Below are 57,671 nucleotides of genomic sequence, written 5' to 3' on the forward strand. Positions count from 1 at the left end.
ATAAGTTCCTATCTTTTTCCTTAGCCGGGCTATATGCACATCTACAGTCCGTTCCAATACTATACCGTCATCTTTCCAGGCTTTGTCGAGAATGTCGGAACGCGAAAATATCTTGCCTGTATTCTGTACGAGCAACACCAGAATGTTAAATTCTGTTTTAGTAAGCTCTATTGTTTTATTATCTATAGCAACTGTCTTTGTATCGAAATCGATAACAAGGTCGTTTACTGTCAGTTTATTCTGCGATTTATTGTCCGGGGTGTTTTCGGATGTGCGTTTCAATACACTACGCACACGGGCAATCACTTCCTTTATCGAAAAAGGCTTCGATATATAATCGTCTCCACCTATCGAAAATCCGGTGAGCATATCGTTTTCGGTATCTTTTGCCGTAAGGAAAATAATAGGTGTATTGTTCCCGTTCTTACGTAACTGGTCGGCGAACTTGAAACCCGAAATGCCGGCCATCATTACATCCAGTAGAATCAACTTATGCTTTGGTTGCAATATCTTTGCCGCTTGTTCCGACGATTCGGCCAGATCTATATCATAACCTTCGTTTTGCAGATTGAATTGCAGTATTTCCCTGATATCGGGTTCATCGTCTACTATCAGGATCGATACGTTATTTTTTGTTTCCATGTCTGATATCTTTTCCTTCGGTTAAATAAATGGCGGCTTCGGCAATATTGGTGGCACTGTCGCCTATACGTTCCAGATTATAAGAAATAGCATTGGCGTTTATAATGCTTTGCACCTCAGCTTTACTTAGTGGCTTACCTGTGAAAGCGTCCTGTAAAGATAGGGCTATTTCGTGAAATAAACGGTCTACTTTGTCATCGTCTTCAATTACCTGGTATGCAGTGTGGCTGTCTTCATTCGAAAAAGAAAAAATGGCATTGCGGAGCATTTCCCCGGCATATTGCATCATTTTGTCTATCTTTTTACAAATGTTTTCAAATTCAGGGGCAGCAAGATTTGTTTCTCTCAGAAAGTGGATGATATTGAGTAGCATATCTCCCACACGTTCCAGATTGGTCGTCACATCCTGATAGGTAATGATCTTGCGCAGATCGGCAGCTATCGGGTTGAACTGGAAAATGGTGAATACCACTTCTTCACGTACTTTTATCTCCAGTCTGTCCATGATGATCTCGTTCGATTCGGCTTCTTCATAAAGCGATACTATCTTGTTGTCGTGTAACAGCTTATGTGCTATCTGCATTTGTATCATAGCTGTTTTCGACAGTAGTTCGAAATCATTGAGTAGTAATTCGAGTTGTTTACTTTTTATATTTGAGGTCATAACTTTTTAATTTGATAATTAGTAAATTAGCATATTAGCAAATATTATTTCATTTTCGAATTTGCTCATTGGCATATTTGCTCATTGATTAACTGAACACCCCTGTCAGATAATCCTCTGTCCGTTTATCTTTCGGTTTAGTGAACATCTGTTTTGTTGTACCATATTCCACCAGTTCGCCTAGATACATAAACATCGAATTGTCGGACAAGCGCGCTGCCTGTGACATATTGTGCGTAACGATCACTATCGTATAATCCTTTTTCAGTTCGAATATCAGTTCTTCTACTTTGCCTGTCGATATCGGGTCGAGGGCAGAGGTCGGTTCATCCATCAGCAAAAGTTCGGGTTTCAGCGCAAGGGCACGGGCTATGCACAGGCGTTGTTGCTGTCCTCCCGATAAGAATGTCCCTTTCTTGGTCATCGAATCTTTCACCTCGTCCCATAATGCAACGTTGCGCAGGCTATTTTCCACTATCTCGTCTTTTTCTGTTTTGCTCAACCCTATATTGTTGAGCTTATATCCTGCGATTACATTATCGTAAATACTCATCGTCGGAAACGGATTTGGCCGCTGAAATACCATCCCTGCCAGCCGGCGGACTTTCATAGGGTTCATATCGAATATGTTCTTCCCTTTCAGCAATATTTCACCGGTAGTGACAATATTGGGATAAAGCTCATGCAGACGGTTAATGGCCCGCAACAAGGTGCTTTTTCCACAACCCGAAGGACCCATCATCGCCGTTACTGTATTCGGACTGATAATGGCGCTGACATTATTCACCGCATTTTTGCCCGGCGTGTACGAGACCGAAACGTTTTTTAGTTCTAAGATATGTTGTTCATTCATAAGTTTAATTATAAGATACAGGTAAACGAGATACAAGATACGAGTTTTGAGACAAAATGTTTTAATAAAAAACCTGTTTACTTGTATCTCGTTTACCTGTATCTATATTTACTGTATTTTCCATCTTTTTGCTATACTTTTTGCTATAAGATTTATACCCAGCACAAATAGCAGGAGCAGGAGTGATGATGACCACACCAGATCTGCCAGATTAGGGTCGTTATAGAATTCCCATATCAACAGTGATATGGCACTTGTAGGATTCGTTACATCCCAGTTGACCGCGGCTGCGCCTAAAGCCGTTACCAGTAAAGGCGCTGTTTCGCCCATTACACGCGATATGGCAAGTAAAGAACCTGTAAACAGTCCGCTGAATGCCGAAGGGATTAATATTCTCATTACTACCGATGTATATGAGCCGCCTAATGCCAGTCCGGCTTCCTTGAGCGAAACAGGCAGCATTTTCAGGCTTTCTTCGGTAGAGCGGATAATCATAGGTAGCATCATTACAGACAATGCTATACTGCCTGCCAGTGCCGAATAGCCCGACATGGGTATCACTATCCAGATATATACTACTACCCCGATCACGATAGAAGGAATTCCTTGCAGCAGGTCACTGAGATTGCGTACAAGATTGGCTAGTTTCTTATCCTGATTTTCTGCCAGATAAACTCCCGCCATTATTCCTATAGGAATGGCTATGACTATGGCTACAGCAAGAATCAGCAATGTACCTGTGATACCATTCAGTATTCCGCCCGGAATGGGACTGTCGCTGATGCGGGCAAGCATGGCCTCCATCGAGGTGGGTGCCACTTCGGTGAACAGGCTCAGGTTAAATTGTTTATAACCTTTTTTTATAAGTTCCCACAGGATGAGGAACAAAGGTATCATAGTCAGAGACGACAAGGCACAAACCCCGAAGAAGAATATCCTGCTCTTCATCAGCCTGTATTTCGATGTTGCTCTTATTCCTTTTCTCATATTTATTTAGTTACAAGATACTTCGCCCTGTGGGCAGTTACAAGTTACGAGTTTGCCGCTTTGCGTCATTGGCACATTTTCAAATTGGCACATTATTTATTTACCATTTTCATTATATACTTAGCCACAAAATTGATACAAGCCGTAATAAGGAACAACAACAATCCGATAGCCATCAACGAACTAAGTTTCAGTCCACTGGCTTCACCAAACTGGTTGGCTATGATACTGGCCATTGAATTTCCGGTGTCCGACAATCCCGAAGGTATGTTTATCGTATTTCCTATCAGCATGGTTACTGCCATTGTTTCGCCTAATGCCCGTCCAAATGCAAGTACGTAAGCTGCAAATATTCCCGATCCCGCAACAGGCAGGTTGACCGAACTGATTACTTCGAGATGTGTAGCTCCGAGGCTGTAGGCTCCTTCTTTCAGTTCATTGGGAACCATAGCTATAAATTCCGTACTAAGCGATGATGCGTAAGGAATGATCATTATAGCCAGAACGATAGACGATAACAATACGCCGAATCCCTGATCATTAACGCCCATATCGATAAGAATCGGGCGCAGGGTATAAAATCCCCACAGCCCGTATACTATAGATGGTATGCCTGCCAAAAGGTCGACCACTGAACTGACTATTGTCGATACTTTTTTATTACGAAAATATTCACCGTTGAAAAGCGCTACCGATAGTGAAAACGGAATACAAAACAGCAAGGCGAGTATAGATGTCAGCATCGTTCCTGCAATAAAGGGAAGCGCCCCGTATTCATCTTTCAGTGAATCCCATTCGGTAGAAGTGATGAAATTGAATATTCCAAATTCCGAGAATGCTCCTATACTCTGGCTTACCAATCCGTATATAATGCCTGCTGTGAGCAGTATGATCAGACAGGAGGCGATCAGGAGTATAGCTTTGAATATTTTATCTTTCATGTTTAAAAGCTGTTAGCCGTTAGCTATTAGCTGATAGTTTTTTATTGTTGACTGTTGACTGATACCTGTTGACCGTTATATGTCATCGACTCTATCAATGCTTTTGTTTTTTCAACAGCAACAGCAGGAAGTGGCGCATAATGTGTTTTTGTAGCTATTTCCTGCCCTTCCGGGCTGATTATATAGCTAAGCAAACTTTTCAATGCTTGTGCCTGTTCTTCGGCTCTGTTGTTGTAGGCTTGTTCCTTGTAGGCGATAATCCAGGTAAATGTACTGATCGGATAAGCTTCGGGGTTCGGCGAATTAGTGATTACCACACGTGTATCGGCTGGTATATCTACGTTTGCCGATGCTGAAATACTTTTGCTGTCGGCAGCCACAAAGTTACCCGCGCTGTTTTGTAACAATGCAGTTGACATATTTAGTGCCAGTGCGTATTCCGAACCAATATAACCTATCGAACCTTCTGTTTCCACTACGATGCCTGCCACACCCGGATTTCCTTTGGCTGCGATGCCTGCAGGAAATTTAAGTGATTTACCTTCGCCAATTTCGCTTTTCCATGCTTCGTTTACTTTCGTCATATATTCCGAAAATACCGATGTGGTACCGCTACCGTCCGAGCGGTAAACAGGAGTTATTTTTTTATCCGGGAATGTAATGTCCGGATTCAGTTCTTTGAGCTTAGGATCGTTCCAGTTAGTTATCTTTCCTCTGTAGATGTCCGATATTAATTCAGCTGTGAGTTTAAGGTTTTTCACATCAGGAAGATTGTATGACAATACCACACCACCTAATGCAGTAGGAATGTGTATGATATCTGCTCCCATTTCCTGTAGTTCGCTGTCCGACAAGAATACATCTGTTGCCCCGAAGTCCACGGTCTTGTCTTTCAGGCTGCGGATACCGCCACCACTGCCAATGGCGCCGTAAGATACGTTTGTACCTGTTTTGGCATATTCCTTAAATACGATATTATAGAACGGAGCCGGGAATGTGGCTCCTGCGCCCGATAATGCCGCTTCTTTCTTACCACATGATGTTAGTGCAACTATTAGTGCAACTGCTGTAAAAAATAATGTTTTTTTCATCTTTTCTTTTTTCCTTTTAATTCTGGTACAATATTATTATGTTATTATAACAAACAGACTAAGGATATGTTACGATACGGTTAAGAATTGAGGGAATTTTGTTTTCTTTGTAATGAAATATAAATCCCAAATAGAAAATGGGTATTTTAGCTGCCTCCACTTTCAAGTGGAGGAATAATAATTAACAAAAAAGACTTTAGTCGAAACTTATTTGGCTCGAGCCTTTTAAAATATATTGAAATATTCCTCCGGCTAAAGCAGGAGGCAATTAATAAAAAATAATGAAAAAGATATCATCACTTTTATTTACCCTCTTCACTTTGTTTACTGGTTATACCTATAGCCAGCAAACCCTTCCCACAGACCTGAACAAGCTGTATGAAATCACCGACAAACAGTTTGTCGATCTGCGCCACAAACCTGCGCCCGTTATCGGTGTATCGGCTTCACGAGGAAGCCATGGCGGTTCTATTGTTTCTGGGACTTATATAGAGTCCATACTGAAAGCGGGGGGCATACCCCTGATTATCCCTGTAATGACCGATGGAGTGGTTTTACGTGATATAATAAAACAAATCGACGGACTGGTAATGGTTGGCGGCGACGATGTGAATCCATCATATTATAACGAAAAGGCCATACCGGAAATAAATGAAATAGATTCGATACGTGATGTTTACGATCTTGTATTGCTCAAACTGGTTACCGACCGCAATATTCCCGTACTGGGCATTTGCCGGGGCGAACAGCTTATGAATGTGGCATTCGGAGGTACACTTTATCAGGATATTCCGTTACAGGTGAAAAACAGTAGTATAAAGCACAAGCAAACCGAACCTCGGGAAATAGGGACACATGATATTCAGATAGAAAGAGATTCGAAACTGGCGTCTATCCTTGGCGTTGCTGAATATAAGGTGAATTCATACCACCATCAGGCAGTCCGGAAAGTAGCCCCCGGATTCCGTGTGGTAGCTAAATCACCCGACGGTATCATAGAAGCAATAGAAGCCTACCCCAATCGTTCGATACTCGGCGTACAATGGCACCCCGAAAGCCATGCGGCGGCAGGCGATACGACTATGCTGAAGCTCTTTAAGTTCATTGTCAGCGAAGCCGAAACATTTCGCAAAGCAAAAGAGTTGCATAACCGGATTCTTTCGGTAGATACCCATTGCGATACTCCGCTCGAATTTAAGAAAGCAGGGTTCGATATAGGCAACCGTGAAAGTAATCAGGTGAATATTCCGAAAATGGAAGAAGGAATGCTCGATGCTATTTTCTTTGCTGCTTATACGGGACAAGGCCCCCGTGACGCGGCTTCTACTCAAAAAGCCGTAGATAAAATCGACGGATTGATAAAAGGTATTCATTCGCAGGTAGAGAAAAACAAGGATATCTGCGGTATTGCCTATACGGCCGATGACCTTATACACCTGAAACAGGAAGGCAAGAAGACTATCTTCATAGGCATAGAAAACGGTTATGGTATAGGAAAAGACATTGCCAATATTGCCCGGTTCAAAAAAATGGGAGTGAATTATATCACTCTTTGCCATACCAAAGATAATGATATCTGCGATACATCGAGTGCCAATACACACGAATGGAACGGCCTTAGCCCTTACGGAAAGAAAGTGATTGCCGAAATGAACCGCCTCGGCATTATGATAGATGTATCACATGCTGCCGAAAAGACTTTCTGGGATGTGATAGATCTTTCCTCTCAGCCGGTTATCGCTTCGCATTCGTCTGTGCAGGCACTTTGTTACCACGACCGTAATCTGACCGACAAGCAGATGCAGGCCATCGCCAAAAACGGTGGTGTAGTGCAGATCTGCCTCGTTGACCTGTTCATCAATAAAGACCGTGCGAAAGCCAGTATAACGGATGCTATCGGGCACATCGACCATGCGGTGCGTGTGGCGGGTATCGATCATGTGGGTATTGCTTCCGATTTTGATGGCGGCGGTGGGCTGATCGGATGCAATGGCAGCAACGATATGATAAACATTACCATAAAACTCATTGAGCGTGGCTATTCGGATGAGGATATTGCTAAACTATGGGGTGGTAACTTCCTGCGGGTAATGACTGAGGTACAGAAAGCAGCACAGGAGTAAACATTTGCTTACTCCTTATGCATTTCCGCTAATAACTCGTTAGCCCGTGCTATGGCAATATTTATATTGTCGCAGATATTTTTTTCACCTATCATTACAGGTATCCCGGATGTTTCTATCACAGCGTGGACATTTGGCCGTACACCTGACAAGATGACTTGTATGCCGTCTTTCTTCGATTTTATACAAAGGCTCTCCAGATTGTGTAAACCCGTGGAATCGATGAAAGGTACGTGGCGCATACGTATGATCCTGATCTTTGATTTGTCCCCGATAATACGCATACTTTCCTCAAATTTATTGGCTATACCGAAGAAGAAAGGACCGTCTATTTCGTAAACTTCAACTTCATCAGGCAGTGTGAGGATTTCCTCATCCTGTGTGAATTCACTCTCGGCGGTAAGATCCAGTTTCTTCTTTATTATGGAAACGTGCGTAACCTCATTTATACGCCTCATAAACAACACTACCGCCAGCAACAGTCCCACCTCAATTGCGATTGTCAGGTCGAATATCACTGTCAGAAAGAAAGTGATCAGTAACACGGCCACATCCGACTTCTGGTTGCGGAGCAGGTTTTTAAAGGTACGCCACTCACTCATATTATATGCTACAATGACCAGTACCCCGGCAAGGCAGGCCATCGGGATATATTGTGCCAGTGGCATCAGTAGCAATAATATCAGCAGTAATACCACCGCATGTATTATTCCCGCGACAGGCGTACGTCCTCCGTTATTTATATTGGTCATGGTACGGGCTATGGCTCCCGTGGCAGGAATACCTCCGAATAGCGGGGTTATGATGTTTGCTACTCCCTGCGCTATCAGTTCGGTGTTAGAATTGTGTTTCTCTCCACCTATCACCCCGTCGGCTACTGTGGCCGAAAGCAGCGATTCGATCGCTCCTAACAAAGCGATAGTGATGGCTACGGGTAATAAATCCTGTATCGCTGCCATATCTATGACAGGAATCTCGGCATCGGGCAAAGCTGCGTTTATCTTGAAACGGTCACCGATTGTATCTATGGCTGTAATTCCCAGATGCGTTTTCAACAGGTAAACGACAATTGTTATAACAATAATGGCAACCAGTGATCCCGGTACTTTTCTCACTATTTTAGGTGTGAAGACGATGATCAGTATACTGCCTATGCTGACAGCTGTATTCCACCAGTTAATAGTGTCTAAATGTCTGAAATATATGATCCATTTGCCGATAAAATCCCCCGGAACTTTTTCCTCGCCGAAATTAAGTCCGAATATATCGGCTATCTGCGTGGTAAATATAGTCACGGCAATACCGCTGGTAAAACCGACTATAATAGGGTAGGGTATGAATTTAATAACCTTTCCCAGCTTAAATATCCCCATCAGCACAAGGATAACCCCTGCGATAATGGTGGCTATGATGAGTCCCTTTATTCCATGGGTTTGCACCACTCCATATACAATGACTATAAATGCGCCCGTAGGCCCGCCTATCTGCACCCGGCTACCTCCCAGAAAGGAGATTATAAACCCGGCAATAATGGCGGTTATAATTCCCTGTTCAGGCGTTACGCCCGAAGCTATACCAAACGCCAGTGCCAGAGGCAGAGCCACAATGCCGACAATAAGCCCCGACATCAGGTCATTGGTGAATTTACTTTTATCGTACGTTTTCAGTGAAATGAATAATTGGGGCGTAAAGTCCTTGAAAAGATCCTTCTTCATAAACAATCTCTATAACCGATTAATACAATCTAACAAGTTTCAATATTTAGTTAAAAAAAATATGTAAAATGCTAATTTTGCAGCACTTATAAACCTTATTTAGAATACATCTAATTAGTTTATCCTTAGCTGCTTATTTCGGCAGACAAAGGTATGAAATCATTTGCGTTCTTTTCTCAAAAAGAATAATTATTATTAACTTTGTCTTGGATCAGGGAGGAAACTATCATCAAAATATATTTAACTATCATCAAAAAGTTATGGAAAAAAGTATTAAAGGAACAGAAACAGAAAAATGCCTGTTAAAATCTTTTGCCGGAGAATCTCAGGCAAGAATGCGTTACACGATGTTTGCAAGTACTGCAAAAAAAGAAGGATATGAGCAAATTGCCGCTGTTTTCCTTGAAACTGCCGATCAGGAGAAAGAACACGCGAAACGTATGTTCAGTTTTCTTGAAGGCGGTATGCTGGAAATTACAGCAATGTATCCTGCCGGTAAAATAGGCACTACCGAAGAGAACCTGATTGAAGCCGCTGCCGGAGAACACGAGGAGTGGGCTATTGATTATCCTGCATTCGCTGAAATAGCAGAAAAAGAAGGGTTTAAGGAAATTGCGGTAATGTACCGTATGATCGCCAAAGTGGAAAACATGCACGAAGATCGTTACAAAGCGCTTCTTGCCCGTGTACAAAGCAATGGCGTATTTACTCGTACAGAGGCTATCGACTGGCAATGCCGCAACTGTGGATTTGTTATCAGCAGCAAGACAGCGCCTCGTACTTGCCCTGCCTGTTTGCATCCTCAGGCATACTTCGAACCATTGAAATGGAATTTCTAAGAAGTGCAATATGAAAAAATGAAAGGCTGCAATCTTTGCGGCCTTTTTTATTAACAGTTATTTGTTAACTAAAACCTGATAAAAGTGACATATTTTTTGTAACTAATTTATACAGAAAAGATTTTGGGCTACTTTGGCTTGCAGAAAACACTTTTCCGGTTAGGGTTATATAGCCCGGAAGTTAAATGTATAAATGTTTCTTCAAGTGTTGCTATCAGTGCTGCAGATGCTATAATAATACCTATAGCTATTGGAATTGAAGAAAATAAGACATAAACAGGCAGCATGAAATATACAAGTAATCCTGAAAGTTTGTTGCCTATTGTGTGTAGCATACCTAATTGGTGGAATTTGATTTTCGTTATAATTAGATTTAGCAATTTGATGATGAAAAGTACGATGACGAGCCATAACATTACAGGATCTTTCATCAACTCCGTATGGGTAAAAAACATGACAGTTATCAAAATATAGAAAACAAAGTCACCCCAACTGTCAAGTTTTGCTCCCAATGTTGATTCTGCTTGCCAACGGCGGGCGATGTATCCGTCAGCGACATCGCTTATCCCGCAATAGAGATATAATATTGTAAATAGAGCAGGATAACCGCCCAGAAAGAATAAAAATCCGCTTATGATAAGACGACTAATAGAAAGAATATTTGGCAATTTTTTCATTATATCTAACTACATTCCTTTTCATATCATATAAGTCAATTTATTTGATATCGGAGTAACAACTGTAAAGTTACAAAGCTTTTATTACTATGGGTAGTCGTCTTGTTGACTTTTTAACAAAAACCTTACAAACCTTACAAAAATCCCAATATTTATATTTCAAAGATCGCTTCTACTTGCGACTTAACCTCTCTAGCTCCTTTGACTATTCTTTACATAGATAAACTTTTCTGAATCCGATTCAATTCTTATATTTGTTTTTATAATCTTTCAGAGAATAATATGGAAAACAACAACTTCAGAATGCCAATAGAAGATATACTTCATATAAGAGGACGGGGACTAGTGCTTGCCGGACGGGTGGAAAGCGGCGAAGTAAGTATAGGTGATATGGTTTATATTGAAACAGCCGAAGGAAAACTGGTTAAAGGAAATCTTACCCTTGACGGTATAGAAGTATTCGGGCACATAACGAAAGCTGAAGCGGGCATGAATGTTGGTATGTTTTTTAAAGTGCCTTACTTGCAAAAGAAATCGGAAGCACTGGAAGTTATTCCTGTGAAAATCGGAGATATAGTAAAGAAATAAACCTGATATGATGAAACATAAATATCTGATATTGGTATCTGCTTTATTAGTAAGCCTGCTTTTCTCCTGTGCACCAAAGAAAAGTGAGCCTGTTACAGAAAATAAGGTTGATTTAATAGATATATCTGTTAATACAAATCAGCCGGTTCGTGAAAAGTATCAACCTCCTTTCGATATGGAGAAATTAAAGCAGGGTTTTGCAGATGATGCTACTTCTACATTTTTAGGTAATAACAGTATTAAATTGTATGAAAAACCAAAAGAAAAAGGATTCTTTGGAAGATATCATCTATCTAAATATTATGAAAAAGATAAGGACATGTTTGTTGCCGGGTCACTTACTGTGTTTAACGATACCACTCCCTGGTTGTATGATGATATGACTGATATTTTCATAGAATTAGCAGTTAAATATCCGGGAATTACGATCTTTAATGAAATAGAAATCGGCTCGGATATTTCTTTGGTAGATAAATACCTTGATAAGCCCTTTCTAAAAAACGATACTCTTACTGTTTATAAACATGGTGCGATACAGATGGTCGCATTATTCAAAACAAAAGACGGGAAGATAAGATGGTATAAATACGGATATTATAATGAAGAGGTGGTTAATAATATCGAAAAGCATATACCTCTTTTACTGGATTAAGATTTTATAGGTTAAATTCCAGATTAATAAATAAATACTGTTCAGCGGTCCCTCTTTCGGGATTGATATTGCGGAAATTGGGTGATATTTTTAGTTGCTTCAACGGTTGGAATTCTACACCTCCCATCATTAGTTGTCCGTCCATATCGTTCCACGGTTCGGTGAACGAAGCCGGAGCAGATGATTCAGCCAGATCATAACGGGCATAAGCCCGCCATTTGTCAGCCAGTTTTACTGATGTATAAAACGAGTAACCATAATAGTCTTTCTTTTCTATGAAACCTTTGTTGTAAACACGGTTATATTCAGCACCGAAAGATATTCTCTTATTCTGATAACCTGCAAATAAAGCCAGGGTATACTGGTCTTTATATTTAATATCAGTGATCCCATCAGGCAGCGCATCCCGTTGATTTTCATCATCGTTATATATATCGGCATATACGCGTAGGATGGTATTTTTTATCGGAAAAACACTAAGGCCTGCGCCATAGCGCATATTGTTGTCTTTCTTCACCACTTTGTTGCCCTCTCCGTTTGTTATGCTCAGGTCAGCCGAAAGGAATTCGTTTATTTCATATTCCGCCGTGATACCGAGATCGACGCTCGGAGCCATTTTATTAAGATCCTGAAATGATTTCATCACATAACGGTGCATCCAGTAATCTTCCTGTGTACTGAATTGCAAAAGTCCGGTAAGCCCTGCATTAAAGGTAAACCCTTTGTCTGACCATCTCACGAAAGCATTACGTACATATACCTGAAGTCCGTCGGACGAGGTCTTTCCTGCTGCTCCATCGATAACGAGTTGGGCCTGCAATGTGCGGCTGAATTTGTAATTATATCCTAAAAGGGCTCTGGTTATATCAAATCCCGATTGATTATTCACATGCCCAAATCCGGCACTATAATCGATAAAGCTACGGGCAATAATTCCTCCTGATGGTTTAAATGCTAATGAATCCTGGGCGTACGACAAGTTTAAGCCAAAAATTGAAAAAATTGAAATAAGGATAAATATTCTCTTCATCTTCGGATTTTTTTAATATGCCGCAAAGTAAAGCTTAATTGTTGGAAAACAGAATCGTTATAACGTTAAGATTGGGTTAAGAAAACGTTACGTTATCTTGTGTTTTTAGTATAGAATATTTTTTGTTGGTATTAATTGTTCTATTAAAAGTTACAGGTTTGCCTCGCCTGCGCTTCGGCGATTTTCAATTCTACGCCCTTCAGGCAGTTCCGGGCTACAAGCTATTGTCGCTTCGCGCCACTGGGGCGTCAGCTGGTGGCATTAGTCCGCAGTGCGGGGTACCCGTCAGGAGAAAGGGGCGTGAAACCAAATACTGTCTGAGCCGCAGGCGAGTTTATTTGGTTTAGCCCGTGAGCCTGTAACGGGTCGCACGGAGGATGAGCCACCAAAGCGTTTTTGCATTCTTTTGGGGCTTTGGCCAAAAGAATGACAAGCAATCTTCGATTGCGCGTAGCAAAAAATAGAACGATTTTAACAGACTATTTTCTAAAACAAACTACTATACACTGCCATCATATCCCTGGTGCAAACTTCGTCCGAAAATCTTTTCACATATTCCCGTCCATTCTTTATCATTTCTGTTCTCAGGGTGTTATCATCTAACAACCTACGGATTTGATGTGCCAGTTCGTCCTCATCGTGCGGGTTTACATAGATGGAATCGGGGCCTCCCGCCTCTTCGAGGCAAGAGCCGGTTGCTCCTATGACGGGAACACCCGAATTAATAGCTTCTATAACAGGTATGCCAAATCCCTCATACAAAGATGGATATATAAATGTAGTGGCCAACTGCATCATGGCGGGCAGATCTGTCAATGGCACATTGCTTATCATATGCACACGGTCCGAGAGGCCATTGTCGTCGGCATATTGCTGAACCAAACGGGCATATTTTCTTTTCTTGCCAATGGCATAAAAATGGATATCTGGTATCTGCCTGAGGGCTTTTACTATCAGCAGTATATTCTTTCGTTCCTCGATACTTCCCACAGAGAGCAGGTATTCGGACGGAAGATTATATTTTTTCTTTATTTCGTTCTTTTTCAGTTCGGTCACTTCTTCTCTGAAGATAGGGAAGCATCCCTGATACACCACTTCAATTTTAGAAGGATCGGTGCCGTAATAATGTACGATATCCCGTTTGGTGCATTCGCTCACTGCCACTATTTTGTCAGCAGCCTTGCATGAATACCGTGCCTTTATATTGTATATATTTCTATCTATGCGGCCGTAGAATTGCGGATATCTGAGGAATATGAGATCGTGCATCGTAAGCACGCTCTTTACATCTGTCTGGTTGATATGGTATGGTAATTCGTTGCTGAGCCCGTGGTAGAGATCGATCTTTTCCCTCTTTATATCTTTTAGTATTCCTAACGTCCGCCAGAAAGGTTTTCGCGTGTTTTTCAGGGAGTAGTACTCCTCTTCATTTGCTATAGTTTCCGTATGGCTTTCGGATGGAAGCTTTGGAATGAACATCCTGTACTCATTGTCAGGATAATATTTCATCATATTTGAAATTACAAACCTGCTGTAATTGCCTAGTCCCGTAAAATTGGATACAGCCCTTTTCGCATCGAAACCTATCCTCATAATATTAGATTTTTATTTAATCGCCATAAGCTTTCATTCCCGGATGTTGCTTGCTGTAAGTTTCCCAGAAACGCTTTCTGTATTCAAATGTTTTTCGTAAACAGGTTGCTTCATCGAAATTGCGAGCTCTGGCGTATTCTTTCACCATAAAGCTTATCATTTCATCGTTGCCCCAAAGGCGTCTGAAATTATAACATGCAGTATCGAGGCTTATTGTTCTACCAAACCGCATCCTGTTGAGGTCGACCAGATAAAATGTATATTTGTCACCCTCCTTTTTGTATAATATATTACCCGACGAATAGTCTATATGAAGTATTTTTTTCTCATGCAATGCGGCTGTGTATAAGGCAAACTGGCGAAGCAGTTCTTCACGTCCTTCAAGCTGGCCATTGTAGAATTCGCGCATGATGCCATCAAATTCTTCATGGATAGATATGTAGAGGCTGTACTTGAGTAACTTGTATTCTCTCAGCTCCAGATAGGCGATAGGATCGGGCGTATGGAATCCGTTCTCTTTCAGACGAAAAGCATATTCATACGATCTGCGTGCTTTTGATTTCCGGCAGGTTCCGTAAGCTATCTGGTTGATGAGTATGGGCTTCTTAAAAGACTTCACATTTAGCTTGAGCCCGTCCACATCGAAAGTCTTTATCAGGTTCCGTCCCGAATATACAACTTCTCCCGATCGCAGGAATGATAATGGCAGGTCTTCTATGAATCTGAGAAGAGCTCCGTAATCGTCATTTATAACCAGTTTTACTTTACTCATCTGTTTTAAAATTCGGATGTAAAATGGAATTTAATATCCTTATAGTCCTGTTGAGCCATGTTTAGAACATAGTTCGAATCGGCAAGGAATACATCACGTCCTTCTTTGTCGCATGCCATATATTGTGACTTGCGTTTTTTGAAGTCTTCCAACTGATCTTTATCGTCACTTTCTATCCAGCAGGCCTTAAAGAGGTTTATTGGCTCCCACTTACACTGGGCACCGTATTCATGCAACAGGCGGTACTGGATAACTTCAAATTGAAGCTGTCCTACCGTGCCGATAATTTTCCTGCCGTTGAACTGGTTGGTAAATAGCTGTGCCACGCCTTCGTCCATCAACTGGTCTATACCTTTTTGAAGCTGTTTAGACTTCATAGGATCAGCATTCTCTATATATTTGAACATTTCAGGAGAGAAGCTTGGCAGGCCTTTGAAGTGCAAATCTTCACCTGCTGTCAGCGTGTCTCCTATTTTAAAATTTCCTGTATCGGGCAGTCCGACAATATCTCCGGCAAATGCTTCGTCTACAGTTTCTTTCTTCTGAGCCATAAATGCCGTTGGTGATGAGAATTTGAGCATACGGTTGAGACGGATATGCTTGTAATTCACATTCCGCTCAAATTTTCCCGAGCAAATTTTCACAAAGGCTATACATGAACGGTGATTCGGGTCCATATTGGCGTGTATTTTGAAAATAAAACCTGTGAAATTAGGCTCTTCGGGCTTCACTATTCTTTCAATGGCTTCTACAGGTCGTGGAGATGGGGCTATCTGCACAAAACAATCGAGAAGCTCCCTCACCCCGAAATTATTTAGCGCCGATCCGAAGAATACAGGGGCAACCTCGCCTTTCAGGTAAACATCTATATCGAGCGAAGGATATACACCCTCTATCAACTCTATGTCTTCCCTCAATTTAGCAGCAAGATTATCTCCTATATGGCTTTCCAGTTCGGGACTGCTTATATCTTTAAATTCTACCGATTCGGTAACAGTCTGTTTGCTGGGAGTATAAAGATCCAGCTTTTCATGAAAAATATTATATACACCTTTAAACCGTTGTCCGCTGTCGATAGGCCAGCTAAGCGGGCAAACACCGATCTTTAGTTCTTCTTCCAGTTCATCCAACAGTTCGAACGGATCTCTCCCGTCTCTGTCCATCTTGTTGACGAATATCATTACCGGAGTGCGGCGCATACGGCACACTTCCATCAGCTTGCGTGTCTGTGTTTCCACTCCTTTGGCTGAGTCTACCACAATGATTACACTGTCTACGGCGGTAAGCGTACGGTAAGTATCTTCTGCAAAATCCTGGTGACCAGGCGTGTCAAGGATGTTTATTTTGTAGCCATCGTAATCGAATCCCATCACGGAGGTAGCAACTGATATACCACGTTGCTTTTCTATCTCCATCCAGTCCGAAGTGGCTGTTTTTTTTATCTTGTTCGATTTCACGGCGCCTGCCACATGTATAGCACCACCAAAAAGCAGTAGTTTCTCGGTCAGTGTCGTTTTACCCGCATCGGGATGGCTTATAATGGCAAAGGTACGCCGTTTATGAATCTCTTTTTCCAGTTCGCTCATCTTTCAGTATTAATGAGATGCAAAAATAGTAAAAATAATTATAGCTTTTTGACTATTAACAGGCACGAATGGTTTAATTATGTGAAGATTTTGTTTCTTTTTTTATACATCTAAAGAAACAAGCAGATGAGAAACAGGCTTTTGATGTTTTGCGCCTCTTCTTTTATGATAGTAATTGTATTTTATGTAATTATAAAATATAATTTTATTATTTTTTGTTCAACTGCTTGGTGAAGGGTTAATAAGCCCCATTACAGTTCTTTTATTTCCCTGCAAAGTTCCAGCACAGGATCGGCATCGGGGTAAAGCAGGTGATCAGGAATGCCGTCGAAATCTTTTCCCCAGAAAGATATGTCGGTCGGTATCTCAAATTTTGCCACCAGACGATTATTAAAGTCCAGTTCACTTTTGGTATCGTACTTGTCTGTGATGCCATCTGTAGATACAAGATAACCCTCCTGAAAATAAGGGCGTAAGGCTGTTGGCGGGCAAATGCTTAACAAACGTATGTTAACAAGGTCGTGCTCTGAATTCACGCTTATACGGTTGGTAGGATAGGGAAGGGCGAAAATAAATACATAGCCCTTATCTGTTTTGTTGCCCGATAAAGCGAACGAACAAGCTACCCGCAGCGAATGGGTAAAATCGATGAAAGGGGTAGGGCACACTTCATAATGCTGAAGGATGCTCCACTGTATATTCCTTCTTTTTTTCACTTCCCGGTAGCCTTCTATTTTGCGTTCTTCAAACAGGCGGGCAAGCGTATATCCTTTTTCCTTCAGAATGCGGAACCGTTCGGTCAGTTCGTTTTGAGGAAGATAATCTCCCCGGTATATGGTCGGGTAAATAGTGGATATCCCGGCTTTATTGCGGTAATCATTAACCTGCCCACGGTAGAAGAGCATATGGTCTTTGTTGGCGAACGACAGGCGCGCGACATGCTCAACGAGTTCCCTGAATGTTTCCAGTCTGAATGCCTGTGCGGCACCTACCTTTGTTTGCTTCGGATTGCCGAAGTAGTGGAAGAGTTCGGATGTCAGTACTGGTGTTATTCGCCTCATGGTATCAGGTATTTGTTATTTTCTTCCGAAGTCGGCGGGTATTTCGCCCCATTCGTCAGTTTTCCATTTTATGATTCGGGTGGTATAAGTGTTTTCTCGCAGCCATTTTTCAGCACGCTCTATCAGATAGAAAAGCGATTGGTTTTCGGGTACACGCTCCAGTTTGGTCTTACACTTTTTCTCTTTCACCCACTTAATGGCATTGGCGCTGTCAGAGTAAACGGGGATATTATAGTTCTTCTGTTTTAACAGTGCCAGACCGTGTACCAGTGCCAGGAATTCGCCCACATTGTTTGTCCCTTTTTCGAACGGCCCCTGATGGAACACCTGTTCGCCGGTTTTCACATACACGCCCCTGTATTCGAGCAAGCCCGGATTTCCGCTGCAGGCGGCATCTACCGAGAGGCTGTCTTTTATTATTTCAGGGATACTGTTTATAGAGACTTTTTTCTTTTTTTCAGCGTTCTTACCTACATAATTCCACGGGTTGTCATTAAACGCTTTTGTAGCTTCTTCTTCGGTAGGGAAAGACTTATATATAGCCCCGTCGTAGCCTTCAACTTGTGCTTTGGCCTCATTCCATTGGGAATAGACGCCTGGCTTTACGCCGTTCCATACTACATAAAAGTTTTTCTTTGCCACGCTGTTTTTCTGTTTTTACGGTACAAATGTAATAAATAATGCCGATGGGTAATCGTATTCTGTGGTTTGATTCTTTAGGAAGGTTCAGGTGATTTAGTACATTGTGTTTTGCATCAGTTTCAAACGCTTCATATCTTTTTCCCTGCCGAATAACCGGAGAATCCTCATCTGTTCTTCTATTGTAGGGATTTTGATAAACAGATTATTGATCTCGATAGAAACATATTTATGTACATTCACTTCTAGCCAGTGGTTTTCTTTATAAACAAGCAAATCTCCTTCTATCTCAATATCCATTTCGGAAAAACTATATCTGCTGAAATCCGATTTGAACAGCTCCGATTCTTTCATCAAGGGATTGTTCTCTATTTTATCATTCCAGATTTTTTTGAGTTTGGCGGAATCGCGGGTAGATGTGAGTATATCGATATCATTGGTATTACCAATTTCTATTCCGGATAGAATAATAGCAGAGGCTCCTATCACAAAGAAATCGTCTTCCAGCAATTCCAGCCCCGGGGTGGCTTCGTTCAGGGTTCTTATTATCTTTTCTCTTATCATCAGAAAAAGATCATCAGCAATAACTGGGTAAATACAATCCTTGTAAACATAGAAACCGGATATACAGTAGCATAAGCCACCGAAGGATCGTCATCGTCTATCGTTGAGTTTACATAATTGAGTGCCATCGGGTTTGCCATGCTGCCACAAAGCATACCCACGTTCTTAGCATAGTCTATATTATAGATTTTCATTGCGATAAGCGCCATGATAAGTACAGGGACGACAGTGAGAATGAAGCCGAAGCCTATCCATATAAGCCCTTCGGTCTGGAACACCGTTTCGAAAAAGTGTTCTCCTGCTCCTATACCAAGGCAAGCCAGATAGACAGTAAGTCCGAATTCACGCATCAATAGGTTTGCACTTTGGGTAGTATAAGTGGATATGCGGAAACGGGGCCCGAATGCACCCATCAGTATACCTACGATGATGGGTCCTGCGGCAATCCCCAGTCTTATAGGAAAATCCATACCGGGAAACGGAATAGGCATAGCCCCTAATATAAGCCCTAAGGCGATACCGAGAAATATAGCGATCAGGTTTGGCCTGTTAAGACGTTTTTCCTCATTTCCCAGTATTTTAGCCACATTATCTATCGATACTTTTTCGCCTACCACGGTCAGTTTATCCCCTATCTGGAGTGTTAGTTCGCGCGATGCAAGCAGGTCTATACCTGCACGGTTTACCCGGGTAATATTTATCCCATAGCTGTTGCGTAGCTTCAAAGTCCCCAGCTTTACACCGTTCACCTTGCTGTTGGTCACGATTATCCTGCGGGAGACAAGCTGACTGTTGTCTATATGGTTCCAGTCGATGTCTTCTTTGTTCCAGTCTACATTTTCCTGCTCACCAAAGAGTATTTTAATATGCTCGACATCCGATTTTTTCGATATGATGAGCAGATGGTCATTGTGCTTCAATACACTTTCGGATGTAGGAATAGTGACAATTCCCTCTCTCCATATACGGGAGATAACAAAATGGCGTGATGCCAGTTGCATTATTTCACGTATGTTTTTCCCTTCTACGGCCGGATTGGTGATATGAAACTCACCGACGTACATATTGTTGTCTTTCTTTTCGTGCGACTCAGACAGTACGTTTTTAGGTACGAACACTTTTCGCAGGAATATGATCGCCAATATCACGCCGACTACCCCTAACGGATAGGCCACGGCTGTCGCCAGAGCCATATCTGCGATTACCCGGCTGTCGCCTCCCGTAAGTTGTTTTACTGCTTGTTGCGCCGCACCCAACGCCGGGGTGTTGGTCGTTGCTCCGCAAAGCAGGCCGACCATGTTTGGTAATGATATATCGCTGGCAAAACTTAGGATTGCTGTTAGTATAAGTCCGATAAATACTACGCCCAGCGCCAGCATGTTAAGTCTTAGCCCTCCTTTTTTTAGTGAAGCGAAGAATCCGGGGCCTACCTGTAAGCCCAGTGCATACACAAACATAATCAGTCCGAAATTCTGGGCAAACTGCAACATATCCATGTTCAGGTCGGGATTGAAATGCCCGATAAGAATGCCGACAAAGAATACGAATGTAATTCCCAGCGAAACATTTAAAAGTTTCAGCTTACCTAATAGTATTCCTACTGCCGAAACAACGGATATGATGATAATAGACTGAACCGATGAGGGTTCGAGTATGGTTTCAGATAACCAATCCATAACTTTGTACTACGTTATAAAACGGAGGACAAAGGTACGACAATTAATGCCAATCTACCAATATGACGGGTGAAAATTGGTAAATGTGTGTTTAGTGATATTATTGATGCCGAAAAACCATTATTTACATGATTCATATTTCCAGACCGTAGCTATAGCAGTCGCCTTCCTGCTGAATTCGTCAAGAAATTCTTTGTACTTTTCATCATAATATGAACTACCACAAAGTGCCCCTTCTGAATTGTAGATATATTGAGGAGGTTGCTCGACCGATAGCTTCAGTATATCACTTTGCGCTTTTTCAGTGGATGGTTTATCATAGGGATATAAAAAATTACTTCTGTAATAGTTTTCTCCATCCATTTTATACAAGACAATATAACCTGAAGTAACACTTCTGTTTTCAATCATATCCACAAGCCAGTCTACTTCTTTGGCCGGGTTGTTTTCCATCGGATCATAAATGTCCTTTCCGCAATCATTATTTTCATCCTTGTCATCACTGCAAGAGGTATATGACAATAATGAGATACTTAATAATAATGATGCTGAGAGTTTCAATAATTGATGTTTCATAGTTTCTGAGTTTAAGATTGCTTCTATCTTATTGATGTTATTCAATAAAAAATAGCTGCATAAGAAATAAAAAAGCCTTCCGGAAAGAAAGGCTTCACATAAACATCAGTGCAATTATTTAATCTGTTACGATTTTTAAATCTTTTGTTATCTGATAACTAATGACAGCGGTGTCAGCTTTTTCCAGCGTATTTCCCGTTTCATCGCCATAAGTGAAATTGACAGTCTGTACCATTATCTTATTCGAGTTGATACGGGAGGTTACCTCACTGTAATACTCCACCATATCTTCGTAAGCTACCAGCAGATTACCTTGTAATACTCCGTTTTTATCATAGCTTAGCAGGTATTCTGTAATCTCACCGTCGGTGACAACCTGTATGGTGAGTATTCTGCCATTCTCATTCGAAAGTAAAACACGCCCCATAGTCAGGTCGGCGATATCATATCCCTGCAAACCTTCTACCTTTGCCAGTTGAAGAGTGTCATACTGGATTTGTGTGAGACGTTCTACCTTTGTCAGGTCTATCGTATTCAATTTACTGCTCAGGGCTACTTCGTCCAGTTGGATATCCAGGTTTTTTACTTGGGATTGCTGTTCTTTAGCCTGATTGCTACCACAAGAAAAGAGCATTAGAGAAAGAGCCAGAGGGCCAAAAATGAAAGTAGTTTTCATTTAGTTTTGTGTATTTAATTGTTATTATTAGTTAACAATTCTTCAATACAAATGTTCAGGCTATCTTCCCATTTAGGAATAGATAGATTGAATGTTGATTTTATTTTTGATTTATCGAGCACGCTGTATTTCGGACGGATGGCTTTAGTCGGATACTGGTCGGTGGTAATAGGGTTCACCTTGCAGGCAATGGCGGCGTCTTTGTGTATCTGTATCGTAAAGTCATACCATGTGGTAACTCCTTCATTAGAATAATGGTAGATGCCCGCGGAAAAACCGTGTGCTTCGCTGTGATCGAGTATCTTGATTATTGCTTGTGCCAGATCGGCTGCATTAGTCGGAGTGCCTGTCTGATCGGCTACCACATTTAGTTCATCACGTTCGCGTCCGTATTTCATCATGGTTTTCACAAAGTTATTCCCAAAAATGGAATACAGCCAGGCGGTGCGTATAACGATGCTGCCGGGGCAGGCTCTCATTAGTTCTCTTTCTCCTTCCAGTTTCGATTTGCCGTATACCGATTGTGGGTTTACCTCATCGTCTTCTGCATAAGGCTTTGTTGACGTACCGTCATATACATAATCGGTGGAGATATGGATAATCTTTGCTCCGTTGTTTGTGGCAGCTATACCCAGATTAGCCGCAGCATCACGGTTGATTCTGTAGCACAGGTCAATGTCGTCTTCGGCCTTATCTACTGCTGTATAAGCAGCACAATTGACAATGTACCGGATCTTGTTTTCTCTTACAAAGTCGTTGATGGCATCAAGATCGGTGATATCGAGTTCGCTCACATCGGTGAAGATGAATTTGAAATTATTTTCATGCTCTTTCGATGCACGCTTCAATTCACTACCCAACTGGCCGTTAGCACCTGTTATCAAAATGTTTTTTTGTACAAGCTCGAACATAAATATGTTCCTGGCGGTTTCATCCTGGTCGTCAGCCTGTTTGTTTCCTGAGAAAAATGCCACTTTTTTTAATTAAAAATGAAAAATTAAGAATGAAAAATAGAAATAACTCATAATCCTTCATTCTTAATTCATAATTAGTTTTCTTATTGTTTACCGCTGGTAGCTACTTCCGATGCTATTTTCTTCACCAGTCCCTGCAATACATTGCCCGGGCCAAGTTCTATGAATTCCGTTGCACCGTCGGCCACCATATGCTGTACCGACTGGGTCCATTTTACAGGAGCCGTCAGTTGGGCGATCAGGTTAGTCTTGATAGCAGTAGGATCTGTTTCGCCTACAGTAGATACATTCTGGTATACGGCGCATACAGGGGTTTTTATTTCTGTAGCGTCTATCGCGGCCGAAAGTTCTACTTTAGCAGGTTCCATCAATGGAGAGTGGAACGCACCACCCACTTTCAGTTTAAGGGCACGTTTAGCTCCTGCAGCCAAAAGCAGTTCGCATGCTTTATCGATTCCGGCATTTGTTCCCGAAATTACGACCTGTCCCGGGCAGTTATAGTTAGCCGGAACTACAATCTCGTCTGTAATGGACGCGCATACTTCTTCTACTTTTGCATCGGGCAGGCCAAGTACGGCAGCCATAGTAGAAGGATTCATTTCGCAGGCTTTCTGCATTGCCAAAGCACGTTTGTAAACTAGTTTCAGCCCGTCTTCGAACGATAGCGCGTCAGCTGCCACCAACGCCGAAAATTCGCCTAAGGAGTGTCCGGCAACCATGTCCGGCTTGAAATCTTCGCCCATGGTTTTTGCCAATATCACCGAGTGAAGGAATATAGCCGGTTGGGTAACTTTTGTCTGACGAAGATCTTCGTCTGTACCTGCAAACATAAGATCTGTGATTCTGAACCCAAGAATTTCGTTTGCTTTTTCAAACATTTCTTTGGCAAGCGGAGACGTTTCGTACAGGTCTTTACCCATTCCTACAAACTGTGCTCCCTGTCCTGGAAATACAAATGCTTTCATTTTAAATATTAAATAGTTAATATTAGCTGTTTAATTTCAGCGTGCAAAATTACGAAAATAATCAATACAGAATAAATTCTTTCCGATATTCTTCATGTACAATATTAATTATTACTTTTATCAGTAGATAGAATCCTAAGATAGAATCCTATGCTATGAACTCAAGATTGTTGCTGTTTTTACTTATTACTTTTATGTTTAATCCGGTGTGTCTGCTGTTTTCTCAGGATATAGTGGAAGGAAGAGTCGTCGACAGTGAGGATAAACGCCCGGTACATGGTGCGGTGATTACGTATGGGATAGAAAAAAAGCAAACGGTAACCAGTGATGCAAATGGAAAATTCCTGATCCCTGATCAGTCAGACGATATGCTCAAAATACAATGCCTCGGCTATGAAACTGTCACGATAAAGTTATCTATATTGAAAAAGGATAAAATAATAGCCCTCACTTTATCTCCGTTTTCGCTGCCCCCTGTAGAGATAGATAGTGATGCTGCCCGTAAACTGGTACAAAGGGCGATTTACAATACCAAAAGTAAAATGATCACCGGTAAATATATGACTTATATAGCCCATTATACGGAATCGGAACAAATATCGGGTGAAAAAAGGGATTTCTACTTTAAGTATGCAGCCCTGCAAACAAAGATACAACCTAAAAAAACAATTATACCTTTCGATATATGGTTGCTGGATATTAAACACAAGGAAATTCTTCCCGATAGCGTCACCTCACAGATATTGAAACTGAAAACCGGGAAAAGCGAATTCCATATTAATAATATATCCGATAATTTCGCTAACAGATATGTAACTTCGTCTATATCGGATAACAATAGCATTATTAAACTGGAAGTCTATCCGGGTCAAAAATCCCGTATCACCTTTAAGAATGTATACCTTATAAATGCTGCTGATACCACTCTGATATCCGTCCAGGACGAATCGATACCTTATAGGCTGAAGAGTCTTCCTTATCAATTTACTTATTACAGAAACGTGTCGCATAAGCTTCTGGAAATGAGTTCGGGAATATACTTTCTGCGTGAAGGTGACCGGATATACTTTTCAGAATCGAACTATACATATATATATTCATATAAGGTGAGAGATAAAGAAGAGATCATATCTACTTTTCTGGATAACAAATTTATGAATATGCAGGATTCGCTGGCAGTTAAAGGATTAAAAAAGATAAGGAATGATGCCAAAGAGTTATATGAGATGGGTAATAGTTCTGACAATACAGCATCTCAATAATCTATTTATACTTTTTTAGTTATTATCCATTATTTTACCGATTAGCATATTTACCCGTGTTAAATAAAAACTCTTACCTTTGCCCCGATTATTTATACAACTATAATGAGGAATACATCAAAAAGAGATACCATACTACAAGAAATTAAAGCGGATAAGCCTGCGCAGCTACTCGATTTTCTTATCGAAAAACAGGTGCGCAAAAGCCGCAATGCCATAAAATCATTATTGGCACACAAGCAGATAAAGGTAAACGGTAAACTTATCACACAGTTCGACCAGGAACTTAAGCCCGGCGATAAAGTGTCGGTAATGAAGTACGACCAGTCGCGTAAAGAGAAAAGACTGAAAGGAGCTAAAATCGTTTTCGAAGACGACGACCTGATCGTCATAGACAAAGAAGCCGGTTACCTGACCATATCTACCGACAAGGAAAAAAGCAGGACGATATATAATGTATTGAACGAATACGTGAAAAAGAGTGGGCGCAATAACCGTGTTTTTGTGCTTCACCGTCTCGACAGGGATGTTTCGGGATTACTCGCTTTCGCCAAAAGCGCTGAAGTACAGGGTGTTTTTCAGAAGAATTGGGATAATCTTGTGAAAGAATATGTCTACACTGCGGTGGTAGAGGGAAAACCTGAAAATGCGGACGGCACAGTGAAGTCATGGCTCACCGAAAACAAAAATTTTGTGATGATGTCTTCTGCTACCGATAACGGGGGAATGGAGGCTATAACCCATTATAAAACTGTGAAAACCACAGGTCGTTATACACTTTTGGATTTCGATCTGGAAACCAAACGCAAGAATCAATTGCGTGTGCAGATGCAGTCTGTCGGTCATCCGGTGGTGGGCGATAAAAAATACGGCGCACCCAGCAATCCAATAAAAAGAATAGCCTTGCATGTCAGGAAAATGACGGTAGTGCATCCGTTCAGCAAGCAAACACTCGAATTTATCAGTCCTATACCAAAAGCCATGCAGAATATGATAAATCCGAAGCCAACAACTCCTAAAGAACAATAATCTAATAATATACTAGGTATGAACGAAGATATAAATCAAATCGGACAACGCCTGAAAGGTTTGCGCGAAGCTTTAGACATGACAGTCGAAGAATTTGCTCAAAGTTGTAATATCCCTCTTGGCGATTACCTGAAATATGAATCGGGTGAGAAAGATCTGACTATCAGTGTGCTGAAAGGTATCGCTTCTACGCACCACATTGATGTATCGGTACTTATGTTTGATGATGAACCGCGAATGAGCAGCTACTTCCTTACCCGTAAAGGTAGGGGCTTGGCAGTAAACCGTGTAGCGGATTATAGTTACCAGACTCTTGCGGGCGGGTTTAATAACCGCAAAGCCGAAATCTTTGAAGTGACAGTAGAACCAAAAGGTGAAGACACCGAAATACATCACAGCCGTCACAACGGGCAAGAGTTCAATATGGTACTCGAAGGGCGTATGCTGATACAAATAAATGGTAAAGACCTGATACTGGAGGAAGGAGACAGCATCTACTTCGATTCCAGTCTGCCACACGGCATGAGGGCCTTAGACAATAAGAAAGTAAGAATGATAGTTGTAGTTTTATAAACGTTTCAAAATTTCAATATTATATATATATTCTGACAATAGCGAATTTTGAAACCTGAAATCTTGAAATAAAAACATTATGTTAGAAAAGTTTTTAGATAAAATACACTTCACATCCACAAAAGATTTTGCTGATAATTACCATGTAAACATTCCTGATAATTTCAATTTCGGATATGATGTTGTGGATGAATGGGCAAAAATAAATCCCGGAAAAAGAGCAATTTGCTGGGTCAATGATCTGGGAGAACATATCGATTTTACATTTTCAGACATTAAAGAACAGAGCGACCGTGCTGCATCGTTTTTCCAGTCACTAGGTATTGGCAAAGGCGATAAAGTGATGCTGATACTCAAGCGCCGTTACGAATTCTGGTTTGCTGTGGTTGGCTTGCACAAAATAGGCGCAATAGCAATACCTGCAACACACCTGCTGACAAAGAAAGACATCGTTTACCGAAACAATGCCGCCGATATAAAAGCCATCTTGTCGGTGAATGACGAAATAGTTGTGCAACATGTTAATGATGCGATGACCGAATCGCCTACCATTAAATACAGGTTGGTATGCGGAAAAGAAACTCCTGCCGGTTGGATCAACTTCGACAAAGGACTGGAAGAAGCTAAACCGTTTGTTAGACCTGAGCATGTAAACGACAACAACGATATATCGTTATTATATTTCACATCAGGTACGACAGGCGAGCCTAAAATGGTGATCCATAATTTCGTCTACCCTCTGGGACATATTGTCACAGCCAAATACTGGCATAACCTGTCAGAGGACAGTCTTCATCTCACAGTGGCCGATACCGGCTGGGCAAAAGCCGTGTGGGGTAAGCTATATGGGCAATGGATCGCAGGATCGGCTGTTATGGTTTACGACCACGATAAATTTACTCCGGCCTCGATGCTCGAAATCATACAGGATTATAAAGTGACCTCGTTTTGTGCACCACCGACCGTATTCCGTTTTATGATACGTGAAGATATATCGCAATATGACCTGTCTTCGCTGAAATATGCAACTACAGCAGGCGAAGCGCTAAATCCGTCGGTGTTCGAAGCCTTTCTTCAGGCTACGGGCATAAAGATGATGGAAGCATTCGGTCAAACCGAAACTACGCCTACTATAATAACCTTCCCCTGGATGGAACCCAAACCGGGAGCGATGGGAGTACCCAATCCGGCCTACGATATGGATTTGATAGCCTTGGACGGCCGTTCGGTAGAAGACGGTGAAGTGGGGGAGATAGTTATAAGGACAGACCGGTGGAGACCTCTGGGACTCTTCATGGGATACTATAGAGATGAAGCGCTAACCAATGAGGTGTACCATGATGATGTGTATCATACCGGAGATATGGCCTGGCGCGATGAGGACGGATATTACTGGTTTGTAGGCCGTAGCGACGATGTCATCAAGAGTTCGGGATACCGCATTGGCCCGTTCGAAGTAGAAAGCGCACTAATGACACATCCTGCAGTAGTGGAGTGTGCTGTTACAGGCGTGCCCGATGATATCAGGGGACAGGTGGTGAAGGCCACGATCGTACTGGCTGTCGACTATAAGGATAAAGCCGATGATCACCTGAAACATGATATTCAGCATCATGTGAAAAATGTGACGGCTCCATATAAATATCCGCGCATCATCGAATTTGTTGATGAACTGCCAAAAACCATCAGCGGGAAAATAAAGCGCGCGGAGATAAGGAAACAAGACTAATTTGAAAATTAGCAGATTAGCGGATTAGCAAATTGGAAGCTGTAGTATTTAATTGTTTATAAATTTCTGAATTTGCTAATTTTCAAATTTGCTAATTAACTAATTTCTTTATGTTTTATTATGATTTGTAAAGAATAAAAGATTATATTTGCACGCCTTAAAGTGTGTGTGTATCTCTGTTTAACGTCTTTTTGAGGTAAAGCAGAACAAGATATGTGCGTATTTTATTTATTTTGAACGAAATAGAAACATAAATATACTAACAAAAAGTAAAATCTAAGATGCAGAACAAAGGCTTTGTAATGACGTTTTCCATTCTCCTTGCATTGGTGTGTCTGTTCTACTTGTCTTTTACGTTTGTAACTAAAAGTTATGACAATAAAGCAATAGAATATGCTACATCATATGCTACAGAGCATGCAAAAGACAATCAACAATTGTACGAAGAGTTGTACAACAAAGAATACAACCGCTACCTCGATTCTATGTCTACGGAAAAAGTGTGGCTATCTATGGACTGGACAGGTTTAAACATGTTCCAGAACACAGGTTATACACTGAAACAATGCCGTGAAAAAGAGATCGGTCTCGGTCTTGACCTGAAAGGTGGTATGAGTGTTATCGTAGAAGTAGATGCGGCAGCAGTACTCCGTTCGCTGGGCGATCAGGAGAATGAAGCATTCATCACAGCTATCAATCAGGCTTCGGAAGAAAACCGTAAAGGTAGTAATCGTGACTTTATCACAATCTTCGTCGATAAGTTTAAAACAGCTAACGGGAACGATAAGTTAGCCGGAGTTTTCAGTACAAAGCTGAGAGACCAGATAACAGCGACCGACAAAGACGATAAAGTTGTTAGCGCTTTGCGTACAGAACTTCAAAGTATAGCCGACAACTCATTCCAGGTATTACGTACACGTATCGACCGCTTCGGGGTTGTGGCTCCGAATATTCAGAAGCTCGACCGTGCAGAACGTATTCTGATAGAACTACCGGGTATTAAAGAACCGGATCGTGTGAAGAAATTACTTCAGGGTAGTGCAAACCTCGAATTCTGGAAAACATATAACGGAACCGAAGTACAAGGTTATGTGGCAGCTCTTGCCGAACGTTCGAGAGAAGCCATCGCCGGAAACGTAACAACAACAGACTCTACCAACGTAGTTGTTGATTCTTTGGCTACTGCTCCTGCACCAGTTGCAAGCAGTCTTGGTTTTAACAAACCGCTGAACGAACTGTTGCAGATCGTACCTCATTCAGCGATCATAGGTTTTGCACATAAGAACGATACAGCAGCTATCAATACTATATTGTATAAATATCGTGACCTGTATCCTAGCGACCTTACATTTGCATGGGGTTTCAAAGCCGAAGATGCAAGGGAAACTCAGTTTGCATTATACACACTTCGTGGTGACGGTGTTAAAAAAGGCCCGGCATTGGACGGAGAAGTGGTTGTCTCTGCAAAAGCAGATCAATCGCAACACAGTGCAGCATGGGAAGTGGATATGCAGATGAACTCGACAGGAACACAACGTTGGGCTACAATAACAGGCGCTGAAAAAGGAAGAGCCATTGCTATCGTACTCGACGGATATGTATATTCGGCACCTAATGTAAACGATCGTATCGAAGGCGGACGCTCTCAGATCACCGGTAACTTCACTGTGGAAGATGCAAAGGACTTGGAGAACGTTCTTAGATCAGGTAAAATGAAAGCCGGTGTACGTATCGTACAGGAAGATGTGGTAGGTCCGTCTCTGGGACAGGAAGCTATCGACGCCGGTATGCTGTCGTTCGTGTTGGCTCTTATTATAGTGATGGCATATATGTGTCTTGCCTATGGTGTAATACCGGGCTTAATAGCTGATGCCGCTCTTCTTATCAACTTGTTCTTCACAATGGGTATTCTCGCATCCTTTGGTGCGGTGCTCACGTTACCGGGAATAACGGGACTCGTGCTCTCGCTGGGTATGGCAGTCGATGCCAACGTGCTTATCTACGAGCGTGCGAAAGAAGAACTTCGAGCGGGCAAGAATACGAAAGTGGCTATTATGGACGGGTACAAACATGCTTTCTCGGCCATATTCGATGCCAACGTTACTTCGATCCTTACAGCCGCTATTCTGATTATGTTCGGTACAGGTGCTATCCAGGGATTTGCAACAACATTGATCATCGGTATCATTGCATCGTTCATCACTGCGGTATTCCTTACCCGTATGTTCTACGACTTCATGCTGAACAAAGGTAAATTCCGTAACCTTACATTCACTACTCCGATAACAAGAAACCTGTTTGTAAATACCAATATCAACTTCCTTGGTATTACTAAAAAAGCTGCTATAATTCCTTTAGTTATTATAGTTGTAGGTATAGCTTCTATGTTTATCAACAGCATGAACTGGGGTATCGACTTCACAGGTGGACGCAATTACCTGGTACGTTTCGACCAGAAAGTGACTGCTGGTGATGTGGAAAAACTATTAGTTCCTGAATTCGAAGGTTCTACGGTACTTGTATTGACCAGTGGATCAGCCAGTCAGGCATCTACTTCAAGTCAGGTGCGTATAACAACCAACTATAAAGTAGAAGAAACCAGCGATGAGGTGGAAGCTGAAATCAAGGCTAAAATGACTAAAGCCCTTCAGCAATATCTGCCTGCCGGTAGTTCTATCGACAACTTTATACAAAGTTCGCAGCGTGTAGGGCCAAGTGTTGCCGAAGATTTGCAAAAATCGGCTTCGATAGCTGTAGTACTGGCGATCTTGTGTATGGGACTCTATATTCTGATCCGTTTCCGTGATGTAGCATTCTCGGTAGGTACGCTGGTTGCAGTGGCACACGATGCTATTCTGGTAATCTTCTTATATTCTATATTGTATAAGATCATGCCGTTCTCTATGGAAGTAGACCAGTCATTTATAGCTGCAATCCTTACAGTTGTGGGTTACTCTATCAATGACAAGGTGGTTATCTTCGACCGTATCCGTGAGATCAGGACTCTATATCCTAAACGTAATATTACCGAAACTATCAACGAGGCACTTAACTCAGCATTAGGACGTACGGTAAATACTGCCATGAGTACATTGCTCGGAGTATTCATCATATTCCTCTTGGGTGGTGATACGATCCGTAGCTTTACATTCGCTATCTTTATCGGTATCATTATCGGAACATTCTCTTCATTGTTCGTCGGAACTCCGGTTGCATGGGCAATGCTGAAAAAGAAACAAGATAAAGCATCATCCGAATCAAAATAAATACCAGGATAATCAATATACGAATGAGGGCTGATCATATATGATCAGCCCTCATTCTGTTTTATAATTGTTTCTTTAAAATCTAAAACCCACCGACAAATATATATTGTTAAAAGAGTCTGTCTATTTGTGAAATAACATCAATTTATCGTAAATAATATACTCTTTTTCGACTTAAAGAAAAAACTCCTTTAACTCTTTTAACTCTGTGGTAAAAAATAAAAAGTCGAGATGACTTCAAGATATAACTCTCTTTTAAAATGGCACAAAATCATTTCCATTACCTTGCATCGGTTGAAAACCTGTACCCGGGCCGGAATCTGACGGAGCACCACTGTTAATCTTCGAGGTGAAATTCTGACCTGCCCCAAAATTGTAATCGTCGTCTACATTCTGGAAACGAGCAAACTCACTCTTAAACCGCAGCAAGACATCACCGGTAGCACCGTTACGGTGCTTTGCAATGATAATTTCGGCAAGGCCAATCAGCGAATTACCTTTATCATCTTCAAATATCTTATAGTATTCGGGACGGTGAATAAAACACACCATGTCTGCATCCTGTTCGATGGCTCCCGACTCGCGAAGGTCTGACAGTTGCGGACGTTTTCCCTCAGCTCCTGCACGGCCTTCCACACCACGGTTTAGCTGCGACAGGGCAATGATAGGAATATTCAGTTCTTTCGCCAACCCTTTCAACGAGCGGGATATCATACTCACCTCCTGTTCGCGGCTTCCATAATTCATTCCGCTGGCATTCATCAATTGCAGATAGTCGATAATGATCATCCTGATGCCATGTTCGCGTACCAGGCGGCGGGCTTTTGTCCTCAACTCGAATACCGATAAACTCGGGGTGTCGTCTATAAACAGAGGGGCATCGTATAATTCTTTTATTTTGAAATCGAGCTGTTCCCATTCGTATGGGGCTAACTGTCCGTTCTTTATTTTTTCACCCGGAATCTCGCAGGTATTCACAATGAGACGGTTTACCAACTGTACGTTCGACATCTCCAGCGAGAACAAGGCGATCGGATAATTATAAGCTACAGCCATGTTTTTTGCCATGGATAAAACGAAGGCTGTTTTTCCCATCGCCGGACGGGCGGCGATAATCACCAGGTCGGAATTTTGCCACCCTGATGTTATCTTGTCCAAAGCTGTAAACCCTGTTTGTAATCCGCTAAGGCCTTCAGGACGGTTAGCCGCAATTTCCAGCAGGTTCAGCGCTTCTTTTATTACAGGATTTATTTGGGTAACATCTTTCTTTACATTTCGCTGCGAAATTTCGAAAAGCTTACTTTCGGCTTCCTGCATCAGATCGTCTACGTCCGATGTTTCGTCAAATGCTTTGTTTGTAACCAGGGAAGAAAAAGAGATAAGCTCTCTGGCCAGATATTTCTGGGCAATAATGCGCGCATGGAATTCGATATGTGCCGCAGAAGCTACTTTCTCTGTCAGTTGTGCTATATAAACCGGTCCGCCAACGGCTTCCAGTTCACCTTCTTTTTTGAGTTGTTCTACAACTGTCAGCATATCCACAGGAGCCTGACGTAGAGCCAGATCTACAATCGCCCTGTATATGGTTTGGTGAATAGAATCATAAAAACTATCGGGTTTCAGGATGTCGCTTACCAGAGAGTAAGCGTCTTTTTCGAGCATCAGTGCGCCAAGAATAGCTTCTTCAAGCTCCCGTGCCTGTGGTTGTACTCTCCCTATATCTGATATTAATGTTGTTTCTTTTTGTTTCCGTCTTCCCTGGTTCTTATTATTTGTGTCGGCCATTATTTATCTTTTCCTCCTTTACGTTAGATTTTTATTCAAAGATAAAATAAATAACGCTTAATGGCTAGTTAAGTTTTGAACAGCGATGTTAATAACTCTATCAATTTTCGGGAAATTATTGTTTTACGGATTGTATTTCGATTCTTTCAATATGGCATACGAATCGGTATCCAGAACTTTTTCTAAACTGGCGCCTGTTCTTGATACATATTTTTCAATCATCTGCAATCCTATCCATGCACCTAATCTGCCAGGCGAATCGGGGCCGATAGGCGCTGTGTTCGGCGCATCGTTCACATAGCGTGTAATAAGCATGTGGTCGGTGTCGTATAAATGGTTTTGTTTTACAATAGACTGCCATATGTTTTTTTCATTGCTTTTGCACCACGCCGACTGAGCAGCAGTGTAGCCGATAATATAATCCTCATCCTTTTCGGGTAGCAGCTGCATAAGAGCATATAATAATTTACCCTCATCTATCATAGCCATTATCAGGTTTTTGCCTTCATGGGTGGTTTCTATCACATTGTCGCTTATCAACCATGCCTTCAGATAGTCGCGTACTAAATACTGAGGCTGCATCTGCTGCCGTTCGTAAGGCTGAAAATAGCTTCTGTACCCGCTATATCCACTTCCCAGATACTTGTCTGCGGAAACAGATATCATATCATGCAATATGATAACGTTTTCTCTGTAGCCCGATACGTGCAAGCATAACTGAGGTAGTTTCTTGCCAGAAAAATGATTATTCACGTTCTTTTGCGCTGTTACCAATTCTTCCATATAAGGAGAAAAGTCGGAGAATGTATTCAATTCGTCTTTATACAACTGCATTAGCGAAGGATTGGAAAAATATTCCCTTAGCGATGAAATAACACTATCATCATTGTTATTGTCGACAGTAACACGTCCCAGCGCTAGTAAAAGCACCATGTTGTTCTTTTTCAGTGTGGCTTCTTTCAGCGAATCGGGTGCGATCAGATATTCGTACATTTCTTTGTCGAAACGCACAACAGGGGATTCCTCTTCTTGCAAACGGTTGCCGTTATTCTCACTTTTTAGTGTGCCCGAACAACCAATAAATGAAGTGAAGATAAATGCCAGCAAGTAAACTATATTTTTCATATTGGCAGCTTTTTCTATTTTAATGGTACTCTTTTGCGAAGATAACTTATATTTCGTAATTTTGCTCAACCTAAATATAAATTAAGACACACAAAATTATGCTTTACTTTAGAGATTTTGAATACGAATCGAGTGATAGTTTTATTTGTAGTTATGCAGGAGTTACTCCCGGCCAGTTGGAAAACGCTGTTACCGAAGCATTAGAATCGATGGGATATAAACATCTGGGAAGCGGGGTTTTTGAAAAAGGAAGCCGGGTGATGCGCTTACTATTCGGTGCGTTCTGCAAATATTTCAAGTTCAGGATTTCGATCGATTCCAGTGATTCCAGACTTATAAAGCTCCAGATAAGCAAAGCTACAACAGGTCTGTCGGGAGGAGTAATAGGTATCAATCAGGTGAAAAATGAAATGGAACATATGAAAAAAGTGTTCCAAACAATATAAACATATAAACGTTATAGTTGGGTGGAATGAAAATCCAACTTTAATATTGAAAAAAATGACTACAATACTAGGCATAGAATCTTCTTGTGATGATACTGCAGCAGCGGTTATACAAGACGGAGTACTCTTATCGAATATTATATCGAGCCAGAAAGTGCACGAAAGCTACGGAGGTGTAGTTCCCGAGCTGGCTTCGCGTGCGCATCAGCAGAACATAATACCTGTGGTAGACCAGGCTTTGAAAAAAGCAGGAGTGAAAAGGGAAGACCTTACGGCGATAGCCTTTACGCGTGGTCCTGGATTAATGGGTTCGCTGCTGGTAGGCACCTCTTTTGCCAAAGGATTGTCTTCGGCTCTGAATATACCGATGGTAGACGTTAACCATTTGCATGCCCATGTACTGGCTCATTTCATAAAAGAGAATAAGGATGATAATAACCAGCCTCAATACCCTTTCTTATGTCTGTTGGTATCGGGAGGAAATTCTCAGATCATCCTTGTGAAATCGTATAAAGAGATGGAAATTATCGGCCAGACGATAGATGATGCGGCCGGTGAAGCTTTCGACAAATGTGCCAAAGTGATGGGATTGGGTTATCCGGGTGGACCGATTGTCGATAAACTGGCAAAAGAGGGAAATCCCGACGCTTTTAAATTGAATAAACCGCATATAAAAGGTTATGACTACAGTTTCAGTGGGTTGAAAACATCTTTTCTGTATCTGCTGCGTGACGAACTGAAAAACGATCCCGACTTTATAGAAAAGAATAAGGCTGACTTGTGTGCTTCCTTGCAGAAAACCATTATCGAGATACTGATGGACAAACTACGTCTCGCCGCCAAAGATTTGGGTATTAAAGAAATAGCTGTTGCAGGAGGTGTGTCGGCAAATTCGGGTCTTCGTGCTGCTTTCGAAGACCATGCGAAACGTTATGGCTGGAAGATACATATACCTCCGTTCGGCTACACGACCGATAATGCGGCGATGATAGCCATAACAGGCTATTTTAAATATCAGGATGATGATTTCTGTTCGATGGATGCTGCACCTTATTCGCGGGTGGTGATGTAGGAATCTTCTTTAGATAAAGAAATAAATATTTTCATTCAAATTATATTACTAGTAATACCTATCTTTGTGCGTTAAAAACACTCAAAAAATGCAGTTCTACCTGACCATAATATTATTAATACTTGTTTTAGAATTTGTTTGGTCTCAATATCTGTCTTACCGCAACCGTAAGCGGATGAGTCCCCATATTCCTCTCCGGCTGGAAGGAATATATGATAAAGAGGACTACGCCAGGCAACAGGAATATCAAAAAGTTAACAGTCGTTTCGGATTATATATAAACCTGTTCTCTTTTGCGATGATGGTCGTTGTTTTATCATTTGGCCTTTTTGGATGGCTGGATGAGTATCTGAGACAATTTATCGATAATGAAATATTGTTGACTTTGGCGTTCATTGGAATAATTTATGTTGTCAATGAGATCATTACCCTCCCATTTGATTATTATGCTACGTTCGTTATCGAAGAACGATTTGGGTTCAATAAATCCACAAAAAGTACATTCTGGTTCGACCAACTGAAGGGACTCTTACTTGTAGTTGCCCTGGGGGGAGGTATATTAGCCCTTATTGTCTGGCTGTACGAGACATTGGGCGAATATGCATGGCTTTATGCATGGGGAGTGATCACCCTGTTTTCACTGTTTATGTCGTTGTTCTATTCAAATGTCATCGTACCTATGTTTAACAAGCAAACGCCGCTGGAAGAAGGAGAACTGCGTGATGCTATACAGAATTTTGCTTCTAAAGCCGGTTTTGCCGTTAACAACATATATGTGATGGATGCCTCGAAGCGTTCATCCAAAGCAAATGCGTATTTTACAGGATTCGGGGCAAAAAAGAGAATCGTACTGTTCGATACGCTGATAAACGACCTCGATACGGATGAAATTGTAGCTGTTCTGGCACATGAAATAGGGCATTACAAGAAAAAGCATACCATACAGGGAATCGTACAATCCATATTGTTTTCAGGAATTATGCTATTCCTACTTTCCTGGTTCCTCGATAATGAAGAAATCGCCCGGGCATTGGGTGGAGAAGAACCGTCTTTCCACCTGGGTATGATAGCATTCTCTATTCTTTTTACTCCCATATCGATGCTGACCGGGATTTTCTCAAGCATCCTCAGCCGTAAAAATGAATATCAGGCAGATGCCTATGCTGCAAGCTTTGGTCTGGCAGAACCGCTTATCAGTGGATTGAAAAAACTATCAGTAAAATCACTCAACAATCTCAATCCCGATCCATTATATGTATTTTTTAGTTATTCGCATCCAACGCTGTTACAGCGAATGGATGCGTTAAGAAAATAAGAATATTTTATAATGTTATTAAACCTTTTCATAACTTAGTATTCTTATATATTATAACGAATACTTACTGCTATGAAAAAAAATGCCATTTCATCAATTATTTCTCTTTTAGTTCTTTTGTCTATGTTTAGCTGTACGGTGCAGATCCCGGGGAATAATGCAAATGTGAGATATACTCAAAATAACAGGCAGATTGAAGAGAACGAAGCCCGATCACAGGAAGAAATTATAAAGGAATATAATCTGGATGAATTTATAACAAAAGATAACCGGGGGAATACTTCCGTAAAGAAAGATTCGTTTGGTAAAGCAATTATCGATAACGGAAAAGGTGATAAGATAGAAGTAGAACGTGATTCTTTTGGAAATAGTTATGTAAAAGATAAAAACGGAAAAAGAATAAAAATATCGAAAGGCTTTGCCGGTAGAACCGTTATTGAAGATGAAAAAGGAAATAAGAGCGAAGTTGTTGATAAAGATATATTCGGCAATATAACTATTAAAGATAGTAAAGGTAACAAGTTTAAAGTTACCAAAGATATCTTTGGAGATACCTATGTGGAAGATGAGAAAGGAAATAAGAAAAAAGTAAAATCAGATATATTCGGAAGAATTGAACTGGAATAGTGTTTATTCCATTTTCTGAAATATATTATTTATCTTAAAAATTATCTATTATGAGAGCTTACTATATATTTTTTATTCTGATTACATTGTTTGTTTCTAATATTTATCCCCAATCCGGAGAAAAGAAAAAAGTAGAAAAAGATATTTTTGGTAATACCATTATTACAGATGAGAAGGGAAATAAGACTAAAATAGAAAAGGATATATTCGGCAATACTATCATAACGGATAATAAGGGCAATAAGAAAAAAATAGAAAAAGATATTTTTGGAAACACCATTATTTCTGATAGTAAGGGAAATAAAACAACTATAGAAACAAATATATTTGGCGATACTGTTATTTCAGACAATAAAGGCAACAAAAAAACACTGGAAAAAGATATTTTTGGAAATACTATAATAAAGGATAATAAGGGAAATAAAACAACTATCGAAAAAGATATTTTCGGGAATACCATCATAAAAGATAATAAGGGAAATAAGACGACCATAGAAAAAGATATATTCGGCGATACTGTTATTAAGGATAATAATGGGAATAAGACCACGATAAAAGACGGAGCTTTTGACGAAGACGATTATGCGGCCGCTATAAAGAAAGAACTGTTTTTCGGTAAAGAAGAAAAACATGTCCATCCGCCCCGGAAAGATTTCAAGAGAAATATAAAAAAGGACTTTTTCGGTTATTGGGAATATGAAGACAGTGACAAAAAAAAGGCCTCTCTGAAAAAAGATATTTTTGATGCATGGATATACACTGATAATAATAAAAATGAGATAAATTTCTCAAAGGAATATTGGGGAGATATTCTCAAAGATCATAAGAATAGTGAAACAAGTGTATTTGTCTGGTTACTGGAAATGTGTGAAAATCTGAAAGATTATAAAGAAAAATATCATATAGACATATTCGGATATCAGCAATACGAAAATAATCAGAAAGAAAAAGCTTCTCTGAAAAAAGACATCTTTGATAAATATATTTACGAGGATAGCAAACGAAATAAAGTTGAATTCGATGAAAAAGAATGGACCCGGTATGTGAAAAGGTACCGTTCCGATAAGAAAGCTTTTATGGATCTTATTCAACGGAATTTATTCAGAGATTAATTTTTTTTCACCTGTATTTATGGAATCTTCGTATTTTTATCATCTATTGATCGTCAATAGATGATAAGCCTATGAAAACGTTTCTTTCCTTCTTTTTGTTTATATCGGTAAATATTTGCTTACTGGCACAGGAATCCGACGACAAAACAATTCATATCATGGTAGCCTTGTGCGATAATCAATATCAGGGAATTGTCAAAGTACCCAAAGGAATCGGTAACGGCCAGGACCCAAATTCAAATCTTTATTGGGGTTGTGGCTACGGGGTGCGTACTTTTTTCCGTAAAAGTGCCGATTGGAAGGAAGTCCGCAAATATAAAGTGAATGAGGTTATCCTTGAGCGGATCGTATTCAAGCATAAAACGAAAAACTATTACCTGGTTGCCGATGCTTACGACGGACGTTATATAAGCGATTGTACTATAGATTTTCTGAAATCGTGTTCAGGCATCAAAAAAGATACTGTGATGGTAGGTAAAACTGTTATCGGTATTAGTGGTAATGCCAGACTGGTGTCGTATGTAGGGCACAACGGGCTGATGGACTTCAAATTGGCAAATACCTATCAAAACACCGATGACAAAACCCGTGATGCAATTATCATAGCCTGTGCCAGTAAACAATATTTCAGTCAATATCTCAAAACGGCAAAAGCCAATCCATTGGTGTGGTCAACACATCTGATGAGCGCCGAAGCATATACCGTACACGATGCTATCAGGGCGTATATTAACGGACAACCCGCGTCAGCGGTACGTGAAGCCGCAGCTTCAGCATACAATAATTATCAAAAGTGTGGAATAAACGGGGCAAGAAGGCTGCTTGTCACCGGATTCTGACATTATTTCAGTATCTTATCCCGGGTTTCCTTTATTCCGGATATGTTATCTGTCGCCCACAGAACCAGATTTTCCAGGTGCGGTATCAGGCTGTTTCCTCTATCTGTTATATTATACTCTACCCGCGGCGGTACTTCGGCATACACCCTGCGTGTTATCAGCCCATCTGCTTCTAGCGATTTCAATGTAACTGTCAGCATGCGGTGCGAGATGTCACCGATTGTGCGATGAATGTCTCTAAATCGCATCACCCCGTTGGAATGCAGGGTTACCATAACCAGCATCGACCACTTATCGCCAAGCCGGCTCAGTATGTCACGGATAGGACAATCTCCTGTCGGTAAAAAATTTTGCATTTTTTTTCGTTATAATTAGCTGTAAGTGAGTATTACTTACCTATGTGTTAGTATATTACTTTCGTGTACCTTCTTGCAGGTAAAGATATCTTTGTATACTTTTGCTATACAAAGATAATAAACTTACTAAAAATAACTATTGTTTAATTTAATATTTGATATTATGGCAAAGAGGGTAGCAGTATTAGCAGTAAATCCAGTGAATGGATCGGGACTTTTCCAGTATCTGGAAGCATTCTTCGAAAACGGAGTGGAGTATAAAATATTTGCGGTAGCCGATAGTAAGGAAATTAAAACCAATTCGGGTGTAACGTTGGTTGTAGACGATGTGGTTGCCAATCTGAAAGGAAAAGAAGACGAATTCGACGTAGTTGTATTCGGTTGCGGCGATGCCATTCCTAAATTTGCAGAAAACGCAGGCAAACAGTATAATCAGGATATGCTGGCTGTACTGAAAGCGTTTGCTGACAAAGAAAAACTTGTTATAGGCCATTGTGCGGCCGCTATGATGCTGGATTCGATTGGTGTTGCCAATGGTAAAAAAGTTGCTGTTCACCCGTATGGAAAGCCGGCTATCAAGAATGCAATAGCTACAGATGAGAAATTTGAGGTCGATGGTAACTTCTATACAGCTCAAACGGAAGATACAATCTGGATGCTCATTCCTGAAATACTGAAAGTGTTGAAATAACCAAATTTGAATTCAAATAACAGAGGTTTTTTGAATTTGATTTCTCAAAAAGCCTCTTGTTGTTTATAGAAGGTATTAACTTTATTGTACATCTTTATCTATACAGGAAAAAGATGAACAAAACAAGTGTATTTTACCGTAATTTAGAAGCCTATAGCAAAGGTCTGCGTTATATTGTAAATAAAGGTTCCACCCGTTCCTCAAAGACATACAGTATACTCCAGCTGCTAGTCCATATTATCAACACATCTGCCGATCCATTGGTTATATCCGTTGTGTCCGAATCTATGCCTCATCTGAAAAAAGGGTGTATACGCGATTTCAGGGAAATTCTTTTAGCCGAGGGAAAATGGAACGACAAAGACTGGAATGCTACCGATAAGATATATAAGATAAATTCGTCGATGATAGAGTTCTTCTCGGCCGACAATCCTTCGAAAGTGCACGGTCCGTCACGCGATGTACTTTATATTAATGAATGTATCAATGTCGACTATGAAATATACCGCCAACTGGCGATAAGAACAACACGTTCGGTTTTTCTCGATTGTAATCCCTGCTTCGAATTTTGGCTCGACGAAAAGGTACTGGTACAGACAAACGAATCGCAGCTTATCCATTCTACTTATAAAGATAATGAATACCTTTCCGTAGCACAAATAAAGGAGATAGAATCGAACCGGGGCGACGAAGACTGGTGGCAGGTTTACGGAGAAGGGCTTACCGGATCGCATAAGGGAGTGGTGGTTCGCAACTGGGACATTGTTCCCCAAATGCCCGATATGTATAAGAAACGCTGGATAGGTATGGACTTCGGATTCACCAATGATCCTACTGCTATTGTCGACATCAGGTTAGCCGGAGGCGAACTGTGGGTCGATGAACTGCTTTATGCTAAAGGATACGATAATATGATGATAGCTTCCCACCTCGAAAGCCTGGATATTCCCCGCGATACGTTGATTATTGCTGATAGCGCCGAACCTAAAAGCATAAAGGAAATATCGATAATGGGATGGAAAACCGAAGCAGCCCAGAAAGGGCAGGATAGTGTAAATACCGGTATTTCTATATTGAATCGCTACAAAAAGCATATTACACAGAGCAGTGTGAATATAATAAATGAGTATCGCAATTACCGCTGGAAAAACGATGCTTTCGGTAACCCTACCAATGTGCCGGTTGATCGTTATAATCATTCTATTGATGCTCAGCGTTATGTGTGTCTTAATCAGTTGATGGAAAAGAATAGTGGATTAAGCTATTCTGTTATTAAAGGTAAAGCGTAATAGAGAATGGCGGGAGAGAAATTCATCCACTTAATATCCTTATATATAGATAGTAAAATAAAAAAATATCTGCTCAAAATAATACTTTAACAGAAAATAATAAGTGGACTTAGTATTTTCTATATTTTTTAACATAATTAATATTGTCTATGTAAATGAAATGACGCACCTTTGCATTGTGAACGATTGTTCATTTTAAGAGTTGCAAAATGAAATATAGTAGAGAGTATATATTACGGCGGGCGTTCGATGTATTTATGAACAGAGGATATGATAGTACTTCCATCTCTGTTTTACAGGAAGAACTCAATATGTCCAGAGGGGCAATGTACCGCTATTTCCGCAATAAAGAAGAATTATTTCTGGCTGTTATAGACACATATTTCTTCAGTCTGTTCGAAAAACTGTTGAAGAATGCCAATAAAGATTTAACTACCAGTGAGCTGATAGAGTTTATTCACCGGAGACAACGATTGGTGATAAATGCCTTTACCCGGGCGGGTGTGACTCATACGGCGTTCTTGAATTATACTGCACTGATGATGCAGGGAGCGAAGCATTATCCGAAGTTTCTGGATCGTTTCTATGTGATAAATAAGAAGCTGTTGGAAACATGGAGAGGTGCTTTGCAGAAAAGTATTGAAGCCGGTGAAATAAGGCAGGATATCGATATCGATATAATGTGTATTTTGTTTAACAGCATCAGTATAAAAGAATCGTCTGACAGGTATACTGATGATTCGATGTTTGCGGTAAATATAATGCATGATATGGATCGCAGGAAGGAAGTGATGGATTACCTGTATTCCCTGATCAGTAGCAAGAACTGATATATTATATATAATCGTTGGCAATTAGAGTAAAAAGTGAATGATTGTTCATTCAATGGTGCATTTTAATAAACAAATAAGGAAAAAATGACTAGGATAATTGCTATACTAACACAAAAAGGTTCGTTGAGTAAAGGCGTTCATGAAAATACTACGGTAAACCTTTTTGCAGTTGACGGTGAAGACAAGGTAAAAGGAGTGGAAAGTTTAAAACTGGAAAATGCCGAAAATAATTACTTTTCACTATTAATGGCGCTGAAGAAAGTGAGCCTCATCTACATCGAGTCGATGAATAATGATCTGAAAAAACTATTGGAGGTGATAGGAATAAAGACAAAATGCGGAAGCGAAATAGTGAACGATCGTTTTATCAATCAATTCATATTTGATTAAACTGGCAAAAAATGAAAAAGTATTATTTATTGGCATTACTTTTGGTTACAATTGTGAATATTTCGGCACAGGAAGATATGAAATATCTGGTTAGCGACAGTGTCCTTGATAAATACAACGAGGCCATGCAGGACCCTAACATATTTAAGCCCAGACATCTTGATATTTCAGAAGATGAAGCCTTAAAAATGGCCGACCGTTTACCGTCGTTTGCTGTTTACAGAGATACATACTTCGTTACAGGAGTCCCTTTGAATAAGGAAATTACAAGTAAATCGGCTGATGCATCCTTTCAGGTGAGTATAAGGCAGAGACTTACCAAGAGTATCCTCCCGTTCAAATCATTCCTGTATCTGACCTATAGCCAGAAGTCATTTTGGGATATATATGCCGAATCGAGTCCGTTTAAGGATACAAATTACAATCCGGGATTAGGGCTGGGTAAATATCTTTTCTACAAAAACAAGCTGGTGGGAGCGGCATTTGTCCAGGTGAAGCATGAATCGAACGGACGCGAGGGTGAAGAATCCAGAAGCTGGAATTATCTGAGCCTTTCCATGAAGTACTACTTCAATGCAAGGTTTAATCTGGCCGGTGAATTTTGGGTTCCGTGGGTCGATGGAAGCAACAATAAGGACTTGCTCGATTACAGGGGAATAGGATTCTTGTCTGTCAATTACATCAGCGATAAGCACAGATGGTGGTTGTCGGCCGATATAAACCCCAGAAAAGGTTTTATTAAGATGAATACAACAGCAACAGCTGCGTTCCGTATATCGGAAAGATCAAATATATACTTATTCGGACGATTTTTTCAAGGATATGGTGAAGGCCTGCTCGAATATAATAAATACACAATGAACGCGAGGTTCGGTATTTGTATAAAGCCCGATTTCTATAATGTCTTTTAAAGAAAGATATATGCCGTTCGTCGGGAGATAAAGGCCGTTCGTCATTTTTTTATTGTTGTTTGTGACTTTTTGGGATAGATTCGCATCAAATATAACACATGAACACAAGTATGAAAGAGTTAAATAATTTTCGGTTCAAGACATGGCATTTTATTCTATTATTAGCCATCATGTTTGTATCTACCAATATACTGGGGAATATAAATATTAAACGGACTCCTGCTTATTTGGAAGAAACGTGTTTTGTAGAAATCGACGACAGCACTTTTGGCGAGGCCATATCATCAGACATTTCATTCGTCCTCTTCTACAAGGAAGATTCAGATCTATGCACCAGAATGGAATATAATGTCAATCGCCTGGCCGAGCTAATTCAGGGCGAAAAAGTGAATTTTTACAAACTCGACATAGAAAAATATCCGGGCAGGTACAGCAAATATGATATGTCGGGTACGCCCAGCATTATCATTTACAAACGAGGGAAGGAAATAGAAAGGCTTATGGGAATAGTTCCCGTATCCAATTTGGAAATTATATATAATAGGGTAGTAAAATGAGAATAGTGGTTAATCCTAAATACGAGGGGCTTGACGGTTTCATAAGATCGATCCCCCTGATTTTTCCCTGGGAGGGAGAAATTGTATATAAAGCTCGTAATACGATAAAAGTATTTGAGGTAGACGGACTGAGGGTGAACGTGAAGTCGTTTAAACAGCCTATCCTTATCAACAGGTTTGCATACAGGTATATACGTAAGTCGAAAGCCGAACGTTCTTACCAGAATGCACAGTATATACTGGATAAAGGAATTAAAACTCCCGATCCGATAGCATATATAGAAATGTGTAGTAATGGTTTGATGAGCGAGTCGTATTACATCTCTATACACGAACAGGTGGAAGGAACCATGAGGGAGATATACAAACAGAGCGAAGACCAGAGTAAGGAACTCATACAGGCTTTCACGCTCTTTACAGCCCAAATGCATAAAAGCGGTATTATACATAAGGATTATTCTCCGGGTAATATATTATATAAGAAAGTAGGCGGCGGATATGAATTTTATCTGATAGACCTTAACCGGATGAAGTTCAAAAAGCCCAATATACTGGATAGTTGCAAGAGTTTCTGTCGGCTGAGGGCCAGTAATAATACATTGGACTTCATAGGTGAAGAATATTCAAAAATACGTAAATATGATGAAAAATCATGTCAGATGCTAATACATCTGTATAATCGGCGTTTTTGGAAAAAGCATCTGGCGCGTCACCCTGAAAGCAGGTATCAATTTCAATAAAACTAACTTTTATAAGATTATGCTTATCAACTCAGTAGGATATTACATTCCTGAAACAAGAATCCCCAATGATTACTTTACCGGGGTAAACGGGCTGACCAGCGACTGGATTGCCCAACGTACAGGTATGCTGAGCCGTTCGAGAGCTTCCGAGAGGGAAACGATGGACTATATGTGCAGCCGTAAAAAATGCCCTGCATGCTTTACCTTACGATATCAGGGAAGTAGACCTGATCGTATTTGCTTCCTATACTCCCTCTGATACCATTGCGACAACAGGGCATCAGATACAACGCGAATACAATATAGACGATGCGAAAGTATTTTACATATCGTCGGCTTGTTCATCGGGTGTTAATGCCCTTGAAATTATCAGAGCTTTCTTTTATTCACAAATAGCTACAAAGGCATTGTTGATATGTGCCGATCGTAACTCTACTTACTCCGACGATACCGATTGCATGTCGGGGCATCTTTGGGGTGACGGGGCTACGGCTTATTTTCTGTCGGATATATCTTTTTCGGAAAAGGAGCCCAGAGTAATTGATATCATGACCCAGGGATTGGGACATATCGGTCACGGACCAGAAGCAGTGTATCTTGAGCCGAAAGAAAAAGGCTTGCAAATGCCATTCGGAAAAGACGTATTTATGCAGGCGTGCACTTATATTGCCCAGAATACAAAGGATATACTGGAGTGGAACAGCCACTCTGTCGAAGACCTTTCTTATTTTATAGGTCATCAGGCTAATATGAGGATAATAAAAAATGTAGCCAAACAACTTGAAATAGAAGATGAAAAAATACTATCTAATATAGAGGAATTAGGCAATACCGGTTCTGCCAGTGCGTTTCTGGTATTTGCCCAAAACTTCGGTAAATTCAGATCGGGAGATCTGGTGTGTCTATCCGTCTTTGGCGGTGGATACTCGGCCGGAGCCTGCCTCATACAATTTCCTACATTATAAATATGATGGCTGGTCCATCATTAAAAACAGATTGATTATGGTTTATCAAAGAACTTTAAAAAGCAGCTTTACATTGCAAGGTAAAGGGTTGCACACAGGATTGAACATTAAAATTACTTTTAATCCTGCCCCTGAAAATCATGGTTATAAAATCAGAAGGACAGATGTTCCCGGACAACCAATTATAGATGCCCTGGCCGAGAATGTGGCGGCTACTCAGAGGGGAACAGTTTTGTCGGCAAATGGTGTGCAAGTGAGCACAGTAGAACACGCGCTGGCGGCTCTCTATGCCTGCGAAATTGATAACTGCCTGATTGACGTAGATGCACCCGAGGTGCCTATAATGGACGGTAGTTCCATTATGTTTGTCAGCAAGATAAAGGAAGTCGGCGCACAACAGCAGGATGCTGAAAGAAAATACATCATGTTTAAGCGCAAAAGAGTTAAAGTCGTAGACAAGGCTACAGGTTCTTCGATGCTTCTGATGCCCGACGAATCGTTTAGTATACAGTCACACATTACCTTCAACTCCACATTGCTGCGGCAGCAGGATGCTCATATGAACGATTTGGCAGAGTTTACGAGGGATTTTGCTCCGGCTCGCACGTTTGTTTTTGTGAGGGAAGTAATGCCGTTGCTCGAAAACAATCTGGTGAAAGGCGGTGATCTGGACAATGCGATTGTGATCTATGATAAGCAGATAGCGCAAAATGACTTTGACCATCTGGCCGATGTGATGGGTGTGAAGAGGAAAGATGCTTCTAAGCTGGGCTATATTATGAACAAACCATTGCTGTACCCTAACGAACCGGCACGCCATAAGCTGCTCGATATTATAGGTGACATCGCATTGGTGGGATACTTCATAAAGGGAAAGATCATAGCCAACTGTCCCGGACACGGTATCAACAACCTGTTTGCCCGCGCTATACGCGAAGCGATATTTGCAGAAAAGAAGCCGAAACTGGAACTGAGTTTGCTGGCAGAGATTCCGGCATAAAATATTCATGTAAACAGAAACGTTATGAAACAGGTAATAAGCTTTATATCAAATAACAAGAGCATCCTTGCCGGGATGCTCCTCGGATTGGTATTCGGGTATCTGTACTGGTATTATTTCTCATGCTACTGGGGTACTTATCCGTTGTCGGCCGAATGCTGGGTGAACTGCGGATATGGTACACTACTGGGTGGGTTTATCGTCAGCCTGATACAAAAATAAGGTGCAGACTAATTTTTTTCACAGATATATATCACTGTCAAACAAAAAGTGCTATCTTTACGCCCGATTTGGGGCACTAGCTCATCTGGCTAGAGCGCAACGCTGGCAGTGTTGAGGTGGTCGGTTCGAGTCCGACGTGCTCCACAAATTTTGGAATCCTCGAACAGAAATGTTTGGGGATTTTTATTAAAAATGAAATCAAATACTACGAAAATGAAAAAATTACTCTTATTATTGTTTTTGGTGGCTTGTTGCTCATTGTATTCATCTGCCCAAAAAGAAAATTTTATTTATTGCGAATTAGTTGGCACCGGAAAGTTTATGAGTACAAAAGTTAATGTTCAAGTCGATTTTGGTCAGTCAACAAGTATCTGGAAAGGGATTGATTACTTAAAAGATGATAAAGGTAAAAAAATTTCATTCAATTCGATGGTTGATGCAATGAACTATATGGGAAAACAAGGTTGGGAGTTTGTTCAGGCTTACGTTGTTACTACCAATAATCAGAATGTTTATCATTGGCTGTTAAAACAAGTAATTTCGGAAGAGAATTTACAGAAGGTTCTTGATGCTCCAAAAGATGGTGATGGTGATTAATCGTGTTTGATACATAACATAAACCACTCGATAAAATCCTCGAACAGAAATGTTTGGGGATTTTTATTTTAAGCAATCCCATTTATAGACATACCAAATAGTTTCCGTTTAGTTATATTTACATAAATCTGCCAATAATTAGAACCTCCATCTGATACCCATACTATATCGGATTTTAATCTGTCTTTTGGAATATCGTTATCGTGTAATAAGTTTATATAAATTATAATATCTCTATCATTTGTTATATACCCAGCATACTGACGTTTATATTTCTTTATTTTATTTTTTGTTATCCTTGCTTCTCCATTTGGCTTACATGGATAAGGGCAATATTTTTCCATTTCAGCATCGATACTGTTTTTTAGTATATTTTCAGCTTCATCAATATCATCAATTGTTGGAGTATATCTATCTTTTTGGTTTTCAATACTTCCAAATATAAAATGATTTTCAAAGAAAATATATCCTTCATAGCCTTTCCCTTTTACATAAGTAGATTCTTGAGCATCCACAGTAATAATACTAATAAAGAAGAAGCATAATATACAAAAATATGTTTTAATAGTTTCAATTTGTTAAAATGAGTAATAAAGCTAACTATTTTCTCCCAATCCTCACAAAAAGAGTTCAATACTTTATTTTTTTATTATTTTTAAACTTTAATTTAAAATATGGAATGTAAAATACGTTACTGGAAAGTAGAAGATGCAGAAAATCTTGCTGAAGCTTTGAATAATAAAAAAATACTGGATAATTTAAGAGATGGAATTCCTTTCCCTTATACAGTACAAGATGCGGAAGAATACATCACAACAATTCTTAATGCAGATAAAGAAGTAATATATGCCTTTGCAATAACTGTTGATAATAAAGTGATCGGGAGTATAGGAGTATTTCGTCAGGCCAATATACATTCAAGAACAGCAGAAGTAGGATACTACATTGCAGAACCTTATTGGGGAAAAGGATTTGGAACGGGTGCATTAAAACAAACATGTGATTATATTTTTCACAACACTAATATCATCAGAATTTTTGCAGAACCCTTTGCCCATAATATAAGTTCTTGTCGAATACTGGAAAAATGTGGCTTTGAGTATGAAGGAACTCTGAGAAAAAATGCTATTAAAAATGGTATTTTCATTGATATGAAAATGTATTCAATATTAAAGGATTGAAACGGTACAAATTTGGTATTTCAAATGATACTATTCATTCCTATTAAATCTATGTTTCTATAAAGCGAACAATTTTCTCAAAATCCTTATAAAAGAGTTCGATACTTTGGTATTATGCTCCACCAGAAATATCCCTGCATTTTAAAAGTGTGTGGTTTATTTATTTCGTTTCTATAATATTCAATAAGAGAAATGAATTATAAGGAGAAAATGAGCAGCACCATACATTATCTACTCCTTTTATTGGTATAGGTTGTTCTCTCTTAATTTCTTTTTGAAGTTTACGAATAATTCGTTGAGGATATATTGAAGTATCTAAATAATCTACCCACGCCAACAAAGCTTCTAAAATATCTACTGTATTGTATTGAGTGATATATGTACCACCTCTAAATTCTGCTATAAAAGTAAACTTCTTCATAATATATTAAGTTGATTTTATAAAGCTAACAATTTTCTCCCAATCCTCCACAAAAAATCTGTATGCACTACAATATACAAAACAAAACCATGCGAACTTCACAGCTCACATGGCTTCACACTTCACAAACTACACAAAACTTGCGGTTCTTCCTTAACTATTAAAAAAATCTAAACTAGTGCTATTAAAATTATAAAATACAATATCACTATTGGGGCATTTATTACTATTTTATATATATATTTATCTAATTGTGATCTTGATAATTCCTGTATATTCCTTATCTTTTAGTATTGTAAAAATAGTGTAAGAATATGGCATAATTAGTCCTTTTTGTGTGTTTTTTTTAGTTTGTTCGTTTCTTATTTAACATATTGATGTCAAAAAACTTTCGATTAATATAATATGTTAGAGAATTGGCAAAATAATTTTCAGAAACTGAAAATAAAATATAAAACACTTTCGAAAAACGCAAATACTGGTATTTTAAACGAAAAATGGCCTGAATTAATCAAAGAATTCAAGCCATCGGTCATATGTATATTTTTTTCTTCGGGGAGGCTAAACGATCATCTGGTTTGCCTTGTTTTTTACGCCTTGCACATACCCCTCAAAAAAGAAAGGAATGTTATCCTCAGGACCGTTCTCAAAACGTCCTTTGACTTTCTCGTATGCCAACAGCGACATCTCAAATTCGGGCTGGCCGGTAATCAGTATCGGCTGATCGAGATTGTCATACCAGTAATACTTCCCTCCGAAATTTTGTCGTGCCACTTCGAAAATGTACGAACCGATTTTCATAACCATAATACGTTTTGTATTATCGTTCGATTCTTTGTACACTTCGGTATTACTTTCTATTATCTGGTCGAGGTCGTGCAGGCTTTCCACACTGAAGTCGAGTGTGACACCCTCCGAGAATTGTCTGACCAGCGTATTGGCGTTATTCAACATATCGGAAACCAGCTCCTGATAATCTTTACCCGAAAGCTCAACCACTTTCTTTTTCTTCTTGAATAAATCGAATAGTCCCATATTGCTTCTGTTTATTATATAGAGTAGCAAAGCACTCTGATTCCATAATTTACCTTTGTAAAAGTACAAAAATATATAGGAAACTACCTCGTGTTTAGGATGTACCTTATAATTTTTCATTCATAATTTTTCATTCATAATTTTTCATTCTTCATTTATTATCTATCTTTGTTAACAAATGAACGAACAAAACAACATCATGAAAAAGTTTATCTGTTTTATATTTATATGTAGCCTTAGTCTGGGATTTGTTGCTTGCGGCGGAGATGATGACGAGGAGGATAACGACAAAGATAAATTCACATGGAATGGCGATTGGAACGATCCGAGCGATCCGAATTATAAACCGGAAGAATATAATCCGATAGAAGGAAAATGGAGGAATAAGAATGATAAAACAAAGGGATATGAATTTACAGAGGGACGTGCTGCATATTCACTTGTCCTGTATGAAAATGGTTCAGAGGATGGAATAAGAATATCTCCTGATGGAGGATATATGATAAATAATACTGCTTTTAAAACAAAGGATGAAATATGGGCTTACAAGCTGGATAAAGCAGGTAACACTTTATCTTTGGCATTTCCACCCAATTATAATAAATGGACGGATTACGAAAAAATTACTGAATAATAATAAAAGTCCGGCAATGCCGGACTTTCTATTTTCTATTATCTGCGTATAAGTTTTAAAGTGGCTTTCTTTTTACACATAGGATCATAGCCATCTACTTCCGTTACATAATAAAGATCGCTATTCAGTTTTACCCAACTGTCAGGTAATTTATTGTATTCGTCAGGTGTCAGGTGGCACTCCACAGTTGTATACGCATTACTTGCATCGGTGAGTAAGGTAAAATAATTTCTTAATATTGTATTTTCTTCATCTCTGTACGATAGCCTGTTCTGTTCGGGCAGGGTATTCGAAACTTTGGCGAGTTTTAAATCCTGAACATTCTTTGAGAATTTAAATGTGGCGCCCAGATCGTTCAGAAGCCCGTTGTAATACCAGAAACGGAGTGACAGGTTGGTAAAACGATCCATACTTTCGCTGTATTTTTTTTCGTCAGACCATACTTCTGCTTCTGAAATGACTGGGAGAGGCAGCCTCACCTGTTTGGTAGCGCTTTCTGTTTTTACGATGTCTTTGAACCAGTTATATGAGAAATTATTCTTTTGTTCTTTTTTTTCCCCATCTTCAGAACCGGTATATAGAATTCCGCCCTCTTCTTTGGGCGATTTTACATAACCTTCTTCGTTTTCGTTAAGTGTGAAACCTATCGAATAGGACAAAGGAAGGTTCATCGATTGGTTTTTGCTTTGAGTAACAGCTGTTTTACTATCCAGATCTATTATATGGGTGCGTTCGGTCTTAGCCTGTTGTCTCAGGTCTAAGGAAAAAGCGCTGGGCGTAACCTGTGACAGGGTGAGATTAAATGCCTTGCAAAAGTTATTGATGAAATCATCAGCACTCACATCATTCGGTAAGAATTTAATAAGGTCGATAGCGCCTGTCTGAAAATTGGAGTCATCGTTCCAGTCCATTATTTCTGTTCCCCTGCCTTCGTTATCTATTTTCAGCCAGTCTTTGTCTGTCCTGAAAGGAGCGATTTCGAGATCATAATCGAGTTTCTGAAATGTCCATCCCCAGTCTGTGCCGGAACCTTTCTTCATACAACCATCGTCGGAAGTTGCCGCAATGGTAAGCTTTTCATTTTCTTCGAGCCACACTATTGCGTTCACCTCGCCGTCGGCAAACCAGTCGTTATTGCCCATATAATTTCCGTTTTTGTTATATCCTCTGCGGGCATACGATTCGGGAGAGTTATCTATTGTTGCCTTAAATTTATCTGATAGTTTCCAGTCGTATTTGTTGTCGTCAGATGCTCGTTTTATCTCTTTTATACTGATTGTATCGGTAACGTCAAATTCCCTATCCGCGGTTTTCATTGATAGATACAGGGACAGGTAAATAAGACCATCAGAAGTATCTATATCCTTTTTTTCTCCAGGTAAAACAACATATCTTTTTTCTGATTCGACAACTTCATTTTTTGAATCATACATATGAATATTGCCTATCCATTGAGAATCAGCAGGAGTATATATTCGATATATTTTATTTTCTTCCAGTTTATATTTATACAATATAACAGAACTTTCATTCGGATTAGATATCGGTTCTAGTAATCCTTTTGCATCAAAAACGAATCCGCTTTTCCTTTCCCCCACTGAAATATCTATATCAGTCGTGTCATCATCTTCAAAATCAGATAATTTACCGTAATACCAATATCCCGGATTGTCAATGCCTGTTTTGGTTATGTCAAAGCTACTACTGTTATCCCACGATTTTGAAGGTTTGGCAACTAAGACCCTGCCGTATTCGGTTGTCGGGCTGTCTCCTTTCAGATTATAATTCTGCGTCACATATCCCCACGAAAGACCGGCAACCAGATTCGGGTTTTGCTTAGGATCTATAAACATGACCTGTTTAGGCTTCCCGTCTTTGTTCTTAAACATTTGAGGAAAATATTTAGGAAACAATGATGGCTGGTTTATATCCATATTGTTGTTTTGGTTCAGGTTGTCATCATAATATACTCCATCTATTCTCGATTCGTACAATCCGAAGTCACCATTGCCATGATCTCTGAGCAGCTTTATTTCGTAGCGTCTCTGGCGTAAATAATTGTTGTAGTTATTAGAAATACCTCCTGCAAAATGAAAGCCCGTGTCAGGGTCTTGCCAGAACCAGTTGTTATGTGAATGATCTATTTCCAGATTGGCTTTAAACCTGATCTTGTAATAGCCCGATTTAGGTATGGTCAATTTACATTTGTTCCAGGTTCTGCCATTTTGACTTACAGGATCAATAGAGAAGTTTCCACCCGGATCTATTATTTGCGAGTCATTTATCATCGCATTTGTACTATTAAACAGGTCTCCCGTATAAAAATCCCATCCGGGGTAACGGGTGAATATACCATTTTTTTCTAAAACTAGATTTTCACCTTTTCCATTTTCCCATTCTCCCGATATTTTGACATACCCCTGGCTGCCGTAGTTCCATGGCATAATATAATCAGGTGCGTTTTTATAACTCATATACAGGGAGTTTAGCCTTGTGTCATCCAGAGCGGTTCCATGTAATGTATATTCTTTAGTCTCGAAAATATGTTTCAACATCATCATTACATTTATAGAGGGAGGGAGGTGCTGGTTGCCCAATATAACGGTATCATCCCATTCGAGGCGGGGAGAATATATATAGCCACTTGAATCTTTCGAGTTTTTGGGTAGCAATCCATATAATACATAAGGGAATATGCATTTTTGTATTTCTTCTTTTGCCTTTGTATTTATATTGTTAACACTTTCCACAAAATCATCGAATTCTATCTCCATAGGAGCACTGTCGGAAAGTTTCATCTCCCCGAAAATATCCTTCACTGTCTTTGGAGCAGGCACGCCCAGATTCCCTTTATAAGAGGTTCGGGTGATTTCGCTCAGCTTGAATTTCCCGTCGAAAATCCTGATGCCGTTTACCAGTAGTTGCGCATCATACAGGCGTGCGAATTTGCCTTTCACCTCTTCCACGTTCGTGTAGCCAAAAATAATATTGTTGGTAGCCGTGGCGGGTAAGGTGATGTCATACGATTTTTGAGCGTCTTTTGTACTTAGTTCCGCCGGATTGAGGAACTGGCGTTTGAGGTAGATGGAAAAATTTTCCGGATTTTCCGTTTCACATAATTGATTGTCGATGTAGAGTTCTATACTTGCCATAATGTTTAAGAATTTAGTTAGTAGTCAGAGTAGTTAAAGTAGATTGAATGTTTGCTTACCACTTAACTCCTTTGACTGCTCTGATTACTTTTTCTCTATAGATAATTATCTTCAAATCTGATAAAACCCGGCAATCGTCAATAATCTATAAAATATTTGGAAATGTGTATTTTAAGGGCTATGTTAGCACAAATAATAAATACTTCACAAGGTAAAGAAAGGATTGCGTATGAGAAGACTTCTTTTTGAATGATCCGTTAAGAAATACAAGTTTCTTATAGTTTGTAACAATTTAGAATTTAGATTATTATGGAAGGTTATAAGAAATATAGAACCATACACAGAATAGCTTATATAGTGTTCTTTTTTTACCTGCTGCTTTTGGCAATGAGCGATATTAACTTCGGGCTGAAAAATGGAGAAATGCCATATCATATAATAGTTCCGTTTATAATTTATTGCGTTATAGCGGCGAGTGCAGAGATCCTTATCAGAAAAGAGATAAAGGAGAAGAACGATAAAAAAGAAAATGAAATAAAATATACGAAATTATCGGGTATATAGAATAAAAAGAGGCTGTCTCAAAAGTAGGGCAGCCTCTTTTTCGTAGATATACAGAGTAATATCTGTAACTAAAAGATTGTAAGATATTTAAAAGGTTTACTCATACGGGTTATATACTAAAATACCCATAGAGTAAACCTTTTTCGTGGTATAGCCCTATTCTCATGTAGAATAATATGTAGGAACCAATACTACATAAATGGCAATTTAAACCACTTAGTATGTATACAATCAATTTCAAAGGAAAGCCACACCCTAAAGATGGTAAGTTGGTAAAACTGGATATGATCTTATTCCAGACAGGTTATCCCAGAGTATCAAAATCGTTGAACTTAACCGGACGGTTTGAAGACTGGGATCAGACAGCACAAAACTTTAAGGCTAAGTCTAAAGATGCTATCAGTAAGAATAAAATTCTTTTTGATCTTCGTCTCAAATATCAGAAAATAGCAGAAGACTGGGAAGCAGAAGGAGTTAAATGGTCGCCAGTCCAATGGTCCCATTATTTCGATATGGAAGACAAAAATACTCCGGCAAAGAAAGTCAAGGTAATGCCAATATCGCAATGCATTGATATTATCATGGAAAATATGAAAAAACAGAAGAGGCTCAAAAATGACAAATTCATATCCTGCGCCAGTAATGCAAAACAATACTATTATCTCCGGCTGCAACTGCAAAAATTTACACAAGAAGTATATGATAAAAGTTTTTCCACATACTATTTCAGGGATATCGATGAAAAATTTCTGAAAGACCTTGTCTTTTACTTACAGGAAAGGGGAATTAGAGAGGGAACAAGTGCGGGTCTGCCGGAAAGGCTCAAGAAATTTGTCGGTGTATTTTATAATGCCAACTTAATGGGACAACCTGATACAGATAAAAAGATATTCGATTGTGTCAGGCCTTATTTCAAAAGAAAAGAGAATCCTCCGCAGACAATATCTTATGATGTTATTACACAGATTGAAGAAATGGACAAAAGTCAATTCAGTAAGAAAGAAATCTTTTGGATTGATATGTTCCTATTCAGCTTTTATTCCGGAGGCATGGCCAGTGTAGATGTTTGCTACTTGACATGGGACTGTATTGTTGACGGGGTGATTGTATATGAACGTACAAAGTTTCCGAAAGAAGCTGAGATGCCATTTAATGATAAAGCAAAAGCAATTGTAGAGAAATATAAGGATGAATGCTTTCAGAATTATGTACTTCCTATCTTTACAGCCAAGCATAAAAGCGAATACCAGCAAACGAAACGAATAATACGTCTTCGAGAGAAAGTGAACAGGACTTTGAAGAAAGTTGCCCGAATCCTAAAGATTAAAAAGGAGTTTACCTGGTATGCAGCCAGAGGTACCTTTATTACAAAAATGATTGATGAAGGTTATCATCCGATTGCCGTGGCAAAGTTTGCCGGGAATAGTCCAAATACAATCTATAAGCATTACTGGGATCAAACCCATAAGGATGATGTGCTTAGTCATATGAACGAAATGTTTTGATATTTCACATAATTAGAATGTATCCTTTTTATGCTGTATTTATAAAAAGCTTTCTATGTTATATATACTGGAATCTCGGTCTGTATGCGGATTTGCTCACGAAAAAGATTAACAATCAAAGGTTGTCGTGTTATTTTCCTTTAATTTTTTTCTTTATATAATGCATTTTATTGATTTTATAACAAACTGTAAATGAGCGCATTGTAATTATTGAGAAATAAAAAATAATGAAAACGAATTGGTTGTCGTGATGACAACCTTTTCAATTCAATATATACAGTTGTTTTCTTGTAATTTACTGAATAATAATATGTTTACTAATATTTTTAGACGGGTTAGTGAGGCTAAAAACGAAAAAATGAAAAACGTCCTATTCTTTTTCAGAGCTTTATTAACATTATTTTATAATTTATGGCCTTCTGATTGTTAAATTGAAATAGTCAAAAAAGTTGAAATTTCATAGTACTAACACTATATATATTCAAAACTATGTTTACTATCAATATTAAGGGGGATCACACTCCTAAAAGCATCGGGACGGTTCGGCTAAAACTTGTATTC

The 57,671-nt window shown here is 39.8% G+C and carries 57 protein-coding genes, 1 tRNA gene and 1 pseudogene (1 of these 59 only partly in view); 31 read left to right on the plus strand and 28 right to left on the minus strand.

Going from position 1 to position 57,671, the window contains the following annotated elements; translation table 11 throughout:
• The 6 genes from GGR21_RS16480 to pstS form a co-directional block, all read right to left on the minus strand.
• Window positions 1–642, minus strand: the 5' portion of a protein-coding gene (locus GGR21_RS16480) for a response regulator transcription factor (protein WP_183308334.1). 60 nt of this gene lie to the left of the window's left edge; the window shows 642 of its 702 coding nt (coding positions 1–642); it begins with the start codon at window positions 640–642; its stop codon lies beyond the left edge, outside the window.
• A complete protein-coding gene (locus GGR21_RS16485) occupies window positions 626–1,306 on the minus strand; it encodes a phosphate signaling complex PhoU family protein (protein WP_183308335.1) in 681 nt (226 codons plus the stop codon). The genes GGR21_RS16480 and GGR21_RS16485 overlap by 17 nt, the downstream gene beginning before the upstream one ends.
• An 88-nt stretch (window positions 1,307–1,394) precedes the next feature.
• Window positions 1,395–2,159, minus strand: coding sequence for a phosphate ABC transporter ATP-binding protein PstB (pstB, locus tag GGR21_RS16490; protein ID WP_183308336.1), 765 nt, complete (start codon window positions 2,157–2,159; stop codon window positions 1,395–1,397).
• Window positions 2,160–2,267: 108 nt separating this feature from the next.
• Entirely contained in the window at window positions 2,268–3,146 is an 879-nt protein-coding gene (gene pstA / locus GGR21_RS16495; RefSeq protein ID WP_183308337.1) for a phosphate ABC transporter permease PstA, read from the minus strand.
• Window positions 3,147–3,238: 92 nt separating this feature from the next.
• Window positions 3,239–4,087 carry a phosphate ABC transporter permease subunit PstC gene (gene pstC, locus GGR21_RS16500; RefSeq protein ID WP_183308338.1) on the minus strand — a complete coding sequence of 283 codons (849 nt, stop codon included), beginning with the start codon at window positions 4,085–4,087 and terminating at the stop codon, window positions 3,239–3,241.
• 41 nt (window positions 4,088–4,128) lie between these two features.
• Window positions 4,129–5,178, minus strand: a complete 1,050-nt coding sequence (gene pstS / locus GGR21_RS16505; protein WP_183308339.1) for a phosphate ABC transporter substrate-binding protein PstS — start codon at window positions 5,176–5,178, stop codon at window positions 4,129–4,131.
• A gap of 281 nt (window positions 5,179–5,459) precedes the next feature.
• Between pstS and GGR21_RS16510 the strand changes: the two genes are divergently transcribed.
• Window positions 5,460–7,301 (plus strand): gamma-glutamyl-gamma-aminobutyrate hydrolase family protein, encoded by a 1,842-nt coding sequence (locus tag GGR21_RS16510; RefSeq protein ID WP_183308340.1) that lies wholly within the window; start codon window positions 5,460–5,462, stop codon window positions 7,299–7,301.
• 8 nt (window positions 7,302–7,309) lie between these two features.
• Here the strand turns inward: GGR21_RS16510 and GGR21_RS16515 are convergent, their stop codons facing one another.
• The gene (locus GGR21_RS16515; RefSeq protein ID WP_183308341.1) at window positions 7,310–9,016 is read right to left on the minus strand and encodes a SulP family inorganic anion transporter; all 1,707 of its coding nucleotides are present in this window, start codon (window positions 9,014–9,016) and stop codon (window positions 7,310–7,312) included.
• Window positions 9,017–9,276: 260 nt separating this feature from the next.
• Here GGR21_RS16515 and rbr point away from each other — a divergent pair, with 260 nt between their 5' ends.
• A complete protein-coding gene (rbr, locus tag GGR21_RS16520) occupies window positions 9,277–9,855 on the plus strand; it encodes a rubrerythrin (RefSeq protein WP_183308342.1) in 579 nt (192 codons plus the stop codon).
• A gap of 128 nt (window positions 9,856–9,983) precedes the next feature.
• On the opposite strand, the gene GGR21_RS16525 is transcribed toward rbr, so the two are convergent.
• Window positions 9,984–10,532 (minus strand): CDP-alcohol phosphatidyltransferase family protein, encoded by a 549-nt coding sequence (locus GGR21_RS16525; RefSeq protein WP_183308343.1) that lies wholly within the window; start codon window positions 10,530–10,532, stop codon window positions 9,984–9,986.
• A 282-nt stretch (window positions 10,533–10,814) separates the two neighbouring features.
• On the opposite strand from GGR21_RS16525, the gene GGR21_RS16530 reads away from it, so the two are divergent.
• Window positions 10,815–11,120 (plus strand): hypothetical protein, encoded by a 306-nt coding sequence (locus GGR21_RS16530; RefSeq protein ID WP_183308344.1) that lies wholly within the window; start codon window positions 10,815–10,817, stop codon window positions 11,118–11,120.
• A 7-nt stretch (window positions 11,121–11,127) separates the two neighbouring features.
• The gene (locus GGR21_RS16535) at window positions 11,128–11,772 is read left to right on the plus strand and encodes a hypothetical protein (protein ID WP_183308345.1); all 645 of its coding nucleotides are present in this window, start codon (window positions 11,128–11,130) and stop codon (window positions 11,770–11,772) included.
• A 4-nt stretch (window positions 11,773–11,776) separates the two neighbouring features.
• On the opposite strand, the gene GGR21_RS16540 is transcribed toward GGR21_RS16535, so the two are convergent.
• From GGR21_RS16540 to fabD, 13 genes are all read right to left on the minus strand, one after another.
• Complete coding sequence (locus tag GGR21_RS16540; RefSeq protein WP_183308346.1) at window positions 11,777–12,802, minus strand: hypothetical protein; 1,026 nt, start codon at window positions 12,800–12,802, stop codon at window positions 11,777–11,779.
• Between the two features lie 248 nt (window positions 12,803–13,050).
• On the minus strand, window positions 13,051–13,224 hold the full coding sequence (locus GGR21_RS16545) for a hypothetical protein (protein WP_221233028.1): 174 nt from the start codon (window positions 13,222–13,224) through the stop codon (window positions 13,051–13,053).
• Between the two features lie 64 nt (window positions 13,225–13,288).
• Window positions 13,289–14,395, minus strand: coding sequence for a glycosyltransferase family 4 protein (locus GGR21_RS16550; RefSeq protein WP_183308348.1), 1,107 nt, complete (start codon window positions 14,393–14,395; stop codon window positions 13,289–13,291).
• Window positions 14,396–14,411: 16 nt separating this feature from the next.
• Window positions 14,412–15,167 (minus strand): lipopolysaccharide kinase InaA family protein, encoded by a 756-nt coding sequence (locus GGR21_RS16555; protein ID WP_183308349.1) that lies wholly within the window; start codon window positions 15,165–15,167, stop codon window positions 14,412–14,414.
• Window positions 15,168–15,172: 5 nt separating this feature from the next.
• Window positions 15,173–16,753, minus strand: coding sequence for a peptide chain release factor 3 (locus GGR21_RS16560; protein ID WP_183308350.1), 1,581 nt, complete (start codon window positions 16,751–16,753; stop codon window positions 15,173–15,175).
• Between the two features lie 251 nt (window positions 16,754–17,004).
• The gene (locus GGR21_RS16565; RefSeq protein WP_183308351.1) at window positions 17,005–17,814 is read right to left on the minus strand and encodes an FRG domain-containing protein; all 810 of its coding nucleotides are present in this window, start codon (window positions 17,812–17,814) and stop codon (window positions 17,005–17,007) included.
• A 15-nt stretch (window positions 17,815–17,829) separates the two neighbouring features.
• Window positions 17,830–18,456 (minus strand): ribonuclease H1 domain-containing protein, encoded by a 627-nt coding sequence (locus GGR21_RS16570; RefSeq protein ID WP_183308352.1) that lies wholly within the window; start codon window positions 18,454–18,456, stop codon window positions 17,830–17,832.
• A gap of 93 nt (window positions 18,457–18,549) precedes the next feature.
• Window positions 18,550–19,017 (minus strand): hypothetical protein, encoded by a 468-nt coding sequence (locus GGR21_RS16575; RefSeq protein WP_246348099.1) that lies wholly within the window; start codon window positions 19,015–19,017, stop codon window positions 18,550–18,552.
• Window positions 19,017–20,693, minus strand: coding sequence for a putative transporter (locus tag GGR21_RS16580; RefSeq protein WP_183308353.1), 1,677 nt, complete (start codon window positions 20,691–20,693; stop codon window positions 19,017–19,019). Before GGR21_RS16580 ends, GGR21_RS16575 begins: the two co-directional genes overlap by 1 nt.
• A 120-nt stretch (window positions 20,694–20,813) precedes the next feature.
• Window positions 20,814–21,269: a hypothetical protein gene (locus tag GGR21_RS16585; RefSeq protein WP_183308354.1), complete on the minus strand. Its 456-nt coding sequence runs from the start codon at window positions 21,267–21,269 to the stop codon at window positions 20,814–20,816.
• A 118-nt stretch (window positions 21,270–21,387) separates the two neighbouring features.
• Window positions 21,388–21,945 (minus strand): hypothetical protein, encoded by a 558-nt coding sequence (locus tag GGR21_RS16590; protein WP_183308355.1) that lies wholly within the window; start codon window positions 21,943–21,945, stop codon window positions 21,388–21,390.
• A gap of 14 nt (window positions 21,946–21,959) precedes the next feature.
• Complete coding sequence (rfbD, locus tag GGR21_RS16595; RefSeq protein ID WP_317169900.1) at window positions 21,960–22,919, minus strand: dTDP-4-dehydrorhamnose reductase; 960 nt, start codon at window positions 22,917–22,919, stop codon at window positions 21,960–21,962.
• 83 nt (window positions 22,920–23,002) lie between these two features.
• Window positions 23,003–23,884: an ACP S-malonyltransferase gene (fabD, locus tag GGR21_RS16600; protein ID WP_183308356.1), complete on the minus strand. Its 882-nt coding sequence runs from the start codon at window positions 23,882–23,884 to the stop codon at window positions 23,003–23,005.
• Between the two features lie 155 nt (window positions 23,885–24,039).
• On the opposite strand from fabD, the gene GGR21_RS16605 reads away from it, so the two are divergent.
• The 5 genes from GGR21_RS16605 (at window position 24,040) to secDF (ending at window position 31,743) form a co-directional block, all read left to right on the plus strand.
• Window positions 24,040–25,146, plus strand: a complete 1,107-nt coding sequence (locus tag GGR21_RS16605) for a carboxypeptidase-like regulatory domain-containing protein (protein WP_183308357.1) — start codon at window positions 24,040–24,042, stop codon at window positions 25,144–25,146.
• Between the two features lie 105 nt (window positions 25,147–25,251).
• Window positions 25,252–26,175, plus strand: a complete 924-nt coding sequence (locus GGR21_RS16610) for an RluA family pseudouridine synthase (protein ID WP_183308358.1) — start codon at window positions 25,252–25,254, stop codon at window positions 26,173–26,175.
• Window positions 26,176–26,193: 18 nt separating this feature from the next.
• Window positions 26,194–26,748, plus strand: coding sequence for a helix-turn-helix domain-containing protein (locus tag GGR21_RS16615; RefSeq protein WP_183308359.1), 555 nt, complete (start codon window positions 26,194–26,196; stop codon window positions 26,746–26,748).
• A gap of 79 nt (window positions 26,749–26,827) precedes the next feature.
• Entirely contained in the window at window positions 26,828–28,477 is a 1,650-nt protein-coding gene (locus GGR21_RS16620) for an AMP-binding protein (protein WP_183308360.1), read from the plus strand.
• A gap of 281 nt (window positions 28,478–28,758) precedes the next feature.
• A complete protein-coding gene (gene secDF / locus GGR21_RS16625; RefSeq protein ID WP_183308361.1) occupies window positions 28,759–31,743 on the plus strand; it encodes a protein translocase subunit SecDF in 2,985 nt (994 codons plus the stop codon).
• A gap of 255 nt (window positions 31,744–31,998) precedes the next feature.
• Here secDF and dnaB read toward each other — a convergent pair whose 3' ends face one another.
• Window positions 31,999–33,528, minus strand: coding sequence for a replicative DNA helicase (gene dnaB, locus GGR21_RS16630; RefSeq protein WP_183308362.1), 1,530 nt, complete (start codon window positions 33,526–33,528; stop codon window positions 31,999–32,001).
• 123 nt (window positions 33,529–33,651) lie between these two features.
• The gene (gene gldB, locus GGR21_RS16635; protein WP_183308363.1) at window positions 33,652–34,653 is read right to left on the minus strand and encodes a gliding motility lipoprotein GldB; all 1,002 of its coding nucleotides are present in this window, start codon (window positions 34,651–34,653) and stop codon (window positions 33,652–33,654) included.
• A 98-nt stretch (window positions 34,654–34,751) separates the two neighbouring features.
• Between gldB and GGR21_RS16640 the strand changes: the two genes are divergently transcribed.
• The 6 genes from GGR21_RS16640 to GGR21_RS16665 all read left to right on the plus strand — a co-directional run bounded on the left by GGR21_RS16640 (window position 34,752) and on the right by GGR21_RS16665 (window position 40,064).
• On the plus strand, window positions 34,752–35,099 hold the full coding sequence (locus GGR21_RS16640; protein WP_183308364.1) for a hypothetical protein: 348 nt from the start codon (window positions 34,752–34,754) through the stop codon (window positions 35,097–35,099).
• A gap of 55 nt (window positions 35,100–35,154) precedes the next feature.
• Window positions 35,155–36,171 carry a tRNA (adenosine(37)-N6)-threonylcarbamoyltransferase complex transferase subunit TsaD gene (tsaD, locus tag GGR21_RS16645; RefSeq protein WP_183308365.1) on the plus strand — a complete coding sequence of 339 codons (1,017 nt, stop codon included), beginning with the start codon at window positions 35,155–35,157 and terminating at the stop codon, window positions 36,169–36,171.
• Window positions 36,172–36,259: 88 nt separating this feature from the next.
• Window positions 36,260–37,486 carry a M48 family metallopeptidase gene (locus GGR21_RS16650; RefSeq protein ID WP_183308366.1) on the plus strand — a complete coding sequence of 409 codons (1,227 nt, stop codon included), beginning with the start codon at window positions 36,260–36,262 and terminating at the stop codon, window positions 37,484–37,486.
• 72 nt (window positions 37,487–37,558) lie between these two features.
• Window positions 37,559–38,113, plus strand: coding sequence for a hypothetical protein (locus tag GGR21_RS16655; RefSeq protein WP_183308367.1), 555 nt, complete (start codon window positions 37,559–37,561; stop codon window positions 38,111–38,113).
• 50 nt (window positions 38,114–38,163) lie between these two features.
• On the plus strand, window positions 38,164–39,225 hold the full coding sequence (locus tag GGR21_RS16660; RefSeq protein ID WP_183308368.1) for a hypothetical protein: 1,062 nt from the start codon (window positions 38,164–38,166) through the stop codon (window positions 39,223–39,225).
• Between the two features lie 71 nt (window positions 39,226–39,296).
• Window positions 39,297–40,064, plus strand: a complete 768-nt coding sequence (locus GGR21_RS16665) for a hypothetical protein (RefSeq protein ID WP_183308369.1) — start codon at window positions 39,297–39,299, stop codon at window positions 40,062–40,064.
• 2 nt (window positions 40,065–40,066) lie between these two features.
• Here the strand turns inward: GGR21_RS16665 and GGR21_RS16670 are convergent, their stop codons facing one another.
• A complete protein-coding gene (locus GGR21_RS16670; RefSeq protein ID WP_183308370.1) occupies window positions 40,067–40,420 on the minus strand; it encodes a winged helix-turn-helix transcriptional regulator in 354 nt (117 codons plus the stop codon).
• Window positions 40,421–40,583: 163 nt separating this feature from the next.
• On the opposite strand from GGR21_RS16670, the gene GGR21_RS16675 reads away from it, so the two are divergent.
• The 12 genes and pseudogenes from GGR21_RS16675 (at window position 40,584) to GGR21_RS16730 (ending at window position 48,618) form a co-directional block, all read left to right on the plus strand.
• The gene (locus GGR21_RS16675) at window positions 40,584–41,111 is read left to right on the plus strand and encodes a DJ-1/PfpI family protein (RefSeq protein WP_183308371.1); all 528 of its coding nucleotides are present in this window, start codon (window positions 40,584–40,586) and stop codon (window positions 41,109–41,111) included.
• A gap of 113 nt (window positions 41,112–41,224) precedes the next feature.
• Window positions 41,225–42,400, plus strand: coding sequence for a PBSX family phage terminase large subunit (locus tag GGR21_RS16680; protein WP_183308372.1), 1,176 nt, complete (start codon window positions 41,225–41,227; stop codon window positions 42,398–42,400).
• Between the two features lie 209 nt (window positions 42,401–42,609).
• Complete coding sequence (locus tag GGR21_RS16685) at window positions 42,610–43,230, plus strand: TetR/AcrR family transcriptional regulator (RefSeq protein WP_183308373.1); 621 nt, start codon at window positions 42,610–42,612, stop codon at window positions 43,228–43,230.
• Between the two features lie 87 nt (window positions 43,231–43,317).
• A complete protein-coding gene (locus tag GGR21_RS16690; RefSeq protein ID WP_183308374.1) occupies window positions 43,318–43,623 on the plus strand; it encodes a hypothetical protein in 306 nt (101 codons plus the stop codon).
• Window positions 43,624–43,634: 11 nt separating this feature from the next.
• Complete coding sequence (locus GGR21_RS16695) at window positions 43,635–44,534, plus strand: phospholipase A (protein ID WP_183308375.1); 900 nt, start codon at window positions 43,635–43,637, stop codon at window positions 44,532–44,534.
• Window positions 44,535–44,644: 110 nt separating this feature from the next.
• A complete protein-coding gene (locus GGR21_RS16700; RefSeq protein ID WP_183308376.1) occupies window positions 44,645–45,091 on the plus strand; it encodes a thioredoxin family protein in 447 nt (148 codons plus the stop codon).
• Window positions 45,088–45,831 carry a lipopolysaccharide kinase InaA family protein gene (locus GGR21_RS16705; protein ID WP_183308377.1) on the plus strand — a complete coding sequence of 248 codons (744 nt, stop codon included), beginning with the start codon at window positions 45,088–45,090 and terminating at the stop codon, window positions 45,829–45,831. Before GGR21_RS16700 ends, GGR21_RS16705 begins: the two co-directional genes overlap by 4 nt.
• A 19-nt stretch (window positions 45,832–45,850) precedes the next feature.
• Window positions 45,851–46,799, plus strand: a pseudogene (locus GGR21_RS16710) (3-oxoacyl-ACP synthase III family protein).
• 37 nt (window positions 46,800–46,836) lie between these two features.
• Window positions 46,837–47,799, plus strand: a complete 963-nt coding sequence (locus GGR21_RS16715) for a UDP-3-O-acyl-N-acetylglucosamine deacetylase (RefSeq protein WP_183308378.1) — start codon at window positions 46,837–46,839, stop codon at window positions 47,797–47,799.
• Between the two features lie 24 nt (window positions 47,800–47,823).
• The gene (locus GGR21_RS16720; RefSeq protein ID WP_183308379.1) at window positions 47,824–48,021 is read left to right on the plus strand and encodes a hypothetical protein; all 198 of its coding nucleotides are present in this window, start codon (window positions 47,824–47,826) and stop codon (window positions 48,019–48,021) included.
• Between the two features lie 70 nt (window positions 48,022–48,091).
• A tRNA-Ala gene (locus tag GGR21_RS16725) sits at window positions 48,092–48,165 on the plus strand.
• Between the two features lie 69 nt (window positions 48,166–48,234).
• A complete protein-coding gene (locus GGR21_RS16730) occupies window positions 48,235–48,618 on the plus strand; it encodes a hypothetical protein (protein ID WP_183308380.1) in 384 nt (127 codons plus the stop codon).
• A 68-nt stretch (window positions 48,619–48,686) separates the two neighbouring features.
• On the opposite strand, the gene GGR21_RS16735 is transcribed toward GGR21_RS16730, so the two are convergent.
• Window positions 48,687–49,133 carry a hypothetical protein gene (locus tag GGR21_RS16735; RefSeq protein WP_183308381.1) on the minus strand — a complete coding sequence of 149 codons (447 nt, stop codon included), beginning with the start codon at window positions 49,131–49,133 and terminating at the stop codon, window positions 48,687–48,689.
• A 159-nt stretch (window positions 49,134–49,292) separates the two neighbouring features.
• Between GGR21_RS16735 and GGR21_RS16740 the strand changes: the two genes are divergently transcribed.
• Window positions 49,293–49,799, plus strand: coding sequence for a GNAT family N-acetyltransferase (locus tag GGR21_RS16740; protein ID WP_183308382.1), 507 nt, complete (start codon window positions 49,293–49,295; stop codon window positions 49,797–49,799).
• A gap of 160 nt (window positions 49,800–49,959) precedes the next feature.
• On the opposite strand, the gene GGR21_RS16745 is transcribed toward GGR21_RS16740, so the two are convergent.
• Both GGR21_RS16745 and GGR21_RS16750 read right to left on the minus strand, forming a co-directional pair.
• The gene (locus tag GGR21_RS16745) at window positions 49,960–50,220 is read right to left on the minus strand and encodes a hypothetical protein (RefSeq protein WP_183308383.1); all 261 of its coding nucleotides are present in this window, start codon (window positions 50,218–50,220) and stop codon (window positions 49,960–49,962) included.
• Between the two features lie 561 nt (window positions 50,221–50,781).
• Window positions 50,782–51,375, minus strand: coding sequence for a hypothetical protein (locus GGR21_RS16750; RefSeq protein ID WP_246348100.1), 594 nt, complete (start codon window positions 51,373–51,375; stop codon window positions 50,782–50,784).
• A gap of 79 nt (window positions 51,376–51,454) precedes the next feature.
• Here GGR21_RS16750 and GGR21_RS16755 point away from each other — a divergent pair, with 79 nt between their 5' ends.
• Window positions 51,455–51,889 carry a hypothetical protein gene (locus GGR21_RS16755; RefSeq protein ID WP_183308384.1) on the plus strand — a complete coding sequence of 145 codons (435 nt, stop codon included), beginning with the start codon at window positions 51,455–51,457 and terminating at the stop codon, window positions 51,887–51,889.
• 38 nt (window positions 51,890–51,927) lie between these two features.
• Here GGR21_RS16755 and GGR21_RS16760 read toward each other — a convergent pair whose 3' ends face one another.
• Window positions 51,928–55,041: a hypothetical protein gene (locus GGR21_RS16760; protein WP_183308385.1), complete on the minus strand. Its 3,114-nt coding sequence runs from the start codon at window positions 55,039–55,041 to the stop codon at window positions 51,928–51,930.
• Window positions 55,042–55,350: 309 nt separating this feature from the next.
• On the opposite strand from GGR21_RS16760, the gene GGR21_RS16765 reads away from it, so the two are divergent.
• Both GGR21_RS16765 and GGR21_RS16770 read left to right on the plus strand, forming a co-directional pair.
• Window positions 55,351–55,605, plus strand: a complete 255-nt coding sequence (locus GGR21_RS16765) for a hypothetical protein (protein ID WP_183308386.1) — start codon at window positions 55,351–55,353, stop codon at window positions 55,603–55,605.
• 221 nt (window positions 55,606–55,826) lie between these two features.
• Window positions 55,827–57,110, plus strand: a complete 1,284-nt coding sequence (locus tag GGR21_RS16770; RefSeq protein WP_183308387.1) for a tyrosine-type recombinase/integrase — start codon at window positions 55,827–55,829, stop codon at window positions 57,108–57,110.
• Window positions 57,111–57,671 lie beyond the last annotated feature (561 nt).

Source organism: Dysgonomonas hofstadii, from assembly GCF_014196915.1.
GTDB lineage: Bacteria > Bacteroidota > Bacteroidia > Bacteroidales > Dysgonomonadaceae > Dysgonomonas > Dysgonomonas hofstadii.

Excerpts from the sequence above, each read along its gene's own strand:
- GGR21_RS16485 (WP_183308335.1), bottom strand. The coding sequence starts at position 1,306 with ATGACCTCAAATATAAAAAGTAAACAACTCGAATTACTACTCAATGAT.
- pstB (WP_183308336.1), bottom strand. The coding sequence starts at position 2,159 with ATGAATGAACAACATATCTTAGAACTAAAAAACGTTTCGGTCTCGTAC.
- pstA (WP_183308337.1), bottom strand. The coding sequence starts at position 3,146 with ATGAGAAAAGGAATAAGAGCAACATCGAAATACAGGCTGATGAAGAGC.
- pstC (WP_183308338.1), bottom strand. The coding sequence starts at position 4,087 with ATGAAAGATAAAATATTCAAAGCTATACTCCTGATCGCCTCCTGTCTG.
- pstS (WP_183308339.1), bottom strand. The coding sequence starts at position 5,178 with ATGAAAAAAACATTATTTTTTACAGCAGTTGCACTAATAGTTGCACTA.
- GGR21_RS16510 (WP_183308340.1), top strand. The coding sequence starts at position 5,460 with ATGAAAAAGATATCATCACTTTTATTTACCCTCTTCACTTTGTTTACT.
- GGR21_RS16515 (WP_183308341.1), bottom strand. The coding sequence starts at position 9,016 with ATGAAGAAGGATCTTTTCAAGGACTTTACGCCCCAATTATTCATTTCA.
- rbr (WP_183308342.1), top strand. The coding sequence starts at position 9,277 with ATGGAAAAAAGTATTAAAGGAACAGAAACAGAAAAATGCCTGTTAAAA.
- GGR21_RS16525 (WP_183308343.1), bottom strand. The coding sequence starts at position 10,532 with ATGAAAAAATTGCCAAATATTCTTTCTATTAGTCGTCTTATCATAAGC.
- GGR21_RS16530 (WP_183308344.1), top strand. The coding sequence starts at position 10,815 with ATGGAAAACAACAACTTCAGAATGCCAATAGAAGATATACTTCATATA.
- GGR21_RS16535 (WP_183308345.1), top strand. The coding sequence starts at position 11,128 with ATGATGAAACATAAATATCTGATATTGGTATCTGCTTTATTAGTAAGC.
- GGR21_RS16540 (WP_183308346.1), bottom strand. The coding sequence starts at position 12,802 with ATGAAGAGAATATTTATCCTTATTTCAATTTTTTCAATTTTTGGCTTA.
- GGR21_RS16550 (WP_183308348.1), bottom strand. The coding sequence starts at position 14,395 with ATGAGGATAGGTTTCGATGCGAAAAGGGCTGTATCCAATTTTACGGGA.
- GGR21_RS16555 (WP_183308349.1), bottom strand. The coding sequence starts at position 15,167 with ATGAGTAAAGTAAAACTGGTTATAAATGACGATTACGGAGCTCTTCTC.
- GGR21_RS16560 (WP_183308350.1), bottom strand. The coding sequence starts at position 16,753 with ATGAGCGAACTGGAAAAAGAGATTCATAAACGGCGTACCTTTGCCATT.
- GGR21_RS16565 (WP_183308351.1), bottom strand. The coding sequence starts at position 17,814 with ATGAGGCGAATAACACCAGTACTGACATCCGAACTCTTCCACTACTTC.
- GGR21_RS16575 (WP_246348099.1), bottom strand. The coding sequence starts at position 19,017 with ATGATAAGAGAAAAGATAATAAGAACCCTGAACGAAGCCACCCCGGGG.
- GGR21_RS16580 (WP_183308353.1), bottom strand. The coding sequence starts at position 20,693 with ATGGATTGGTTATCTGAAACCATACTCGAACCCTCATCGGTTCAGTCT.
- GGR21_RS16585 (WP_183308354.1), bottom strand. The coding sequence starts at position 21,269 with ATGAAACATCAATTATTGAAACTCTCAGCATCATTATTATTAAGTATC.
- GGR21_RS16590 (WP_183308355.1), bottom strand. The coding sequence starts at position 21,945 with ATGAAAACTACTTTCATTTTTGGCCCTCTGGCTCTTTCTCTAATGCTC.
- fabD (WP_183308356.1), bottom strand. The coding sequence starts at position 23,884 with ATGAAAGCATTTGTATTTCCAGGACAGGGAGCACAGTTTGTAGGAATG.
- GGR21_RS16605 (WP_183308357.1), top strand. The coding sequence starts at position 24,040 with ATGAACTCAAGATTGTTGCTGTTTTTACTTATTACTTTTATGTTTAAT.
- GGR21_RS16610 (WP_183308358.1), top strand. The coding sequence starts at position 25,252 with ATGAGGAATACATCAAAAAGAGATACCATACTACAAGAAATTAAAGCG.
- GGR21_RS16615 (WP_183308359.1), top strand. The coding sequence starts at position 26,194 with ATGAACGAAGATATAAATCAAATCGGACAACGCCTGAAAGGTTTGCGC.
- GGR21_RS16620 (WP_183308360.1), top strand. The coding sequence starts at position 26,828 with ATGTTAGAAAAGTTTTTAGATAAAATACACTTCACATCCACAAAAGAT.
- secDF (WP_183308361.1), top strand. The coding sequence starts at position 28,759 with ATGCAGAACAAAGGCTTTGTAATGACGTTTTCCATTCTCCTTGCATTG.
- dnaB (WP_183308362.1), bottom strand. The coding sequence starts at position 33,528 with ATGGCCGACACAAATAATAAGAACCAGGGAAGACGGAAACAAAAAGAA.
- gldB (WP_183308363.1), bottom strand. The coding sequence starts at position 34,653 with ATGAAAAATATAGTTTACTTGCTGGCATTTATCTTCACTTCATTTATT.
- GGR21_RS16640 (WP_183308364.1), top strand. The coding sequence starts at position 34,752 with ATGCTTTACTTTAGAGATTTTGAATACGAATCGAGTGATAGTTTTATT.
- tsaD (WP_183308365.1), top strand. The coding sequence starts at position 35,155 with ATGACTACAATACTAGGCATAGAATCTTCTTGTGATGATACTGCAGCA.
- GGR21_RS16650 (WP_183308366.1), top strand. The coding sequence starts at position 36,260 with ATGCAGTTCTACCTGACCATAATATTATTAATACTTGTTTTAGAATTT.
- GGR21_RS16655 (WP_183308367.1), top strand. The coding sequence starts at position 37,559 with ATGAAAAAAAATGCCATTTCATCAATTATTTCTCTTTTAGTTCTTTTG.
- GGR21_RS16660 (WP_183308368.1), top strand. The coding sequence starts at position 38,164 with ATGAGAGCTTACTATATATTTTTTATTCTGATTACATTGTTTGTTTCT.
- GGR21_RS16665 (WP_183308369.1), top strand. The coding sequence starts at position 39,297 with ATGAAAACGTTTCTTTCCTTCTTTTTGTTTATATCGGTAAATATTTGC.
- GGR21_RS16670 (WP_183308370.1), bottom strand. The coding sequence starts at position 40,420 with ATGCAAAATTTTTTACCGACAGGAGATTGTCCTATCCGTGACATACTG.
- GGR21_RS16675 (WP_183308371.1), top strand. The coding sequence starts at position 40,584 with ATGGCAAAGAGGGTAGCAGTATTAGCAGTAAATCCAGTGAATGGATCG.
- GGR21_RS16680 (WP_183308372.1), top strand. The coding sequence starts at position 41,225 with ATGAACAAAACAAGTGTATTTTACCGTAATTTAGAAGCCTATAGCAAA.
- GGR21_RS16685 (WP_183308373.1), top strand. The coding sequence starts at position 42,610 with ATGAAATATAGTAGAGAGTATATATTACGGCGGGCGTTCGATGTATTT.
- GGR21_RS16690 (WP_183308374.1), top strand. The coding sequence starts at position 43,318 with ATGACTAGGATAATTGCTATACTAACACAAAAAGGTTCGTTGAGTAAA.
- GGR21_RS16695 (WP_183308375.1), top strand. The coding sequence starts at position 43,635 with ATGAAAAAGTATTATTTATTGGCATTACTTTTGGTTACAATTGTGAAT.
- GGR21_RS16700 (WP_183308376.1), top strand. The coding sequence starts at position 44,645 with ATGAAAGAGTTAAATAATTTTCGGTTCAAGACATGGCATTTTATTCTA.
- GGR21_RS16705 (WP_183308377.1), top strand. The coding sequence starts at position 45,088 with ATGAGAATAGTGGTTAATCCTAAATACGAGGGGCTTGACGGTTTCATA.
- GGR21_RS16715 (WP_183308378.1), top strand. The coding sequence starts at position 46,837 with ATGGTTTATCAAAGAACTTTAAAAAGCAGCTTTACATTGCAAGGTAAA.
- GGR21_RS16720 (WP_183308379.1), top strand. The coding sequence starts at position 47,824 with ATGAAACAGGTAATAAGCTTTATATCAAATAACAAGAGCATCCTTGCC.
- GGR21_RS16730 (WP_183308380.1), top strand. The coding sequence starts at position 48,235 with ATGAAAAAATTACTCTTATTATTGTTTTTGGTGGCTTGTTGCTCATTG.
- GGR21_RS16740 (WP_183308382.1), top strand. The coding sequence starts at position 49,293 with ATGGAATGTAAAATACGTTACTGGAAAGTAGAAGATGCAGAAAATCTT.
- GGR21_RS16745 (WP_183308383.1), bottom strand. The coding sequence starts at position 50,220 with ATGAAGAAGTTTACTTTTATAGCAGAATTTAGAGGTGGTACATATATC.
- GGR21_RS16750 (WP_246348100.1), bottom strand. The coding sequence starts at position 51,375 with ATGAAAAATTATAAGGTACATCCTAAACACGAGGTAGTTTCCTATATA.
- GGR21_RS16755 (WP_183308384.1), top strand. The coding sequence starts at position 51,455 with ATGAAAAAGTTTATCTGTTTTATATTTATATGTAGCCTTAGTCTGGGA.
- GGR21_RS16760 (WP_183308385.1), bottom strand. The coding sequence starts at position 55,041 with ATGGCAAGTATAGAACTCTACATCGACAATCAATTATGTGAAACGGAA.
- GGR21_RS16765 (WP_183308386.1), top strand. The coding sequence starts at position 55,351 with ATGGAAGGTTATAAGAAATATAGAACCATACACAGAATAGCTTATATA.
- GGR21_RS16770 (WP_183308387.1), top strand. The coding sequence starts at position 55,827 with ATGTATACAATCAATTTCAAAGGAAAGCCACACCCTAAAGATGGTAAG.